Genomic DNA, 56929 nt, shown 5'->3' with positions numbered 1-56929 from the left:
GCTGGGCCACGAGGCCCGAGCCCGCGGCGAGCGCGTGATCGGCGCCGAGCAGCGCCGCGCCGGTGAGCGCAGCGCCGAGGAAGGTGCGTCGCGAGAAGGCCTCGGGGTACGGGGAAAAACGCGGGTCGGACATGGTCACCTGCTCCGCCGCATCGTAGCGCAGGTCGAGCAAGAGGTCCCGGTGGCGTCGCCACCCATCCACCATGGCGGCGCCACCCCCGCGTGGACCGTTTGCACCCAAAAGGGCCGCGTGTTTCCGCGTCCCGTTCGCTGGCACGAAGATCGCCGAAGAGGCCGCCGAGGAGGCTCTCGGTGGAACTTTCGGCAGAGGACAAGCAGGTCGGAGCGCGGGCGTTTTTCGGGTCGATCGCGGCACGGCTGCGCGGATCGGCATGGATGCCGCTCGCAGGGAAAGCCGCGCTCGGGGTGCTCGGGTTCCTGGCGCTCGCGTTCATGGGATCGGGGGCGGGCGCGGATTTGATGCCGCGTCGCGTCGGGGCTTACCTCGGTCCGCCGGCGACGAGCGCGAGCGCGGCGGCGCCTTTGCCTACGGCGGACGCGGGCGCGGGTGCGCACGCGGAGGCGGATGCGGGCGCGGGAGCGGATGCGGGAGCGGCGGCGGATGCGGCCGCGCCGATCGCGGCGGTGACCCCGGATGGAAGAGTGATCCTGAACCTCGCGACGGAGGAGGATCTGCGAAAGCTGCCGGGCATCGGGGCCACGAAGGCCAAGGCGATCCTCGCGCTGCGGGCGAAGCTCGGGCGGTTCAAGCGGCCGGAGGATCTCCTGCGCGTGAAGGGACTTGGGCGGAAGTCGCTCGGGCGGCTCCGGCCGAAGCTCCTGATCGACCCGCCGTAGCGGACGAGCGACAGCGTGCCAGACTGCGCGCCCATGCGAACGCGCCCCTTCGTCGTCCTCGTCTCGATCGCCGTCGCCGCGTGTTCCCAGGAGCCCGCCGGGGACTCCGCGGCGCCCGCGCGCACCGGGGCGCCCACACCTCCGTCCGCCGCGCCGCCCGCGACGACGGCGCCCGAGGCCGTCGCCGCGCCCGACGATCTCGACGTCGCCGCGTTCAAGAAGACGCTCGCGTGCGCGGCCGACGCGAAGAGTGGCCCGTGCGCGGTGCTCAACGCGTTCGCGTCGTGCAAGCCGTGGAACGCGATCGTGCCGTCCGGCGACGGTCGATGGATCGGCCGGGGTCACCGTGTCGAGGGCGCCAAGACGACCGAGGAGTTCACCATCGTTCGTTCGCGCCGCGTGCCCGCGAACGAGGTCGGTCCGGGGCAGCTGCCCGCGAAGGTCGGCATCGCCGACATCGCCAAGCAGGATGGCGCGGCGTTTTCCCAGGCGGACCGGCTCATCCGTATCCTCGAACGGTCCGACGTGCCTCCGCGGTCGAACCCCGCGCTCGAATACTTGAAGAAGCGCGAGACGTGGCCGGAGGGGTTCACCATGAGGACCGTCGGGCTCCAGGTGTACGTCGCGTCCGAGGGAGGCGCGTTCGTCTGTCAGGGACCGAAGCAGGAGCTTTATCTCGTCCAGCGCGCCTCGACGCGGGGCGGTTCGGCCGACGGGCTTTACGCCACGGTGTATCCCGTGAGCTGGTGACGGACGCGACGAGCGGGCGCGCAGGCCGGACGAGGATGCACAGGTCGAGAGTGAGGATGCACTGCGCGGCTCTTCGCCTGTGCTAAGGACGCGGCGTGTCCCGCCCCGATGGCCGTAGCCCCGCCGAACCTCGTCCCGTCGAGATCGTCCCGCACTTCCACCGCAACGCGGAGGGCTCCGTGCTCTACCGCGCGGGCGGCACGGTCGTGCTTTGCACCGCGTCGATCGACACGGTCGTGCCCCCATGGATGGCAGGCAAGGGCAAAGGCTGGCTGACGGCCGAGTACCAGATGCATCCCCGCGCGAGCCGCGCGCGAAGGGAAGCACGCGAGGGGCGCGGCAAGTCGCCGAGCGGGCGGACGCAGGAGATTCAGCGGCTCATCGGGCGCGCGCTCCGCAGCGCGATCGACCTCGACGCGATCGGCGAGCGCACGATCGTGATCGACTGCGATGTGCTGGAGGCCGATGGTGGGACGCGGACGGCGTCGATCACCGGAGGCTTCGTGGCCGCGGCGCTCGCGCTCGCGAAGCTGCGCGCGGCGGACCAGATCGCGCCGGTGCTGCGGGATCAGGTGGCCGCGATCAGCGTGGGGCACGTGGACGGCGAGGCGATCCTCGACCTCGTCTACGTGGAAGACAGCCAGGCGCGCGTGGACCTCAACGTCGTGGGTACGGCGCGTGGATCGATCGTCGAGGTGCAAGCGACGGCCGAGGGCGAGGCGATCGAGCGGCGCGACCTCGACGGCATGATCGACATCGGTCTCGTGGGCGTCGCGAAGCTCGTGGCGATGCAACGCAGCGTGCTCGCGTCCGCGGGCGTCGAGCTCGCTTCGCTCTTCCAGGCGGGGAGGTTCTCGTGAGCGAGTCGAACCTGCCGCTGTCGATCCTCGTCGCCTCGACGAACCGCGGCAAGCTCGCGGAGCTCGCGGCGCTCTTCTCCGACCTGCCCATCAAGCTCCTGCCGCTCTCGCAGGTGCTGCCCGACCTGCCGCCGATCATCGAGGACGGCGCGACGTTCGTGGACAACGCGCTCATCAAGGTACGCACGGCGTCCGAGGCCGCGATGATGGTGACGCTCGCGGAGGACTCGGGGCTCGAGGTCGACGCGCTCGCGGGCCGGCCCGGCGTGCGCTCGGCGCGCTTCGCGAAGGAAGGCGCGACCGACTCGGAGAACAACGCGGCGCTGCTCGCGGCGCTCGAAGAGATCGACGATGAGCACCGCACGGCGCGCTTCCGCTGCACGATGGTGCTGCTCGATCCGTGGAACGAACTGCAGCCCGAGGTCATCTGCGAGGGCCGCTGCGAGGGGACGATCGCGCGGCAAGCGCGCGGCGCGGGCGGCTTCGGCTACGACCCGCTCTTCATCGTCAAGGGCGACGGCCGCACGATGGCCGAGCTCGGCGACGACGAGAAGAACCGCATCAGCCACCGCGCCGAAGCGGCGCGCGCGATGCGGCCCGTGCTGGAGGCGTTGATCGAGAACAGGCGCGCGACGGTGACGCGCGTCGCGGGCGAGCGGTGAACGGGAACGAGCGCAAGCGCCCGCCCAAGGTCGAGGAGTGGCGTGGCGTCGGGAGCCTCGGGACGATCGGTCTCGAGATCGTCCTCTCGATCGCCTTCGGCTTCTTCGGCGGGCGCTGGCTCGACGGCAAGCTCGGCACCGAGCCGTACCTCTCGATTCTCGGTTTCTTCTTCGGCTGCGGCGCGGCGGTGAAGGCCTTCCTGCGCGCCTCGCGCGAGATGAAGGCGCAGGCCGAGCGCGAGGAGCGCGAGCAAGGCAATCCGCGGCCGCGTTACGACACGCCCGAGGAGCGCAAGGACGCGCCTCCGATCACGAAGGCGGACGATGAAGACGAGGGGAGGGGAGGCGGATGAGCGACGACGCGCAGAAGCCTTCCAAGCTCGACGCGCAGATGCGCGCGGCGCTCTTCGGGGTGATCGGAACGGGGGTTGTCCTTTCGCTCGGCGCGTTCGCGTTCGGCGGGCCGCGGTTCGGGATCGGCGTGGCGATCGGCGGGGCGCTCGCGCCGATGAACCTCTGGGTCTTCGCGCAGGTGGGCGAAGCGTTTTTGTCCCGGCGGGGAAACACCGCGCCCTGGGCGGTCATCGCGACGATCAAGCTCGCGCTTTTGCTGGGCGGGGTTTGGCTCATCCTGCGCAGCGGGATCGCGTCGGGTCTCTCCCTCATCGTGGGATATGGGGCGCTGCCCATTGGGATCACGGTGGGGACGCTGTTTGGCCCGAAGCCCCCGGAGGACCTTCCGGAGGGGGACGGGCGGCGAACCGCGGGGCCTGGTTCACAAACTTCGCGAAGATCTTTCGGGGACGCGCCGCGCGAAGATGTGCTAAAGGCGAGGCCCGCCGACGAGGGGGACCCCTCGAACGAGCCCTGAGATCGAGATCGAGCTCAAGATTGGAGCGCTCCTCGTGACGGAGCGACGACGGTCATGCCCGAGCATACTGGTTTTCTGACCTTCCTCCTGGCCCACCTCCCTGGTCTCCGCGAGAACGCGAAGAACCTCGGCCACACCTTCATCGCTCACGAGCCGATGAGCTACCACTCGGTCGAGCCGATCTTCTCGAGCCTGCTCATCATCGTCGTGTTCATCGCGATGGCGATGTCGGTGCGCTCGAAGTTCCGGCGGCTCAACGAGTCGGTCGTTCCGGACGATCGGCTCAGCCTGCGCACGTTCTTCGAGGCGTTCTTTGGCTACTTCTACGACATGGCCAAGGACGTGATGGGGGCCGAGAACGCCAAGCGGTACTTCCCGCTGATCGGCGGCGCCGCGGGCTTCATCTTCTTCTCGAACGTCTCGGGCCTGATCCCCGGCTTCTCGCCGCCCACGTCGAGCCTGAACGTCACGCTCGGCTGCGCGCTGCTCGTTTTCCTCTCCTTCAACATCTGGGGCATCAAGGAGAACGGCTGGAGCTACATCGCGCACCTCGCGGGGCCGAAGTGGTACCTCGCGCCGCTCATCTTCCCGATCGAGGTCATCTCGACCTGCGTCCGTCCGATCACGCTCAGCGTGCGTCTGATGGTCAACATCGCGGTCGACCACCTCATCGCCTCGGTCTTCTTCGGCCTCGTGGCGATCTTCCTGCCGCTGCCCGTGATGATGCTCGGGCTCATCGTGATCGTCGTGCAGACGCTGGTGTTCTGCCTGCTCAGCAGCATCTACATCGGCCTCGCCACGGAGCACCACCACGCAGAACACCACTGAGGCGCCCCCGCGAAAGATCGCGGTGGGATCCTCAAAAAGCTGCTAGCCAAACCGTCAGTTTCGGAATAAAGGGGGGCCGCCCGAAGCGAAGCCCCCGAGCCCTCGGCGGGCTGGGACCAACAGTCAGTCCCCCCAAACCCCGTGGGTCGTCTCGAATGATGCATGCAGCCCCCCATGGGGGCGCGTGGCCTGAAAGGAGCAGAACCCGATGTCTCTCAAGAGCAAGCTCACCCTGTCCACGCTGGTCGCCACCGCGCTGGCCCTCGTTCCCAGCATGGCGTTCGCGCAGGATGCTGCTGCTTCGAACAAGTTCGACACGAGCGGCATGATCGCGCTGGCCGCCGGCCTCGCGATCGGCATCGCCGCCCTCGGCGGTACGCTCGGTCAGGGCCGCGCCGCCGCGGCTGCCCTCGAGGGCATCTCGCGCAACCCGGGCGCCGCGGCTCGTATCCAGACGCCGATGATTCTCGGCCTGGCGCTCATCGAGTCGCTCGTGCTCTTCGCGCTGATCATCGCGTTCTTGCTCCAGGGCAAGATCCCGCAGCTCTGATCGGACAGGCCACGCGCGGATTCACCGGGCCGCGAAGCAGGGCGTCGAGGTAGCTCGGCGCCCTGCTCTGCGCATGTGGCAGTCAGTGAGCGGTCGTTAGCGAAGATGGCGGAGCACGTCGAGGACGACGTGCCCGAACATCACGAGCACGCCGAAGACGAGGAGCGTGATGCCGAGCGGATCCTTTCGATCCGTTTGAAGCAGCCACGTCCCCGCGAAAACGAAGGTCGCCACGACGAGGCCCGCGAAGAGGCGCCGTCCGAGGCGATCGACCGTGCGCGGGAGGGTCGGATCGGTGGTGCGTAAGGTCAGCCGCCCGAGGCGCAGGTCGTCGAGGACCTCGCGGAGCTGTTGCGGCAAGTCGTAGGCAGCGCCGGATAGGCGCTCGACGCCGCGCCAGAGCTCCATCCCGACGCGCTCGGGCGAGTAACGTTTGCGCAGGAGATCGAGGAAGAACGGACGCGCGACGCCAAAGACGTCGAGGTCCGGGTCGATCTCCTTGCCGACGCCCTCGATCGTCATGATCGCCTTGCCGACGAGCAAGAAGTCCGGCGGGATCTCGATGCCGTACTTGCTCGCGCCACGCATGAGGTCGCTGATCATCGCAGCGACGTCGATCTCCTTGAGCGGGCGGCCGAGGTACTTCTCCGCCAGGACGCTGACCTCGGCGCGGTAGGCGCGCATGTCGACCTTCTTCGTCGGCGTGCCGATCGCATAAAGCGCGTCCGCGACGCCGAGGTGGTCCTGACGGACCGCGGCAATCATCAGGTCGAGCGTCTTGTCGCGCATCTCCGGGGACAAACGGCCGACCATGCCGAGGTCGATGAGGCCGATCGTGGGGCTGTCCGGATCGCCGGAGATCAAGATGTTCCCGGGGTGCGGGTCCGCGTGGAAGAACCCGTCCTCGAAGATCATCTTCACGACGATGCCTACCGCGGCCTGCGCGATCGCAGGGCCCTTGTGCCCGTGGTCGCGGATCTCGTCGTAGACCTTGCCGCCAGGCAAGAGCTCGAGCGTGAGCACGGTTTTCGAGGAGGCTTCGCGGTAGACGTGCGGGAAACGCGCGTGCGGGTGGCCCGCGAAGTGGCGCCTGAACTTCTCGGCGTGCTCGGCTTCGAGTCCGAAGTCGAGCTCGCTCGTGATCGCGCGATCGAACTGATCGACGAGCGCCGATGGTTGGTACAAGGACGATTCGGGGATCGTGCGCTCGATGAGCTTCGCGAGCGCGTGCAAGAGCTCGAGGTCACGCGCGACGGTCGTGCGCACGCCGGGCCGCTGCACCTTCACCACGACCTCTTGCGGGCCGTCCGCGTGCTTGAGCACCGCGCGATGCACCTGGCCGATCGAGGCCGCGGCGAGAGGTTTTTCCTCGAACCGCTCGTAGATGTCCTCGATGGGCGCGCCGAGCGAGGCCTCGACCGCGGCCTTGATGTCGCTCCACGGCAGCGGGTTGACCTCGTCCTGGAGCTTCTTCAGCTCGATGATCCAGTCGTTCGGCAGGACGTCGGGGCGCGTGGAGGCGATCTGGCCGAGCTTCACGAACGAGGGGCCGAGATCCATGCACACGAGCCGCACGCGCTCGGGGAGCGAGATGCGACGTCGCTCTTCTTCACCACGCTTCGCGTCGGCCTCGGGCGCCTCGACCAGCGCGTCGCTCGCATCGACGCCCGCAGGCAGTTCGGGCATGGCCTGCGTGCGCGAGCGGCCGCCGAGGCCGAGCCGCTGCGCGAGCTCGCCGAAGCCGTGACGAACGAGCACGACGTAGATCTGGCGCAGTCGGCCGAGATCACGGACAGCGTTGACGATCGAGACCATGGGTGAGCGCCCTCTCGCGTGAGGGCTTCTAGCGTACTCGCACGACCGTGCCTACGTCGTGCGTGCTCGGCAAGGCGGCGGTCCATCCGGCGGGCACGCGCGGCGTGGTCCAGAAGAAGAGCCTCTGCGCGTCGAGCGGCGCGAGGTTCACGCAGCCGTGGCTACGCACGGTCCCGAACGATCGATGCCAGAACGCGCCGTGCAGGCCTACGCCCTTCGCGAAGAATTGCACCCAGGGCACGTCCTCCATCCGGTAGTACCGCGTCGCGCCCTCGTCCTCGAGGTTGTCCATGTTCGAGGTGAAGAGCTTGGCCCAGATCCGCGAGGTTCCGCGCGGCGTCGCCGTCGCCGTTCCTTCACGGCCCTTGCCCGTCGAGACGAGCGTCGCGAACACGGGCCGTTTGCCCTCGTAGGCCACGAGCGTCTGGCTCTCGAGCTCCACGTCGATCCACTTCTCGCCCGCGGCGACGTCGACCTCGGGTGGCGGCGGCGCGATCGTCGGGTGGCGGAGCTCCGACGAGCGGACCCACGCGTTCTCGCCGATACGCGTGAAGCGCGCGCCGCCCACGTGTTTCTCCTCGAAGAAGGGGACACGTTCGAAGCGCGCGCGGCTGCCTTCCGTTTTGCCGAGCGCGCTCGGCGTCGAGAAGACCTTTGCTTTGTCGACGAGGATCCATGCGAAGGGCAAGACGTCCGCGGGCGCGTCGGGCTTGATCTCCTCGCCGCGGAACGCGAGCGGTCGCGCGGGGCCGAGGTCCCGCATCGGGATCCAGAGCTCGTTGTGGCTGCGTCCGTAACGAGCGCCCTCGACCACGCGCTCCTCCACGATCGCCACGGCGAACCCCGGTTCGAGCTGCATGTCGGGCGCGCCGATGTCGACCGCGTGAAGCTTTTTGTACGCAAACGATCCGTCGGGGCCGACGAAGTAGTACCGGAAGGGCAAACCATCGGCGGTCTCGCGGATCGCGCGGTAGGCGGCGTTGACGAAGGGCGTCTCCGCGAGCTCGACGGCGTCCTCGCAGACCCACGCGAGCGGGCCGATCGAGAGGAACCGTCCTTTGCAGCCCGGGCCGCGGCGCACGGCGAAGATCGGCAGGTGCACGTCGAGCGCAGCCGAGCCGCGGCGCTGTGCACCTTCCCATGGAGATGCGAGGATCGGCTGATCGGCCTTGAGGATCCGCGCGCTCACGATGCCCTGCGGCAAGGGCTCTGTCTCGGGCGCGACCCAGGGCGGCTCGTTCGAGGCGCGGGCGTGTCCCGTGACGAGGAGCGCAGCGAGCGTGAAGGAGAGGAAGGGCGGGGCGTGGCGGGTGGCTCGCAGGGTTTGTCCACGCGAGCCACCCATGACCGCACCCATCAGCGCGTCAGCGGAAGGAGAACCGGACCTCGTGGTCGCAGATCCGGAACGAGTCGCCCTCGCCGATCGCCTTGCGCGTGATGCGCTGGCCGTTGAACTCGACGCCGTTCGTCGAGCCCATGTCGACCATGTAGTACTGGCCGTTCAGGTACTCGACCATCGCGTGCTGGCGCGAGACGTTCGGGTCCTTGATCGTCAGGTCGCTCGACTGCTTGCCGCGGCCAATGATGAAGCGGTCCTTGTTCACGACGCTCCGCTCGCCTGCGTAATACGCGAAGAGCGGGATCGCGCCCGGGATGCCGCCGGCCGCGGAAGGCGCAGGCGCAGGCGGGGCCGGAGGCGGTCCCGGAGGCGCCATGTTGCCATACTGCGGCGGAGGCGGCGGCGGAGCCCCGAAGCCAATCGCCGAGGGAGGTCCCGGCGGGGGCGGCGGAGGCGCACCCATCATCGGGGGGCCCGGCGGCGGAGGCGGCGGCGCACCCATCATCGGGCCCGGCGGGGGCGGCGGAGGCGCGCCCATCATCGAACCCGGCGGCGGAGGCGGCGGCGCACCCAGCGACGGCGGGGCCGGCGGCGGGGGCGGGCCTCCGGTGGCCATCGGAGGCACCGGCGTGGCCGGAGGCGGCACCGAGCGCGCGGGCGGCGGCGGCGGAGCGCCCGGGCCCATCGTCTGCCGGGTCGGCGGCGGGGGCGGGGGCGGACCACCGGGACGCGCGGCGCCCGTGGGCGGCGGCGGCGGCACGTTCGGGCGCGACGGCATGCCGGGGGCCGGCGGCGCGGGGACGCTCGGCGGGCGGGTCGCCGTCTTCGGGGGCGGCGGCGGCGCGCCGGCCAGGGAGCCGGTCGGCGGACGCGTCGGCCCCGGCGGAGGCGGCGGCGGGGTCGCGGTCGCGGGTCCGGGCGGAGGCGGCGGCGCGCCGAGGCCCGGCCCCGGGCCACCCATCATGGGCGGAGGCGCGGGCGGCATGCCCGGACTTTGGGTACCCGTGAGGCTCGGCGGCGCACCGTAGGGCGAAGGCGGCGGAGGCGGCGGCGCACCATACGGCGAAGGCGGCGGAGGCGGCGGCGCACCGAGACCCGGTCCCGGGCCGGGACCCCCCATCATGGGCGGGGGCGCGGGCGGCGCACCCGGGCCACCCATCATGGGCGGGAGCGCGGGCGGCGCACCCGGACCCCCCATCATGGGCGGGGGCGCGGGCGGCGCACCGGGGCCACCCATCATGGGCGGGGGCGGCGCGGGCGGCGCGCCGAGCATGGGCGGCGGCGCGGGCGGCTGCGCCGGGGCGCCGACCATGGGCGGCGGTGCGGGCGGCATGCCGGCGCCGATCGGGGCCGAGCTGTACGCCGCGGGCATCGAGACGCCGGTGGTGGGGCCCGGGGCCGGCGGATAACCCGGCGGCGGCGACGGCGGCGGCGCGGGGATTCCCGGCGTCGACATCGGGCTGCCGCTTCCGGGGGCCGACTCATTGCGGACCGCGCCGGGGAACGGTGTACGCGGGCTGTAGCTACGCTGCCGCGCGTACTGCTTCATCGACTCGTTGATGAGGTAGTCGATCGAGCACTCCAGCTCGCGTGCCATCTGTTCGAACGTCTCCCAGAGGACGTCGCGGCACTGGAATGTCCTTGCGCTCTTCTTGTTCGGGTCCGACATTGTTCCCTGATCGTCGTCGATGGTTCCGGGGCCGTACTGAGGATCCGGAAAGCCGATCCTCCGCGATGTCGACCTGCACGCTCTACGAAGGCTCTTCGTCGATGCGTGCGGTGCCGCTCATTTCTTTTGCTCCTTGGCAGCTTCGGGTTTGCGCTCCTTCATGGCCGGCACGACGCAGTGGCGGACGAACTCGCCGATCGTCTTGATCTCTTTCTGCTCGCGCTCCTGGCTGCCCTCTTTCGGGACATCGCAAACCCATTTGCAGTCCGGGTCGCTGTCGCACTTCGGGGCCCTGCCCTCGTCGGCTTCCAGCGAGGACAGGGCGGACACGTCCGCGGATGTCCCGTACGTGAAATAATACGCGATCGCGCTCGTCCGCGCTGCGGGTGATCCAGGGCCGAAGTATTTCTTCAGCGCGTCGAGGGGCGTGCCCTCCTTCAGCTCGCCCAGATATGCGCCATACGTGAGCGCCTCGCCGAGGGCGAAGTTTTTGTCGTCCGGGAGCTTCCCGAGGAACTCGCCCACGTCCTTGACCGTCGACATCTTGAGCACTGTCGTCGCGGCGGCGCGGCGCACCTTCCACTTGTCGGTCTTGAACAGGGCGTAGAGCTTCTCGACCACCGCCTCGCGGGGCAGCTCGCCGATGCGGCGGAAGGCTTGATCCAGCACCACGTCGGGCGCGTCGCTGCCCGCGATCTCGAGGATCCGCTTGACGTCGTCGGCGTTGTCCTTCTTGAGGTGCCCCTCGAGCGCGGCGAGCGCGGTTTGCCTTCGTTTCTCGCTCTGATCCTTGCGCGCCGCGAAGCCGAGCAGGTGGTCGACCACGGGCCTCTGGCCAACCCTGCGCATCGAGGCGAAAACCTTGATGAGCTCGTCGTCCTGGAGCGTCTCGATCTGCTTCTTGAATTGCTCCTCGGTCGGCGTGAGCTTTTGCGCCGCGTTCGAGTCCTTGAGCTCGGGCGTGCGCACCTTCGTCCAGTCGTCCGAGAGGATCCACTTCGCGACCTCGACGAGCGCCGCGGACGCGCCTTCCTTCGTCTTCGCGTCGCCGAGCTCCGCCACGAGCGAGGCCATGGAGTCGAGCTTGCGCGCGTCCTTCGTCATGAGCTTCGGCAGCCCCACGACCGCTTCCGCCCCGATCACGCGCAGGAGCTGCTCCATCCCGTAGGCCTGGCCGCGTGCTTCGAGGCGGCGTTCGAAGTCCGCCATGGCCCACTCGACGAGCGCGCCGCGCAGCGTCTGCTTCAGGCCTTCGTCCGTGATGAGCGGCGGCTTGTCCGCCACGAGCATCGCGTAGGCCGCGTCCTTGTACGGAAACGATCCGTCCGCGGGCGCCGGCTGTCCCGGCTGTGCGACGGGCGGCGGGCGCTTCAGCTCCACGATGATCGACGAGACGAGCTGCGACACGATCGGCGCCTGGACGTCGGCGCGCAGGCCCGAGAGCACCTCGACGAGGCTGCCTTTGCAGGCCTCGTTCTCCGGCGGATTCTCGCTGTCGATCTGGGTGAAGGCGAGGCGCCGCCCGGATCGTGGCTTCATGCGGATCAGCGCGAGCGCGCTCTCGACGCGGAGCGAGGTGTCGTACTTGTCGTACAACAGCACGGCGCAGAGCTTTTTCGGGCCGTGGGCCGTGTTTTCCCAGCGGTGGATGTCGTTGTCGTCGACACGGCAACCGCTCACCGCGAGCCCCATGCCCAAGGTCACGAGGCACGTCGCGAGAACCCTCGCGGTCTTGGGGCGCGGCCCTGCTCCATCAACGCTTCGCATGCTGTCCTTGGGAATGGCGGCGATGGTACCGCTCGGGGCGTCCCAGGCTCAAAGAATTTCGGGTCCTTAACAAAGGCGCGACCTCGCCGCGCCGCGCCGAAGAGGGGGATCCTCTGTAACCCCGATCACGAACTCGGTGCGTCCCGCCGCCTTCGCCACCAGGGACTTGCATAGAGGGAAGAGTGGGAATATGTAGGCAAGGTAGGTTCAGGTAGGCCATGACCGTTCCTCTCTTCGCTCCGCGTCGTGTGCAGACCGCCCCGGGTCCCGGTGAAACTGTTTCGTCGCCCACGAAAAAAACACGTGGGGGCGGAGGCCGGGGGGGCGAGGGCGAGGGTGCGTCCGCGGCGACGGCCGCGCCGGCGCGCCATACGTATGCGCGGGAGGCGGCAGCGCTCGTGCTGCTCGCGTCCGCGCTCTACACGTCGCTCGCGCTGGCTTCGTTCCGGGGGGATCCGCTGCGGCCCGAGGTCGTGGGTCCGGACTGGGTCGGGCCCGTGGGCGCGGCGTTCGCGGAATTCGCGGCGAGTACGGTGGGCGTCGTCGCGTGGGCGCTGCCGCTCGAGCTCGTGGCGCTGTCGGCGCCGCTGCTCGGGGGCAAGCCGTCGCGCGCGAGCGTGTCGCGGTTCGGCGGCGACATCGTGGTCATCGTGATCCTGGCGGCGCTCGCGCACGTGGCGTTTCCCGTGGCGACGTCGTTCGGCGCGATGCCGCTCGGCGGCGCGGTGGGCGAGCTCTTCGGCGAGGTGATGCGCTCGCTGTTCTCGGCGATCGGCTCGTACATCATCGGCCTGACGGTGGTCTCGTTGATCCTGGTCCAGCGCGCGACGTTCTCGTTCATCGAGCTCGTGCAGCGGATGCGGAAGTCGCTGGAGACGGCCGGCGAGAAGGGCGCGTTCGGGCTGAAGGCGCTCGCGTCGGCGTGGCAGAAGGCGCGCGAGATCGAGCGCGCGAGCACGAAGGACGAGAAGGCCGAGCGCGCAGTGGACGCGAAGATCGTGGCGACGCCCGCGGCGGACGCGATCATCGCGGCGCTGACGGCGGGCGATGATGGTGACGAGGTCAAGAAGGACGCGACGCCCGATGCGATGAACGTGGTGATCGCGAAGGGCGCATCGGAGCCGGCGCTGCCGGTCGCGTGGAACGACGGCGGCGTGATCGCGAGTGCGCTCGTGGAGGCGGATGCGCCGAAGCCGCAGCAGCGCAAGCGGCGCGCGCAGACGGCGAAGCCCGCGGCTGCGTCGGGGGACGCGGAGACGAAGGAGAATGCGGTCGCGGCGCCGGTGATCGTGACGAACGGGGCGGCGGCGGAGGCGGTGGCGGAGCGGTCGATCACGCCGGCTGCATCGGCTGCACCTGCGCCTGCTGCGATCACGCCGGCTGCGTCGGCTGCGCCTGCGCCTGCTGCGATCGCGCCTGCCCCGATCACGCCTGCGGAACGTGCCCCTGCGCCTGCTGCATCTGCGGAACGTGCACCCGCGGCGCCTGCGCCCGCGCCGATCACGTCGACCGTCAAGGAACCGACGGGCCCCGCGATCTTCGCGCCGCCCGCGGATCCCGTGGCGATCGTGGCCGTCTCGGACATGGCCGCGGGAGACGCGTTCTTCGACGCCGTCGCCACGCCGACGCCGCCCGCGGCGCCGCCGAAGGCACAAGCACCCAAGCCGACGACCTCGAAGCCCCGCGCGATCGAGCCGAAGGCGAAGCCGTTGCCGCCGCCTCCGCCGCCCACGCCCACGCCCGAGCCTGCGGTCGTGAACGAGGTCGACAACGAAGAGGACGAAGCGGACGACGAGGACGAGCGCGACTTCGAGCACGAAGCGCCGACGAGCGAGGACGAACCGGAGGAGGCGATCGACGAGAGCCCGATCGCGCCCGTGAAGGTCGAGCCCCCGAAGCCCATCGCCAAGCCCGTGACGCCCGCGGCCGCGGCCGCGCCCGCGCCCGCCGCGCCTGTCGCGACCGTCGCGACCGTTGCACCTCAAGCGATCACGCGCGCGCCCGAAAAGCCGAGCGCGCCCGAGGTCGTGAAGGTCGTGCCTGCCGTCGGCAAGGGCTTCCGCTTGCCCACGACGGACATGCTCGAACCGCCCTCGCCTGGCGACAAGTTCGCCATCGACGAAGAGCAGCTCCGCGACAACGCCGCGCTCCTCGAGAAGACGCTCGCGGACTACGGCGTGAGCGGCAAGGTCGAGGAGATCCACCCGGGCCCGACCGTCACCACATTCGAGGTCGCGCCGGCCGCGGGCACGAAGGTCTCGAAGGTCGCGAGCCTCGCCGACGACCTCGCGCTCGGCCTCTCGCGCAAGGTGCGCATCATCGCGCCGATCCCGGGCAAGAATCGCATCGGCTTCGAGCTGCCGAACGAGCGGCGCATGCCCGTGTCGCTGCGCGAGCTCGTCGAGGATCGCCGCTTCCAGGAGATGAAGGCGCCGCTGCCTTGTGTCCTCGGCCGCGACATCATCGGCGCGCCGTACTTCGCCGACCTCGCGTCCATGCCGCACGTGATCGTCGCGGGCGCGACGGGCGCCGGCAAGAGCGTCGGCCTCAACGTCATGCTCGTCAGCCTCCTCTTCCGCAAGACGCCGGAGGAGTTGCGCATGCTCATGATCGATCCGAAGGTCGTCGAGCTCGCGCCCTTCGATCGCATCCCGCACATGCTGCTTCCGGTCGTGACGGACATGAAGCAGGCGGCGAACGCGCTCAAGTGGGCCGTCGACGAGATGGAGCGTCGCTACCAGCTCTTCGCGAACGCGGGCACGAAGAACATCGGCACCTACAACGCGTGGGTCGAGCGGGTGCAGCGCGGCGAGGCGAAGCCGCCGCGTCCGCCGAAGAAGGTCGCCGCGATCTCGGCCGAGGGGCTCGAGGTCGAGGTCGATGCCGCGAAGGACGGAACCGACGTGGCCTTGCCGGAGAAGATTCCGTACATCGTGATCGTCGTCGACGAGTTCGCCGACCTCATGATGCAGCAGGGCAAGGACGTGGAGGCGAGCGTCGCGCGTCTCGCACAGAAGGCGCGCGCGGCGGGCATGCACGTCATCCTCGCGACGCAGCGCCCGAGCGTCGACGTGATCACGGGCATGATCAAGGCGAACTTCCCGACGCGCATCGCGTTCCGCGTGGCGCAGAAGGTCGACAGCCGCACGATCCTCGACGAGCAGGGCGCCGAGCACCTGCTCGGCCGCGGCGACATGCTCGTGAAGATGAACGGCGCGACCGACACGCGCCGCGTGCAGTGCCCCTTCGCGAGCGAGGAGGAAGTGCAGCGGGTCACGGACTTCCTGCGCCTCCAGGGCGAGCCGGTCTACGACGAGGCGATCCTCAAGCCGCGCGACGAGGAGGGCCAGGAGGCCGACACGAATGATGCCGAGAACGATCCCATGTACGACGCTGCCGTAAGGATCGTGGCCGAGACGCGGCGCTGCTCGACCTCGTGGATCCAGCGTAAGCTCGGGGTTGGCTACAACCGTGCGGCAAAAATCGTCGAGGCCATGGAAAAGCGTGGGATCGTCGGTCCTGCGAACGGAGCGAAGGACCGGGAGGTGCTGATCGCGCCCCTCTGATCGCTATTTGTTTTCCGTCCCCGCGTGCTAGAGAAACCGCTCGAGATGGCCTGCGAAGAAGAGCGCACACAGCTCATCGGCCAGATCGCGAGCCTCCTTCGGGAAAACTCGCTGCCGCCCGCCGCTCGGGAAGCGGGGCTCACGCTGATCGCGTGGCTCGCGCGGCGCATGCCCGGCGAGTCGGTTTCGCTCGCCGGAAAAGAAGAGATGATGCGTCGCTGCGTGGAGCACGGCTACACGATGAACGGCGCGCATGGCGTGAACGGCGTGGTCACGAACGGCGTGAACGGCGCGGCCAAGAACGGCGCGCATGGTGCGTCGGGTCTGAACGGCGCGAGCTCGGCGAAGAGCCGCGCCGCCGAGAAGCGCAGCGGTTCGTCGCGGAGTAACGGTCGCCGCGCGCGGTGAAGATCAAGCCGGGGCCGCTCTTCGCGTCCGCGGCCGCAGCGACGATCTGCGCAGCCCTCGCCGCAGGACGCGCGCCAGAGACGCTCGCAACCGCGCGCTCGACCGAACACGCGATCCTCGATCCGGCCCTTCGCCTCGCGGACGCGTTCCCGCCGCCTCCACCACCGCCGCCGCCCGAGGTCGTGGTGCGAGGTCCTCCGAGCCGCACCTTCCGCGGTGACGCGAAACGCCGGCATCGAAGCCCTTTCTACGGCCCACGCGCGCTCCCCACCGCCACCGTCCTCCACGAGGCCAGCGCCTCCATCGCCGCGATGCCTGCCATCCTCGAAGGCGGCGATCTCCTCGTCGCGTCGCTCGACGGCTCGCTCGTGCGCCTCTCGCCCACCGGCGATCTCCGCTGGAAGATCCGCCTCGGCGATCGCATCTACACGAGCCCGCTCATCACGGGTGATCACGCCGTCGTCGGCTCCGATGCCGATCGTGTCGTCGCCGTTCGCCTCTCGGATGGCCGCATCCTCTGGCAGCTTCTCGTCGATGGGGACGCCGACACCGCGCCGGCCGAAGCGCCCGATGGATCGATCGTGATCGCCGCCGGCAGCTCGCTCTACGTGATCCGCCCGAGCGGATCGCTCCGCACGCGTGTCCGCTTGCAGCGCAAGATCTACGGCTCGCCCGCGATCGACGACGACGGCACGATCTACGTCGGCGCGCAGGACGATCACCTCTACGCGTTCACGCTCTCGGGCGCGCGTGTCTTCCGCCGCGAGCTCGGCGCCGACGTCGACTGCGCGCCGCTCCTCGGCGACGAGGGCGCGATCTTTGTCGGCACCGACGGCGGCCACGTCTTCGCCTTCGAGAAGAGCGGCGCGCTCCGGTTTCGTGTCGACGTCGGCGGGTTCGTCCGCGGAGGGCTCTCGCTCGGCCTCGATGGGAGCGTGATCGCGGGAGTGTACGGCCCGAGGCCAGGGATTGTCGCGCTGGATCCGACGAGCGGCGCCGAGCGGTTTGCCTTTCGAATACGGGAGGGCGGCCCCCGCGAGCTCGGCGTTCACGGCGGGCCCCTCGTCGACGCCGAGGGACGCCTCTACTTCGGCGCCGCCGACGACCACGTCTACGCCCTGGATTCCCGCGGATCACGCCTCTTTGCGGTCCCCGTGACCGGCGACGTGGACGCGCCGCTCGTCCTTGGCCCGGGCGGGGTTCTGTACGCCGGCGCAGAGGACGGTCGCCTCTACGCGATCCAAGGCGCGGCACTTCCCGCACCGACCAGAAACGGCCTGTGATAGGGGTGGTCTGGTCATGGCCGAGCTTTCGGTGACGCTTCCCGAGGCGCGCCCCGACGACGCGGAGGATGTCGTCTGGGGGTTGTCGACTGCGAGAACGCTGTGGGCGCGTGGTGAGCGAAGAGATGCCGTCGTGTGGCTCCGGCGCGCAGCCGAGGCCGCCGAGTCCTCGGGCAACGCCTTCCGCGCCTCGGAGCTCGGGATGTATGCCCAGGAGCTCGACGACGCCCTCACCGCCGCCGCCGCGCCCGCCGCGCCGGACGTGCCGCCGCGCCCGCCGCTGCCGTCGTTCGACATCGACTTCGATGCCAACACCGGCACGCCGCCGCCCGCGCACGTGAGGCCCGCGATCGTGCCGCCCGCGCCGGCAGCGCCGCCGCTCCCGCCGATGGCGCCGCCGCCGCTTCCGCCGCAAGCGACGCCCCAACCGCCTTCCGCTGTCCCCCTCACCGCGCGGCCCCCCTCGATAGCGCCGCCGCCGCTTCCACCGCAGAGCGCACTGACCGCGCCGTCGCCCGGCTCCTTGCGGCCGCCGCCTCCGCCCTCGGTCATGCCGCCGGCCGCGCCGTTCGTGGCGTCTCCCGCGCCGAGCGTACCGCCGCCGGTCGCGGCGCCGCTCCCGCCGCCCGTCTCGCCCGTGCCGCCGCCGGTCCCGGAAGGCGACCCTCTCGGGCCGCCGTCGCACCCGCCCTCGGTGCGTCCTCCGCCGCGTTCGGTCACGCCGCCGCCGATGTCCGCGACGACCACGCGGCCGACGACCACGCCGCCGCCCGCGCCTGGCAAGGCCGCCGCCGCGCAGCAACGGAAAACCCCCCTCCGCTCGCCGATCCTCGATCCCTGGTCGGAAGGTGATCCGCAGAGCGCGAACCTGCCCCGCGGGGAAGAGCCCGCGCCGCGGCGCAAGACCGTGACGGGCGAATCGAGCGCCTCGCTCGCACGGCCGCGCGTTTCGGCCTTGCTCGAAGACGCGGACGTCATCACCTCGGCCGCGCCGCTCGAGCAGACCCTCGGGAAGAAGCGCGCCGTCCCGCCGCCGCTCCCGGGCGGCACCGCGCTCGCCGGGCCGCCGGCTTCGGCCGCCGCGCCGCCGCCTCCCAAGGCGCCCCCGCCTCCGCCGGTGCGCGCCTCGTCCCCCGCGAACCCCGCGGTCGCGCCGCCGCCTCCCGCCTCCGTGCGCCCGCCCGTGCCGCCGCAGCCGCCATCCGTGCGGCCGCCGCCTCTGCCGCCGGTGCCGCTTGTGCCGTCCGTCGCCGAAGCGCCGAACGAGGCCGCCGCCGCGCCGCCGCCTCCGCCGGTCCCGGCTGCCCCCGAAGCGCCTCCTCCCGCGGCGCCGGCTGCTGCGCCGCAGGCCCCCGCAGCCGAAGCGGACGGCTCGGTCGATCCCGCCGCCGCGCCGCAGCCCGGACAGCTTGCCGCCCAGGCCCAGGCCGTCCCGCAAAAGCAGGGCCCGCGCGCGCCGAGCGTGCCCCCGAAGGCCCCTGCGCCGGCCGCCATCCCCAAGACCGGCGGCCCCGCGACCACGCCCTCTCCCCCCGTCGCCGAGCCGCGCGCCGAGACGAAAACGCAGCCGCCTGCCCTCAAGGCCGACGCGCCCCCGCCCGAAGCCACCAAGGTGACGGTCCCGAAGCCCGCGCCGGGCGGCATCAACCCGGCGGCGCGTCGTGCCCTCGCCGACACGCTCCAGAGCCCCATCGCCGCGAGCGCGCTCCGCGTGCCGAAGCCCCCGACCGTCGCGACGCAACCCGCGCCGGAGAAGGAGCCCGCCTGGGCCGTGCCTCCGCCGGCAAAGACGGCGCCCGCCGTGCCCGACGCCATGAAGAGGTCCGGCACCACGATGCCGCCGCCTGCGCCGCCGCGTCCTTCCCCCGCCACGACCACGGGTCGTGCCGCGCTCGCCGCGCTCAAGCCGGACGCAGCGCAGCCCCCGGCCGAAGCGCCCAAGCCTGCGCCGCCTGCTGCTCCCGAACCTGCGCCGCTCTCCTCGGGACCGCCGCGCATCGGCGACGTGATGCTCGAAGCGATCGAGCCGCTCACGGACCTGCCCGAGGACGTGCAGCGCGCCCTCTCGCGCGCCGCAAAGATCGAGGAGCTCGGCCCCGGCCAGACGCGCGCGCTCAACGTGATGCTGGTGATCGCGGGCGAGGTCTCCGTCTACGCGACCGACGCGACCGTACCGGGTCACGTCGCGGGCCCGCGCTCGTTCTCGACGTCGCGCGGCTCGCTCGAAAGCAGCTTCCCCATGCGGTTCGTCACCGGCGCGAGCGGCGCGAAGATCGCCTCGTGGGACGAGGCCACCTTCGACCACGCGCTGCGCTCGTGCCCCTGGGTCCTCGACGACTGCAAGGCGACCGCCGATCGCTTGCAGGCGCGCGCGGGCCTCGCGCTCGGCGCCCTCGGCGGGCTCGACGCAAAGACCCGCGACAGCCTGGCCACGCGTCTCGACATGCGCGTGGTCGAGCCGGGCGAGGTCATCACGCAAGAGAACGAGCCGATGCCCGGTCTGATCTTCGTGGTCGGAGGCGGCGTCGAGATCGTCGAGGGGGATCCGTCGGCCGTCGTCGGCGAGGCACGCGCGGGAGAGCTCCTCTTCGCGGATGCTCTCTGGGCCGGCGTTCCCGCGCCGCTCACGTCACGCGCGAAGGCCTCGGGCGCGCTTCTGCTCGTCGCGGATCGCAAGCTCGCGCTCGAGCTCGCGGCGGATGTTCCGCTCGTCGCCGAGTTGCTTTCGCGCTGAAGCCGCTGCGCTGGGGCGTCGCCCCAGGCCCCACCAGGGGCTATCCGCCCCTGGACCCGGACCAGCGCAAGCGCTGGACCCGGGGTCGATGAACTGCGCGATGCGCAGTTCATCGAATAGCCGATTCAAGACCAGGAGCGACCCTGCCCGTCAAGACCGCCGTGTCGACTGGCAACGCCGTCCCTGGTCTTGCCACCGGCCTGTGGAAGAACCGCGCATCGCGCGGTTCTTCCAACCCGAGTCCAGGGCTTGCCCTGGTTCGGGTCGAGGGGCGAACAGCCCCCGCGGGGCCCGGGGCAGAGCCCCGGCGCGGCGTCTTCAGCGCACAGCCGTCGTCGTGCTGCGCGGATCCGCGGCTGGCGCGTTCGGGCTCGCTGGATCACTCGCGCTCGCGCCATCCGCGGGACCCGTCTCCTCGATCAACCAGACGAGCTCGCTGTTGCCTTGTGCGCCGGCGAAGCGGATTCCGAACCACTTCGCTTGTGGTGAGATCGTTGGCCTTCCATCCGCTGTCGATCGCGGAAAGCGGATCCGGAACGCTTGCCTGTGCACCGTGCTGTACGGGAAGTATGTCCGTTCGAGCGCGTTCGGCTTCGTGATTGCGATGATCTCTTCCGGCGCCGTCTCGTTGCCCGTGTCGTCGATCAGCCGCACGATCCACGCGCTGTCGGCCTTCGTCAGATCGTTGAACCGACGCTCGCCGCCGTAGAGCGCCACGAAGAACTGATGCCGCTGCCGCGTCTCCTCGAGCGTCCGCTCGAGCAGCTTCTTCCGTTGATCGATCGTGAGCCGGTAGTCCTGCACGTACCGCACGACGTAGGCCCAGCGGAAATCCCACGACTCGAACGTCGCTGTCGCGGTCAGGTAGTTTTCGAGCTCGCTCACGGCGAACAGATCTTCGGTGCGCGTCCACTTCCGCAGCACGCTCTCGTAGTCCGTTGCGACGTACTCGCGTGGACCTTCGGCGAGGCTCACGTGGGGCGTGACGCAGCCCGAGGCGCCGAGCAGGAGAGTCACCGCGAGCGTGGCGCCGAGCAGCGTGCGTTCCATCGTGATCACTTCGACAGCATGTGCGGCACGTCTTTGAAGACCGTGATGTACAGCGCGAACCCGAGCAGCGTCAGGATGCCGAAGCCGTTCGTGTAGACCTCGACCATCGCGTTTGGCTTGCGCCGCGTCACCGCCTCGTATGCGAGGAACACGAGCCTCCCGCCGTCGAGCGCCGGGAATGGCAGCAGGTTGAAGATCCCGATGTAGGCCGACAGCACGCCGAGCAGCCACAGGTACGCGGCGAGCCCTTGCTTTGCGGCGTCCTCGGTCTCCTTGATCATTCGCAGCGGGCCGCCGAGGTCGTCGGTGTTGCCGCGGAAGAGCTGCGACAGACCTGCGCCGATGCTCTTCACCACCTTCGGCGGCTCGGTCAGCGCGAAGATCGCCGCCTCCTTGATCGGCACGGGCAGCTTGTGCGGCGCGACGCCGATCTTGCCCTTGCCGTCCTCGTTCGTGGGCGTGATGTCGAGCGTCTTGCGCTCCTCGTGGTTGTCGTCGATCTTGCGCTCGATCACGACCTTGATCGGCTCGCCCGGACGCTTCGAGATCTGCTCCGCCATCTCGTTCCACGTCGTCACGGGTGCGCCTGCGACCTCGACGATCTTGTCGCCCGGCTGCACCCCTGCCGCTTGCGCCGGCCTTCCGGGCACCGCGTCGACGTACGTGAGCAGCTGACGCTCGTTGTTGATGACGGCTTCGGCTGCCTTTCCGCCGTAGAGCGTCGCGCCGAAGAAGAACACTGAGGCGAAGACGTAGTTCGCCAGCGGGCCGCTGAAGATCGTGACGATGCGGCCCCACAGGCTCCCGTTCGAGAAGTTACCCTTGTCTTTCGGGTCCACCTCTTCGAGCGGGTTCATCCCGGCGATCTGCACGTACGCGAGGAACGGGATGATCGCGACCTGGTAGACCGTCGGCCCTTGCTTCTCGGCGTCGTGCTTCCAGAGCCGCAGCTTCACCTTTTCGGCGGCCGACGTGAACCAGTAGTAGCCGTCCTTCGGGGAGACCTTGAAGAACGTCGGTCCGAACCCGATCGAGAACTTCAGCACGCGCATCCCGAACATACGCGCGGCGAGGAAGTGCCCGCCTTCGTGGACGACCATCAGCAAGGCGAGGGCCAGGATCCCGAACATCGACGTCAGTTTACCTGCCCGGCGGACGATCCGCACGCGCGAGATAAGCTCGGATGACCAGCTTTACCGTGCTTTCTGGCTCGAACGAGGGGGCGAGGCGAGCGAAGCCCACGCCTGGGCGGGCGCGTCCCCGGGGGGCGGGGAGCGGTGGGGGGGCAGGGAGGCGGACCGGCCGCGGAGGCCTTTCAGCTCCCGACGAAGAAGGACACGCCTACGCTGAACATCGGGTAGCCGAGGCGGAACGTGAGGGCGATGTCGTTGTTGAAGTGGATCCGCGTGCCGAACCAGATGGCCGGGTCGATGTCGACGTAGCGGAAGGCGCCCTCGCTGCGGACGATGCCGCCGAACTCGGCGAACGCGCTCCAGCTCCTCGTGAGGAAGAAGTTCCACTGGAGCGCCACGGGCGACCAGATCGCGTAGTTGTCGCTGCGGTAGCGGCAGTAGCGACACTCGGTGAAGTCGACACCGAACGAGATGCCGATCGTGTTGTTGATCTTCTTGATGAACATCGGATCGGCGAGCTCGATCGTGGCGCGGAAGCCACCGCCGAGCTCGGCGCCTCGCCCGTACACGCCGCTGTAGCGGCGCCGGAAGAGGATGAAGTTGGCGTGCGGCTCGAGCTCAGCCCGGTACTCCGGGTGCTGCGAGGGGTTCTTGATCACCCAGTCGACCGCGTGGGCGTCTGGCGAGTACGCCACGAAGGCCCCAGCAGCAGCGAGACCTGCAGCGAGCAAGTGGTGTGTCGTGCGCGTCTTCATGGAACCTTCGTAGCAAGAGAATTTCCGGGAAGGAAGGAACCAGCATCAACTCGTTCGCTCGGTGGTAACTCGGGTTTCCAGCGCGAAGCCAATCTCCGCGGCTTTTTGCGTCGAGGGCGGCACCGACGCACCAAACGCTCGCCTCGCGGTGTGGATCGATCTACGAGCGGCGCGGTTCGTCCCCGTGCGTCACGGGTGACCCTCGTCCCGGATCGGCATGTCCTCTCGCACGAGCGCACGTTTCCTCGTCGCGGCTGCGTTTGTCGCGGCGCTCGTGGCTCCTCTGCGCGTCCGGGCGGACGAGGAACCGACGAAGCCCGCGCCCATCGACGTCACCATCCGTGGCTCCACCGCGCCTGCGTTCGTCACGCGCGCGTCGAGCGACGAACGCGCCCGCGAGCCCATCGACGCGGCCTCGATCCTCGCCGAGCTGCCGAGCGTACACGTCCGTCGCCTCGGCGCCGACGGCGCGCAGTCCACGCTCTCCATCCGCGGCTCGGCGTCCACGCAGGTTGGCGTCTTGCTTGCCGGCATTCCGCTCACGAGCGGCGCGGATCCTTCGCTCGATGTCGGCTCGCTCCCGCTCTGGCCCGGCGCGAGCTTCCGCGTCTACCGCGGCTTCGCGCCTGCTTCGCTCGGCGCGACGGGCTACCTCGGCGGCGTCCTCGTCATCGATCCACCGACGCCGCTCGCGGGCGCGCGCACCGAATGGCAAGCGCTCGCGGGCTCTTTCGGCGCGCTCAAGGTCCGCGCGGGCGACGCGCGCAAGATCGGCGACGTCACGATCGGCCTCGGCGTCTTCGGCGCGCGCTCCGATGGCGACTTCCCGTACGAGATCACGAACCCGCGCACGGAAAAGCTCGACACGCGCACGCGCACGAACGCGAGTGCCGTCTCCGCGGGGGCGATCGGCCGCGTCGCGCTCGAACGATCGTGGGGCACGATCGGCGCGACCTTCCTCGCCGACGCGCGACGCATCGGTCTGCCCGGTTCGGCCACGTACCCCACGTTGCTCCCGCGCCTCGAAACGGATCGCCTCGTCCTCGGCGTCGACGCCACCGTGCGTGACGCCTTGCGTGGCTCGCTCCGTTTGCAAGCGTGGGGACGACGCGAGGGCGCGACCTTCTCGGATCCGAACGGCGAGATCGATCCCACGCGCGTGGGCATCGACGCGCGGCAATCGATCCTCGCGGCGGGCGGCTCCCTCGGCTACCGCGCCGTGTTCCCTCGCGTCGCGCGATCGAGCCTCGGCGTCTTCCTCGACCTCCGCGGCGAGTCCCTCACGCCTCCCGAGACGAGCACCGCGCTCGTGGGCGTCACGGCATCACGCATCGCGGGTGGCCTCGGCGTCGAGCTCGAAGCGCGCCCGTTCGAACCGCTCCGCCTCTTCGCCACCGCGCGCCTCGACGCGCGACGCGACCGCGCGACCGACGTCCCCTCCTCGCTCTCTCCGACGGGCGACACGAACCCCACGGCGAGCGACCTCGTCCCGAGTGGCCACGTCGGCGCCTCCTACCGCTTCGCCGATGCGGCGATCCTCTCGGCGCACGCGGGCGCGCTTCGCCGCTTCCCGAGCTTCGTCGAGCTCTACGGGGATCGTGGCAGCTTGCTCGGCGACCCGCGCTTGCGTGTCGAGGGCGCGCTCGCGGCCGACGTCGGCGTGCACGGCGACGTCACGACGGGTCGCGTGTCCTTCCACTACGAGCTCGTCGGGTTCGTCACGTCGGCGCGTGACCTCATCGTCTTCTTGCCGCTCGGCCGCAGCACGTTCCGCGCGGGCAACGTGGACGCGGCGCGTATCGCGGGCGCCGAGGTCTCGGCCTCGCTCACCGGGACGCGTTTTGCGACCACGCTGAGCTACACGCTCATGCACACGGAAAACCTCGGCGAGGATCCGCTCGCGCATGGCAGGCCCTTACCGGGCCGCCCGCTGCACGACCTCTCGTACGATGCGGCTTATCGATTCGGCCCGGTGCGGCTGCGTTATGGGATCGACGCGGTGGCGGGCACGACGGTGGATACGGCGGGCACGATCCTGGTCCCGCCGCGCCTGTTCCACGGCGCGGGCGCGTCGCTCGACGTCCCGGGTATCCCGTCGCTGCGCGTGGGCGTCGAGGTGCAGAACCTGTTCGACGTGCGGACCTTGCGCGTGCCGTCGCCGCTCTCGCGGACGAGCGTCGCGGTGCCTGTCAGTGACTTTTTGGGGTTTCCGCTGCCGGGGCGGACGGTGTGGGTGACGGCGCGTTATCGGGCGCCTTAGGGGAAACACTCCCTCCCTCTCCACGCGTGGAGAGGGAGGGTTGGGGAGGGTGAGGTCAGGCGGTGGGCTCGGCGGTGGGCTCGGCAGCGGCCGGCGCAGCCGGCTTCTTCTTGCGTCGCGTCGCGCGCGCGGCGGCGACGGCTTTGGCGTGTGCGATGGCGTCATTCAGCGGAGCGAGCAGCGCCCCATTTTCCAGGGCGATCTCGACATTCCCCGCCGGAGCGCGAGATTCGAGGTATTTCCGCAGGCGCCCGACCACGTCGACCCAGGCGGCTTCCGCACCCTTGCCCAGGCTGATATGGTCGCCGATGGCGCCACGCGCCGTGGCTTTCTCGGCGAGCGCGAAGTCACTCTCTTCGACCGCGGATTCGAGGCGGTCGAGCCATACCATGGGAAACGAGATTCCGGCGAGCGTCGGTGCATGCTCGGGCGCGCGCAGGACGGAGAGGATTCGTCGAATCTCCTGGTTCTGGTCGGGGATGTAATCATCGAGGAATGCGCGCCCACGCGGGAATGCGGCGGTGTGGAGCGCGCGGGCCGAGGCGACATGAGGACCGGCCCGGCGGCTGGCCTCGACGTCGATGTACCCCTCGATATGCCGGGCGAGGGTATCGACCTCGATATCGGCCTTCTCGCTGCGGTCGGCATGCGCGGCGCGCGCGGCGCTCGTCTCGTCCTTGCCGGCCACGTGGGTTTCGAGGCGGATGGTGATTGCGTCGAGCTGGGGGATGAAGGCGTCGAGCATGGGCTCGGGCGGGCCTTTTTGGGCGCGGAGGATGAGGTTGTCGTGGAGCTTGCGGCCGATGGTGGCTTTCTGGGCGCGGGACAGCTTGGCGGGGGAATTGTTGTTCGACATGGGAAACACCTCGCTGAAACGAGCGCGGCGGGATGCCGCGCGGCGGGTTCGGGGGGGGATGCAGCAAGGGCGGTGCCAGGGGTGGAAGAGGCGGAAAATGGGGGGTTGGGTGGGACGGGCCAAGGCGGAGTGATCCGAAACGAAGCGGTTGGGTGCTCCAAAATGGAGCGGCGGTGCTCCAGAACGGAGCGGCGACGCGCCGAAGGGAGGTCGGGGCGGTGGGGGAGGGGTTTTCCGGTGCGCCAAGCGGAGGCCGGGGCGGCCCGGGTCGCGCTTGGCGACGCGCCGAAGGGAGGCCGGGGCGGTGGGGGAGGGGTTCTCCGGTGCGCCAAGCGGAGGTCGGGGCGGTCCGGGGCGCGCTTGGCGGTGCGCCGAAGGGGGGGCCGGGCGGTCGGGATGGTGCTCGGCGATGCGCCAGGCGAAGGTCGGGGCGATCCGGGCGAGGCTTGGCGAAGCGCCAAAGCGAGGTCCGGACGGTCGCAGGGGTGCGCGGCGATGCGCCGGGCGACGATCCGGGCGGTCCGGGGGGCGGTTGGCGCGGCGCCGGAGCGCACCTGCTGGCGAGGTATGGGGGATGGCGTCTGTTGCGGGCGTGAACGTGCACGGAGAGGCGGGCCGCGACCCGCCCCCAGCCTCTCCGTCAGCACCTCGTTGGACCGGGACGGTTGGTGGCGTGGGGGTCCCGGTGCGTGTTCATTGGATTTCCCCGCTGCCGGCCACGGAAACGGCAACTGCGACGGCGTCGTCGATCCTGTTCCGCGCCCGCGCCAGCGCTCGGGAAAGCCCCGGACCGCCGCGCGTGATCGCACTGGAATTGGCGACCACCTGGGCGTGGCCGATGTCGACATAGGCGGCGTCCTCCATCGACTTCGCGATGGCCGCTGCGTCGCCCCGGCTGAAGGAGTCCGATCGTGAGACGGCCAGGGCGCTCCCGAGCACGCTCTGCGCCTGTGCCAGCGATTGGCTGATCGCCGACACACCCGGCCCGGTGACGGCGGCCGAATTGGCGAACGCTTGCGCATCCCGGAGCGCGCGGATGGCGACCGCGATGGATGTGGAAATGGCGACCCTGACCTCCGGCCGCACGGGTTCCGTACGCAGCTCCATGGAGTCCTCGCGCACGGGTTCATCCGCGGTGACGTCCGATGCCCCGGTGAGGGCGAGCAATGCGCAGCCGACGACGATGCCCAAACGTGCCCGGTTCGTCTTCATCATCATGATACCCCCGCTCGTTCCACGGCAATCTATGCTTCCCGAACGAGCGGCGTCAACGTGCAGGGCGTGTGTATCCTCATTCGGACGTCGAGCTCGGCTCCCCACGGACGTTCGGCCGTCTGCGCTCGACCTCGAACCCTGGTACACCGTGTCGCCCGGCACAGGCGCGACACCGGCGGCCCCGCCGAGCGCGCCGAAAGAAGAAAAGGCAGACGGGGAGGAGCTCGATCTCGTGTTTTCCCAGAAGGGCTTGCAGCGGCGTCCCGCTCCCCATGGCCGACGACGGCACGGCGTCTCTCCTGTCCGTGGATTGCGCGCCACCTTAAGGGTCGCGCGTGGAGGCGAAGTGGGGCATCCTCGTTCCACCCATGCCCATCTCGCTCTCGATTCACCTACGAGACTTGAACCAAGCGCTGGTGCATGCCTGGCGAGAGGAGTTCGCCGGCGTGCCGGGGGTCATTGTGTCTCATGGAGATATTTTCTCCGAGCGACCCGGCCCGGTCACGGCAAGTGATCCCATCGACGTACGCGCGGACGCCGTGGTCAGCCCCGCCAATAGCTTTGGCTTCATGGATGGCGGCATCGACGCGGTGTACACGTACCACCTGGGCCCAAAGCTCGAAGAGCAATTGCGGGCGACGCTCGCGACGCGATTCGGCGGCGAGCTTCCCGTGGGCCAGGCCATCGTCGTTCCGACGGGCCACCCGGCCATTCCCTGGTGCATCAGCGCGCCCACCATGCGCGTCCCCGCGGACGTGAGCGACACCGTCCATGCGTACCTCGCGATGCGCGCTGCGCTGCGCGCGGTGCTTTCGCACAACGAGAGCTCCGCCGAGCCCATTCGGACGGTGCTCTGTCCGGGGCTCGGGACGGCCACCGGGCGTATGCCACCCGCCCGCTGCGCGCGGCAGATGCGAGAGGCTTGGAACCAGGTCCTCGGCGGCCGGCCAGCCATTCCCTCCTCGGTTTACGAGGCCATGGAGCACGATCGCCGGTTGCGAGCCTGAACGAGCCTCGATCCACGCGGCTGTCCTTGACGGCCGGCCGGTGCGCCTCGATGAAATACTCGCGGGGTCTTCGAGCTCCGGCCAGCGCGCCGCGGGGCCGAAGGACGAGAGGGGGGGCGTCATGCAATATGGATGGATCGCTGGTTTCGTCGTCGCAGCCGGCGCTGCCATGCTGTCCTTGTGCAGCGTGGCGATGGCAGCGACCCCGGAGAGCGTGGCGGAAGCCGAGCAGCCGCAGACGGTCGCGAACGTGATGCTGCGCAATGATTCTACGGGGTACTGCGCGTACGTCGCCGACCTGCGCGAAAAGGTCGTTCGCAGCGGCCGCTGCCAGTCGCAAAATCCATCCTTTCGATGGGACGTCGTGCTGGGCGCCGGGGGGTTTTACAGGATCCGCTGGGCCGCACCCGGCGCCGGCGTCGACAGATGCATGCTGCCCGTCGGCGGAGTCGTCCATCGGACCAACTGTGGGAATCCTGCCACCGCGCGGTGGCAGATCGGTGGCGGTACGGGGGCGGGGGTGTCGCATTTCATACGGTATGTGCCCCCTGCGGGCGCTGCCGCGTCGTTCTTGCGGGGGAACGCCGCGGGCGCGCCGCTCACCGTGAACGCGCTGCCGCTGGCGCCGCCCCCCGTTCAGAAGTGGAAATGGTGGGTCGTGCCATAGGGGAGGAAATGATGAAGACACCCATCGTGTGGTTCTTCGGGGCGGCCTTCGTCGCCATGGGCTTGTCACCGACACGAGCGTGGGCGCTGCCCACGGTCGACCTCGTCCCGATAAGCCTCAGCTTCACCGAAGTCGTGAACGACGACGTCTCGGGAACCTACTCCCAAAGCGTCAACGTCACAATCAAGAATACAGGCAATGTGGCATGGGAAAGCTCGGACACCACGATGTCGGTCGCGATCGGTGACAATGTGGTAACGGGGGTGATCTACGGGCCCACGGCCGGAGGAGGGTTCGCCTTGGGCCATCGGATCGCTCCAGGAAAACGGGGGTTCGTCCACCTCTCGTTGCCCTCGGGCACGCTCCACCACTGCCAGCGCGTCAGGGTGCGGATCGACCTCGGGCACGAGCACCAGACCATGATTCGCGCGGTGTTTTACAACGATACCGCGGTGCTCAGCGCCAGGGATGCAAACAGGTCGACGGCGTGCGCCATCTTGCCACCGCCGCACCTCTGAGGACCGATCTTGCCTCGGCTGGGCATTGGCCCAACGTATCGCGTGATCCCCGCATGGGGCGCCCATGCGGGGAAGGGAGGCGCGCGATGATGGAAGGAACATCGTTCGGGTACGTGGCCGTCGCGGCGAGCCTGCTCGCGCTTTCGGGATGCGGGGAGGCGGGCGAGGAAGCGGGAAGCGTGGCGGAGGAAGCGGAGGCATTGACCGCCACCTCCGTGAAATTGAAGAGTGTCAATACGGGGAATTGCATGCGCGCGACGGAGACATTCGTCAGGAACGGGAATTGTGGTGATTCCCTGCTCCAGCGATGGGACATCTTCCGGCTCTCTGGGGGTTTCCATGCCGTTCGCTCCGTCGGCCTGAGCAATGCCATGGGGGAATCGATGTGCATGACCGTGGTCGAGCCATCGCCCGGAGACCTGGTCACGATGCAACGTTGTGATCGCTCCGTGAACAGCCAGCAGTGGCGGATCAGCACCGCCGCGCCGCACGCATTCTCCATCGCGTACGGCGGCAGCGCGCAGTCGGGGGTGTTGGGCACCCCGATCTTCGTGACGACCGGAATGGGCGCGTCGGACAGGTGGGACGTCGTTCCCTGAGAGGCGCGGCCCACGTCACTCGGTGCTCTCGCAGATCGGCTCCGAGGGCGCGGGAGGGTTCCCTGACCCGCACCAGATCTCGATCTCGCAAGAATGGTTCGTGCGTATCCCGCGCAGCGTGTTGCCCCTGGGCCGGCCGAAGCAGGTCATGACCGTCTCGCGCCCCACGATGGTCGCATAACTGCCGGAGGAATAATAAAATCGCACGATCCTGTAGGCGGGCAGCGCGTTCCCAAGGGTCGCGACGAGCAGCAAGCTCGCGCCGGCCATGATGGCCGTGGTCATTCGTCGTTTGGTCCTCATGCGTTCCGAAGGGCAGCTCGTGTGCCAGAGCGAACGGCCTCGTGATGTACGGAAAGCATACGTCCCCGCATCGGATCGGGCGGCCTCTCAACCCCACCCGAACCGCCGATAAAACCACCGCTTCACCACCTCGACCGTCACCAGATACGCCGCCACGAGCGGCACGAGCACAGCAAAAAACACCGGCGGCAGCGGCGCGAACCCCACCTTGGGCCCGATCGGCGTGAATGGCAGGAACATCGCGAGCGCCACCACGAGCAGGCTCGTCATCAGAAGCGCCTGGCTCGGCTTTCCGCGCAGCGGATTCCCCTGCGTCCGGATCACGAAAATCACGAGCACCTGCGTCGCCAGCGATTCCACGAACCAGCCCGTCTGGAACAGCCGCTCGTCGCCATGGAACAGGTGCAAGAGCAGCGCGAACGTCGCGAAGTCGAAAAGCGAGCTCACCGGCCCGATCGTCAGCATGAACCGACGAATGAACGGCATGTCCCACCGGTGCGGGCGGGCCACGAAGTCCGGGTCCACACGGTCCGTCGGGATCGGCAGCTCGGAGAGGTCGTACAGAAAATTGTTCAAGAGAATCTGCGCCGGCAGCATCGGCAGAAACGGAAGAAACAGCGCCGCGCCGGCCATGCTGAACATGTTGCCGAAATTCGAGCTCGTCCCCATCAGGATGTATTTGAGGATGTTGCCGAGCGTCCGCCGCCCCTCGACGATTCCATCCGCCACCACCGATAGGTCCTGCTCGAGCAGGATGATGTCCGCCGCCTCCTTCGCCACGTCCACCGCGCTGTCCACCGAGATCCCCACGTCCGCCGAATGCAACGACGGCGCGTCGTTGATCCCGTCGCCGAGATAACCCACCACCCGCCCTCGTTTCTTCAAGGCGAGGATCACCCGGTTCTTTTGCGTCGGGGAAAGCCGGCAAAACAAATTCGTCGTCTCCACGCGCGCCCCGAGCGCGTGCACGTCGAGCGCGTCGAGCTCCGTCCCCGTCAGGCACCCGCGCACCGGGACGCCGAGTGTCTTGCAGACGTGCGCGGCCACGTGCTCGTTGTCCCCCGTCACGATCACCACGGACACGCCCGCGTCGCGGAGCGCTCGCAGCGCCGCCCCCGCGCTCTCTTTCGGCGGGTCCTCAAAGGCGGCGAAGCCCGCGAAGACGAGCTCAATCTCGTCGCCTGTCACCACGTGCCGACATTCCGGCGACTCGGCTTTCCAGGCGATCCCGAGCACGCGGTAGCCCTCCCGCCCGAGGTCCTCGAATCGCGCGAAAAAGGCGCGTCGCGCCGCCGCGTCGAGGGGACGCATGTCCTCGGGCCCACTCCCCTCGTAATGCGTCGAGAGCCGCAGGATCTCCTCGAACGCGCCCTTCACGACGAGCCGCACGTCCCCGTCGCGCCGCAAAAGCACCGAGATGCGCCGCCGCTCGAAATCGAACGGCACCTCGTCGAGCTTCTCCCAGCCCCGGACGTCGACCGCCTCGTGCCGCAGGATCGCCTCGTCGAGCGGGCTCCGCAGGCCCGACTCGAAATGACTATTGAGGTAGGCGAGTTCCAGCACCCGCGGGCTGTCCTGGCCTTGCGGGTCGATGTGCTTTTCCAGGCGAATGCGTGCTTCGGTCAACGTCCCCGTCTTGTCCGTGCAGAGCACGTCCATGCTCCCGAGGTCGTGAATGGCCGAGAGCCGCTTGACGAGCACCTTCTTCCGCGACATCCGCAGCGCGCCCCGCGCCAGGGTCACCGAGACGACCATGGGCAAGAGCTCCGGCGCGAGCCCCACCGCGAGCGCAAGGGCAAACATGAACGAGGTCAGCCACGTGCGCTCGCGGACGAGGTTCACGAGCAGCACGAACAGCACCATCCACATCGCGAGGCGCAGGATGAGCAGGCCAAAATTGCGCGTGCCGAGCTCGAACGCCGTGGGCGGCGGCTGCCGCGTCAATGCGACGCCGATCTTGCCGACCTCCGTGTTCGTCCCCGTCTGCGTGATCAATGCTTTGCCGCTGCCGCTGATCACGGACGTGCCCATGAAGACCGCGGCGGTGGCGTCGCTCGACCCGGGGTGTTTTTCCACGGGATACGGCTCGCCCGTGAGGAGCGCCTGATTGACGAAGAGGTCGCGCGCTTCGAGCAGCGTTCCATCGGCGGGGACGAGGTCGCCGGCCGCGAGGAGCACGACGTCGCCGGGGACGACCTCCTCGGTGGGCACGTCGCGCGCCGCCCCGTCCCGCACGACGGTCGCGTGGACCCGCGTCGCTTTGCGCAGCTCCTCGGCCGCGCGGCCGGCGCGGTGCTCCTGCACGAAATCGAGCACCACGCTCAAGAGGACCACGACCATGATGATCGTGGAGCTCTCGAGGTCCCCCGTCGCCGCCGAGACGACGCACGCCGCGAGCAAAAGCAGAATGAGCGGGTTCTTGAAACGAGCCAAAAGCTCCAGGGCGGCGGAGCGGCGTGTCGCGCCGAGGAGCACATTGCGTCCGTGGAGGGCGAGGCGCCTCTTCGCTTCGGCCTGCGAGAGACCTCGGTCCGTGTTCAATGCGTCCCTCCGAGGCCCATTTCTTCGGCGAGCGCGAGGGTTCTTCGATGCGCCGGCACGTCTTCGAGGAAGCTCCGTCGAAATGCAGGGTCTTCGATGCGCGCCGCCGTCGCGATGAGCACGTCCCTCGCCTCGACGCATGCTTCGCGCGCTGCCGTGGTGTCTCCCGTCGCCCATCGCGCCTCGACCACGGCGAGACGAAATCGACTTTCGCCGACGCCCATGCTCCCGGGCCCTTCGATCCGCCCGAGGTCCTGCTCGGCCATTTCACGCGCCTCGGCCGCGCGCCCCTGCCGGAGGAGCGCCGTGATGAGGTACGACGACGCGAGCAACCGATAGCTCGGCGTCGTCGCCATGCCGTCCCGCGCCATGCGGGCCTCCGCCTCGGCGCTCGCGAGGTCGCCTTCGTGGAGCGCGGTGCTCGAAAGGCAGACATGGGCGAACGCCGAGAACAGGCTGGGCCTGGGGTAGACGTGGACGCTCTCGCGCGAAAGACGGTTTTGCTCCTCGACGTGCCGGGCGTCCTCGAGCAGGGCCCATTGCAGAGCGCTTTGGGCGAACCCGAGGACGAGCGGATCCCGCACGCGCTGGGCGAGCGCCAGCGCCTTTCGGGCGTGCTCGATGCTCGCCTCGCGCTGCCCCATCCAGAACAGCATGGCCGTGGCCCCGTTCTCCACGAACACCTTTTGCCGGAGGTCCCCTACCTCCGTGAAGCCCGCGGCGGCCTTCCGGAAGAGGACGAAGCTCGTCCAGGGATCATGGTCCCGCGCCATGAGGTACCACGCTCGGGTTTGCCAGGCATGGCAGCGCTCGAGGAGGTCCGTCTCCTCCAAACGATCCTCCACGCGCCGCAAGTAATCGAGCATTTCGCGCGCAATCGAGCCCTCGCCCGCCACGACCAGCCCCCCGACGACGACCACGAGGAGCTCCATCACGGCGGCGCGCGCCGAGGTGTCGGCCGTGGTCGCGGCGACCTCCCTCGCGAGCGTGATGGCGTACTCCCGCCGGCCGGTGAACATGCAATGGGAGCACAAGACGTGGGTGACCCTGTACCACGCGGCGCTGCCGGGCCTCGCCGTCGCGCGTGCCTCCTCGGCCAGGCGAAGCACCTCCTCCGTGAAGCTCCCCCGGAAATCGTGCGCCATGAGCTGCCAGCTCCGGAGCGTGAGCAGCACCTCGCCGGCCGCCCCGCACGAGACCCCGCGCTCCACATGAACGAGGACGGAATCCAGATCAAAATGCGCGAACGACCGCTCGGCCGCGCGGGCGTGATAATGGCAGGCGCGTTCGAGGTCGCCGCCGCGCTCGAAATGCTCGGCCAGGACCGACGGGTCCTCTTCGCCGTGCCGTTCGAGCCATTGCCCGGCGAGGAGGTGGCCGAGCGCGCGATCCTCGCCGAGCAGCATCGAATACGCGCCCTCCCGGAGCAGCGCGTGCCGGAAGCGGAATTCCTCCTCGCCGGGGAACCGGCTCTCGCGCACCCGCACGACGAGCTCGCCGTCCATGAGCCGCGCGAACGCGGACTGCACCTCGGAGGCGTGATGGCTCTCGCCCATCAAGGACACGACCCCGCCGGCCCAGAACGTCTCCCCGAAAATGCTGGCCGCCCGGAGCATGCGCCGCGCCGTGCCATCGAGCTGCGCGAGCCGCGATTGCACCATGGAGACCACGGTCTCCGGCAGCGTCGTCCGGTCCTCCCCCGCCGCGCGAATGAGCTCCTCCAGATAAAACGCATTGCCATCGGAGAGCGCGCAGATCCGCGAGGCGGTCTCCTCCGAGGCCGCCTCGCCGAGCACGTGCCGGACGAGCTCCTCGCTTGCTTTCAGGCCGAGCTTCCGGAGCCGGAGCTCATAAAAGCGCCGCTTCGACCAGAGGTTCGGGAAGACGTCGTGGACCTCCGGCCGCCCGAGCGCGAGCACGAGGAGCGGCGAGCCGCGGCATTCCCGCAGCGCGGCGTCCACGAGCTGCGCCGTCGGCCGATCGCTCCATTGCAGATCGTCGAGCAGGAGCAGCACCGGCGCCACGCTGCATTCGGCTTGCAGGAAGGAAAGCCAGGCGTCCTGGATTCGATCCGCGAGGAGCTGGGCATTCTTGCGCGCCTCGCGGAGCCTCGGGGTCTCCGTGTCCGGAAACGGCACGCCCACGATTTCGCCGAGCATCTCGGCCACGGGCTGCCCCGCCAGCCCCATGCGCGTCGTGATGCGCGTGAGCAGCGCGTCCCTCGCCGCTTCGAGCGGCTGACCTTCGCGAAGACCACACGCGACGCGGAGGGCCTGGCCGAGCAGGCCGAGCGCCGAGCTTTGCCGGAGCGGATCGGCCCGCGCATTCCAGATCGAAAGAGGCTCGCCCCGGGCGCGCAGCACCCGCAAAAGCTCGTGCGCAAGGCGCGATTTGCCCATCCCCGGCGGCGCCACGACGAGCACGGCGTGCGCGACCCCGTCCTCCACGCATTCGTCGAAGATCCGCGTGACCATGTCGAGATCGCGCTCCCGGCCCACGCACGGCGTGGGCTTTCCGAGCAGGAGCCGCGGACCCTCCGCGATCTGCCGCCGCACGATCATGCGCCGCTCGCTCCTGGTAATGGCGCTCCGCGGCCGCTCCGGGGCCGGGACGTCGTCCGTGATCCACGCATTCGAGAGGGCCGCGGCGACGGCCCGTCCATCGGCCGGCCGGTCCTCCGCGTGTTTCGAAAGCATTCGCGCGACGAGCTCGTCGAGCCCCTCGGGCGCGCGCGGGACGAGGTCCCGCAGCCGCGGCGGCTCCTCGAAGAGCGTCTTGCTCATGACGGCCAGGAACGTCCCGCCTCGAAACGCAGGCCTTCCGGTCAGGCATTCGAACAGGACCGCGCCCAGCGAAAACACGTCGGCCCGCGCATCGACCGTCTCCCGGTCCCGCGCTTGCTCGGGGGCCATGTACCCGGGTGTCCCGAGGATCAACCCCGTATCCGTCAGCCGCGAGGCCCCGGGGAGCTGGGCGATGCCGAAATCGAGCACCTTCAATCCCTCGATGCACCCGCCCACGAGGAACAGGTTGCTCGGCTTGACGTCCCGATGCACGACGCCGCGCGCGTGCATGGCGCCGAGCGCCCCGGCCGCGGCGCGCAGCAATCGAACGCCCTCCGCGACGCCGAGCGGACCACGCCGGAGCCGGCTCGCGAGGTCCTCCCCTTCGAGCCATTCCATCACGAGCCAGGGCTCTCCGGTCGGCAGGGCCCCGCGCGCCACGTACCGCACGATATGCGGGTGCGACGACGTCGAGAGGATCTGCGTCTCCCGCTCGAAGCGCTCGGCCGCCTCTTCCCGGCCGGTCCGGAGCACCTTCACGGCGAGCCGCTCGCCGGTCGCGCGCTCCCGCGCCTCGTAAATCTCGCCCATCCCGCCGGTCTCGGCGAGCCGCACGAGCTCGAACCGCCCCCCCAGGGTGTCTCCGATCCCGAGCATGTCCTCTCCCCCCTCGCCTCGGGCGGGCAACGCTACCATTGCCTCCCGCTCGCCGCGAGGTTATGCGCGAACGTACGGCCATGACCACTCCCGTCGAGCCTGCCGAGACCGAGACCGAGATCCCGCCGGAGCTCGTCCCCAAAAAGCGCCGCTTCTGGCCCATCGCCGGCGCGCTCGCCGTGCTCGCGGGCGCGGCCGGGTTCTTCGGCCTGCGTTCCCTCGGCGAGCCCGAGCCCTTGCGTGTCGTCGTCGCCGTCGACCTCGACGGTCACTTCTGGGATGGCTCGCGCGCCTCGGCCAGGCTCGTGAACGAGCTTTGCCAGCGCCTCGACGCGATCGGCTTCGAGCCCGTGCGCGCCGGCGACCCCGAGGTGCTCGACGTCCTGCGCGAGAGCGAGAGCCCCGAGGCGGCCGCGAAGAAGCTCCGCGCCGCGTTCGTCGTCAAGGCCAAATTGACCCCCGAGATGATCGAGCATCCGGTCGAGGGCGGCTACTTCGAGCTCCGCGCCGACGCTTCGTTCGAGCTGCGCCACGTCCGCGACGAGGTCGCGCAGAGCGGCCGCCTCGTCAGCTGGTCGGGCGGCCACACGAAGAGCGAGGCCTTCCGCCACCTCGCCGACACGCTCGCGCTGCAGGCCTTCGATCAGGTCGTGCCGCACCTGATCAAGCACCCGGCGATCCAGAGCATTTTCCAGGGCAACGACATCAAGCTCGCCGACCACGTCGCCAAGGCGAAAAAATACGTCGAGGTCCGCGGCGGCCGCCTCGAAGACGCGCAGCGCGCCTACGAGGACCTGGAGAAGCGCCGCAAGGACTTCGACAAGGGCCCCGCGAAGGTCACCTACCACAGCATCATCGGCGCGGACGACGCCCTCGGCGGATCGGCCGCGCCCGGGTTTCTCGTGAAGACGGCCGACATCACGCCGTTCGTCGCGCCGCGCACCATGAATCTCTCGTGGATCACGGGGCTCGAAACCCTCGAATGGCGAAAGCCCGGCGGCGAACGAAAGCTGCTCTGGAGCGGCTACCACCTCTTCAGTTATCCGGCGGCCGCGCCGGACGGCGGGCGCGTGGTCTTCGCCGAGGACCTGTTCGGCTGGGCGAAGACGCTCACCGTGGTCGAGCCCGACGGCAAGGCGCGGCGATTGCGCCTCGACGAGGACCATCGATTCTCCTCGCCCAAGGTCGCGCCCGGCGGCAAGGCGACCGCGCTCTACGATCGCCCGTGCCGCGATTGCCCGGGCAACCTGATCGTCGTCTCGCTCGACGACGGCAAGACGCTCTACGAGCGCGGGCCCGAGGGCGGCTTCTTCTCGGGTTTCGCCTGGCTCGACCCGAACCGCCTCGCGTTCCTGCACAAGGCCATTTCGCAGGACGATCCGCCCGCCCCGGACGCGGAGGAATCGGGCAAGCCCGCGCCCAAGCCCCCGCACCAGATCTTGTACGTCGCCGACCTCGGGGCCTCGCCGCCCGCGGTGAAGCCGCTTTACGAGGTGCCCGAGTACACCCGCTTTTCGGCCCTCGAAGCGAGCCGCAATGGGAAAAAGCTCGTCATGGAGGGGACCAACCTTTCGATCTTCGACGTGGAGGCGGGCAAGCTCCAGCGCTTCGCGATCGGGTCGGTGTCGGAAAACCCGAGCTTCTCGCCCGACGGCAAGCTCGTCACGTTCACCCAGGCCGGGGACGTATACCTGTTCGACATCGAGCAGCAGGCCGTCCGTCGATTCACCCAGAACCCCTGGAGAGAGCGATATCCGGTTTTCTCCGAGGACGGGACGCGGATCTATTTCGAGTCCTTGGGCGACGACCCGAACTACGAGCGCCGCTCGATGTCGCTCATCGGCTCCGTGGCGGTCAAGGACGCCGGACCGCCCGAGCCCGCCCCCGCACCTTGACGTCCTGATTCCTTCCCCTTATCCCTTTTGCCTCCCGCGCGAGGGGAGAAAAGGCAGCCGGCATCATGTCCCAGCAGCGGATCGTCCTCGTCACCGGCGCGACCGACGGAATCGGACGCCAGACCGCGCTCGAGCTCCTTCGCCGCGGCGCCCGCGTCCTCGTGCACGGGCGAACCTTGGCAAAAGCAAAGGCCGTCCGCGACGTGCTCGCCCGGGAGAGCGGATCGAGCGATCTCCTGCCCGTCGCCGCGGATCTCTCGTCGATGGCCGCGGTCCGCGCGCTCGCCGCGGAGGTCATGGCCCGCGTGGATCGGCTCGACGTGCTGCTGAGCAATGCCGGCGTCTTCATGCACGAGCGAAAGCTCACGGAGGACGGATTCGAGACGACGTTCGCGGTCAATCACCTCGCGCCGTTCCTGCTCACGCACCTGCTTCTCCCGCACGTCCAGAAGAGCGACGGCGGCCGCATCGTCGCCGTGAGCTCGATCGCCCATGCCCGCGGGCAGATCGATTTCACCGACCTCACCTCGGAGCGGTATTTCCACGGCTATACGGCGTACGCCACGTCGAAGCTCGCGAACGTGCTTTTCACCTACGAAATCGGTCGGCGCCTCGGGGGCACGAACGTCACGGCGAATGCGCTGCATCCGGGCGTCATCAGCACGAAGCTCTTGCGCAGCGGCTTCGGGATGGGCGGGGGCACGGTCGTGCAGGGCGCCGCCACGTCCGTTCGGCTCGCGATCGACCCCGCGCTCGCCGGGGTCACCTGCAAATACTTCTCCGACGAGCACGAGGAGGCCTCGTCGCAGACCTCACACGATCGCGCGCTCCAGCGCCGTCTCTACGAGGTGAGCGCGAAGCTCGTGGGCATCGCGGGTCTCCCGGACGTCACGTAGGGTGAGATTCGCCCCTTGTGGCGCTCGCCCTTGTGTGTACACTCGCGCCAAACCGAACAGGAGACCACCACATGGCGAAGATCACGCTGAAGGGCAATCCGATTCACACGTCCGGCGAGCTGCCGGCGAAGGGCAGCGCGGCGCCCGATTTCAAGCTCGTCCGGGCGGACCTCTCCGAGGCCTCGCTCGCGTCGTTCTCGGGCAAGAAGATCCTCAATATCTTCCCGAGCGTCGACACGCCCGTCTGCGCCATCTCGGTGCGCACGTTCAACAAGCTCGCGTCCGAGAAGGGCGTGACCGTGCTGAACATCTCCAAGGACCTGCCCTTCGCACAGAAGCGCTTCTGCGGCGCCGAGGGCATCGACAAGGCCGAGACGCTCTCCGCGTTCCGCTCCTCGTTCGGCAAGGATTACGGCGTCGAGATCACCGACGGCCCCCTTGCCGGCCTCGCGGGGCGCGCCGTGCTGGTCCTCGACGGTGACAACAAGGTCATCCACGCCGAGCTCGTCCCCGAGATCGCGCAGGAGCCGAATTACGACGCCGCGCTCGCCGCCCTCGGCTGAGCTCCCCCGCCTCGCCCCCTTCGCGCCTCCCCCGCGAAAAAGATTACACATTTCCAGACATTGACGCCGCTTCCAGGCGCCGCGACAATCTGGCGCATTGCGTCGAGTTCGCGCCGCTCGGAAGGCGACGGCCCGCGCTCGACGGGAGATGGCGTATGAGGAAGCTTGCGCTTGCGGTCGTTCTCGGTTCGGGTCTGGGGGGTTGCACGGTCACGCAATACGAGCCGCCGCCTCCACCGGGATTGGGCGAGGGCTGCACCGCGGAGGTGACCTGCAACGGGACACCTGTTGCCCTCGCGCACGGGGTCGCCACGCCGAAGGACGACGCCTTCCACGCCGTCGCGGCCTCTGACGACGGCGTGGTGTTCCTGGGCGGCTTCGGGTCGGGGACGGCGGAGACCGATGGCATTCCGAAAGAGGGCCACGCCCTGCTCACCCGGATCGGCCCCGAAGGGCATGTCGAGGATTGGTCCGGCAAGTTCGTGCCGGGGCCGGATGGCACGCTCGTCCAGATCGCGAGCCTCGCGGTCGCGCCGAACGGCGACGTCGCGGTGGCTGGGTATTTCATTGGCACGCTCCAGATCGGGATCGCGTCGTTCGCCTCGCAGTTGAACTCACGGGACGCGTTTCTGGCCGTGTTCGACGCGAAGGGCGCGCTCCGGTACGTCAAAGCCCTCGGCAACGAGTTCTACCAGGTGGCGCACGCCGTCGCGTTCGATCCGGACGGCAACGTGTACCTCGGCGGTTCGTTCGCGGGGTCGGTGAATTTCGGCGGCGAGGCAGCGCTCGAGGCGTCGGGTACGGGCGACGGGTTCGTGGTGTCGTACAAGCCCGACGGCACGTTCCGCTGGCAGCTGCCGGTGCTTGGCGGCGGGTTTCAGGCGGTTTACGCGCTCGCGGTCACGGATGACGGCGGCGTCATCGCGGCCGGGCTCATGGATGGGGAAAGCTCCCTTGGGTCGCTCGAGGGTGAGCTCACCCAGGGAAAAGACATGTTCCTCGCGCGTCTCGACGTGGCGTCGGGCGAGGCGAAATGGGCGCAGAGGATGGGCGGGTCGGGCGACCAGCTCGTCGACGCGATCGACATCTCCAAGAAGACCGGCGAAATCGCGCTCGTCGGCAATTTTCGCGGCGGGTCGATGGACCTCCTCGGCAAGCAATACACGAACAATGACATGAACGTGTGGGACATGTTCGCCGCGTTTTATGCGCCGACGGACGGCGCGCTGCTCCGGAGCGCGGCTTTCCAGGGACCCGGCATCCAGGCCGGCACGGGCGTCGCATTCGATCCGGCCGGGGATGTGGTCATTGGCTGCACGTTCTCGCAGCAGCTCCAGCTCGGCATCACGGTCCTCCAGACGGAGGGCGCGCTCGACGCCGACGCCTGCGCCTTCAAATTGCGGGGCGGGACCCTCGAGGTGGTCTGGGGCCACGATTATGGCGACGCCTGGACGCAGGGGATCACCGCTGTCGGCGCCTCCCCCAAGACGGGCCGTCCGCTCCTCGTAGGCGGCTTCCAGAGCAAGCTCGTGGGCGCCTTCAACGGGCCCCAGAGCGCCGGCGGGTTCGACGCGTTTTTCCTCGAGCTCTCGCCCTGACCGCGCCCGCGCTTCAATCGACCGGCGCCTCCTCCCCGCGCCTCAGTACCTCGCGGGCCACGATCTCCGTGAGCGCGTAAATCACGAACGCATCCTGATCGTCGATCGGCGTCTCGTTGTCGCGGGTGTGGGTCTTCTTTCGCCGCTCGTTGATCGCGCCGAACACGCTGTCCTCGAACTTCCTCCTTCAGGGCGGCGAGGTCGGCGAGCGGGCGCCGGACGTTCGTCCCGGACTTTTCCTCCGTGACCTTCGGGGCGGACGGGGCCGTCATGGCGGCGAGGATATCCTCGTCCCGAAAAAAAAGTTGGTCACAGAAAGGCCCGACCTCGCCACGTGACGAGCGCGCGACGCTCGCGCTCGGAGGGAGGACGTGATGGTGAACGTGTGGAAGGTCTCGACGCTGGTGCTCGCAGGGGCGCTCGTCGTCGTCGTGGGTCGGGGCGCCGTGCAGGAGTCGGCCGCGTGTGATGCGGATCTCCCGACGGCCGAGCAGATCACGCGGCTCAAGCTTGCGCGGGGCTTCGCGTTCCTCGAACGCGCCGAGCAGGAGGTCGAGCAAGCCACCGCCGCCCGCCCCCGGGAGCGCGCGAATGCGCTCGCCCAGATTGCCAAGGCCAAGGCCTCGATCGAGCTCGCGCTCGGCCCGGTCGCCGAGCCCGAGCCCCGGCCCCTCCCGAAGCCCCAGCCCGTGCCGCGCCCGCTCCCGCGCAAGAGCACCGAGACGCCGGCCACGCAGGCGGCGGGGACGACGGTGCCGGCGAACGTGGTCAATCCGTTCCTGGTCTCCACGCGCAAGATCCGCTGAGCGCCCGCAACGGAGCGCGCCGCCGCGAATTTTCACACCCCCCCGCAAACCGCGGCGCCAGATCGTGCGTCCAAGGGCCATGGCCTATCGCGACGACGAGCACGCCCTGCAAACCAAAAAGGCCGACATCGAGGCCCGCCTCGCGCAGATCGAGGAGCAGCGGCGCGAGCTCGAAGGCCTGTCGCGTGAGGAGGCGGAGCTCGGCAAGGCGCTCGCGGACGTCGAGCGCCGGCTCGAAGAGAGGCGGCGCTTGCCTTTGCTTTCGCAGGTCCAGGTCGCGGCCCCGTGCCCTGCCGATTGGAACAAGATGGTGGGCGACGAGCACGCGCGGTTCTGTCCGTCCTGCGAAAAGAACGTGTACAACCTCTCGGCGATGACCGGCCAGGAGGCCGAGCAGCTCATTCGCGAGAAGGAGGGCAACCTCTGCGTCCGGTACTTCCAGCGGAAGGACGGGACGGTGATGACCTCCGATTGTCCCGTCGGCGTGCGCAAGCGGCGGGTGCGGCGGTCGGTGGCCGCGGGGGTGGTGGTGGCTGTGGCGGGCGCGGGGGCCGTGTCGGCCGTGCAATTCGCTCGAAACTACGAGACGATGCTGATCGACGAGAGGTTCATGCGCGTGCAGCACGAGCCCAAGGCCGATCCGCCCGCGGTCGCCGGTCAGGTCACGCCGGAGCAATTTTTGATGTGGGAGGCGGAGGAGGCCGGGAAGAAGCCGGTGCGGGTGAAGAACAAGATCACGGAAAAGCCTTAGGCATTGAAACCGAGATGGCGACCGGCCTATGATGATCGCCAGATGAACCCATTCGAAGGCAAGAATTCGTTCGACGGCGAGACATTCGACAAGGTCACTCTCGAACGAGCGGACCTGCGTGATCGAGAGTTCTCCTCCTGCGTATTTCGACGCTCCAAGCTCAGCGAGGCCCGATGGTCGCGGACTCGGCTCGAGGGCTGCACATTCGAGGAATGTGATCTGCGGCAAGCCGACGTCACCATGCTCTCGCTGCGGGGCGTGACGTTCAAGTCTTGCAAGCTGATGGGGATCAACTGGACGAAGATCGCAAAGTTCCCCGACGTATCCTTCGAGGACTGCGACCTCCGATACACCGTGATGGACTCGCTCGCGCTGCGCAAGACGCACTTCACGCGGTGCGGGATCACCGAGTCGGTCTTCGCGGCGACGGACCTCTCCGGCGCTGTGTTCGAGGAGTGCCGTTTCGCGGGGACGCGCTTCGATGATTGCGACCTTCGCAATGCGCAGTTCCCCCGCTCCTCGGATCTGTACGTCGATCCGGCGAAGAACAAGGTGAAAGGCGCCCAGGTTCCGCTCGATACGGCGATCCTCCTCGCGGCCTCGTTCGGCATGCGCGTGCTCGGCTTCGCCGAGCACCGAGACGAATGAACGCGCTACCCGACCCGCGCCGTCACCGCCCGTAAGATCTGCTTTTGCACCGCCGCGAAGAGCGCGAGGACGGGCAAACTCAGAATCACGTTCCCCGCCATCACGATGTGCCAGCGCACGCCGGTGCCTTGCTCGCGGAGCAACGCGACGGCGAGGGGCAAGGTGCGCACGTCGTCGTCGGTCGTCATGACGAGCGGCCAGAAATAATCGTTGTAATGGAAGACGAAGCTGAAGAGGAAGAGCGACGCGAGGGTCGGTCGTAACATCGGGGCGAGCAGGCCGTAGACGATACGAAGCTCGCTCGCGCCGTCGAGCCGCGCTGCTTCGATCATCTCGTCGGGCACGGAGAGCAGCGCTTGCCGCACGAGGAACGTCCCGAGCGCGCTCACGCCGAACGGCAGGGTGAGCGCCGCGAACGTGTTCACGAGGCCGATCGGGCCGAGCATCGAGAAGACAGGGACGAACGTCACCTGCGCCGGGATGAGGAGGCAGGCGAGGACCAGCGCGAAGGCGACCTTCTTGCCGACGAAATGCAATTTGGCGAGCGCGTATCCCGCGGGCAATGCGAGCAGGATCTGGAGGAGCGCGATGGCGACGGCCATGGCCGTCGTGTTGAGGAAATAACGACCGACGGGGATCGTCCGGAGGACCTCGCGGTAGGCCTCGAACTGGATCGATTTCGGGATGGGCCACGCGGGCGCCGCGACGATCTCCGGCAAGGTCCGGAGCGAGGTCAGCACCATCCACGCATAGGGCCCGACCCAGAGCAGGGCCACGAGGACGAGCAGGATCCACGAAAAACGCCGCTTCATGCGCGCCTCGCGCCCGGCTTCCCGAGTCGCCAGGACCCGAGCTGCAAGGCCGTGAGCCCGAGCAGGAGCACGAAAAATGCGACGGTCATCGCGCTCGCCCGCCCGACGCGCAGGTTCACGAAGACGTGCTCGTAAATCGCGTAGACGAAGACCGTCGTCGATTTCACGGGCCCGCCCTGGGTCATCACGCGGACCACGTCGAAGGCCTGGAACGAGAGGATCAGGCTGGTCGTCCCGACGAACGAGGCGCTCGGGCGCAGCATCGGCCAGGTGACGTGGAGAAACCGCGAAAAGGGCCCGGCGCCGTCGAGCGCCGCGGCCTCGTGCAAGGAGCGGGGGATGTCTTGCAATCCCGCCAGGAAAATCACCATCGAATACCCCGTGATTTTCCAGACGCTCACGGCCGCGAGCGTGTAGAGCGCGACCGCGGGATCCCCGAGCCAGTTCTTGGGGGTGATGCCGACCGAGCGGCAAAACGTCGAGAGCAGCCCGCCGTCCGCGTCGAGGATCCACATCCAGAGCAGCGCCACGGCGACCCACGAGACGACGTATGCGCTGAAGACCGCGCCTCGCACGAAGGCATAAAGCTTTCCGGGCCGATCGAGCGCGAGCGCGAGGCCGAGGCCAAGGGCGAGCGAAACGACGACGACCACGATGCTGTAGGAGAGCGTCCGTCCGATCGTGCCCCAGAGCTCGCCGCTCGCGAGGATCTGCGCGTAGTTGGCGGTGCCCACCCATTCGGGGGGCGTGAGCATGTCCCAGCGATAAAAGCTGTTCTTGAAGACGAGCGCGAGCGGCCAGAAAAAGAAGAGGCCGAGCACGAGCGCCGTCGGGGCGAGGAAGAGGTACGGATCGAGCGGGCGCTTCGGCTTCATGGCTCCCCCGCGGCGCGGCGCGCCTCGTCGAGCGTCGCCCGTGCGTCCCTTTGGGCGAGGACGGCCTCTTCGAGCCGCGGCTGCACCGCCTCGCGCTGGATGCGGAACAAGGACGGCGCCCAGGGCCACGCGAAGGCGTCTTTTAATTGATCGAGCGCGACCCGGTCATTCGGATGCTTGCCGTAATACCCGCTCGCTTCGAGCTCGGCGAGCCCCTTCTGCGAGACGGGGAGATAACCCGTCCGCGTGGCCCACTCGTTTGCCTGCCGCGGCAGCATCATCCATTGCAGGAACGCGCGGGCCGCGGGGCGCTCGCGTTCCGACGAGGCAGCCGGGATGACGAACATCGTGCCGCCCGTGGGCACGCTTTTCCGCACGTCCCCCGGCAGCGGCGCGGCGCCCACGGGAAATTTCGCGTTCGTTTCGAGGTATTTGAGGAACGCGGTCGACGTCCAGATCATCGCCACCCGGCCCGCGAGGAAATCGGTGTTCGTGGCTTGCCAGGCATTGTAATCGCGGCCCGGCGGCGGCTTCATCGTGCGCTCCTCGTGCACGAGCCGCTGCCAGAATTCGAGCGCGCGCACCCCGGCCTCGCCGCCGAGCGAGGGCGTCCCGTCGTCCTCGATCACGGTCCCGCCCGCTTGCCCCACGAGCGCCACCCAGAACCACCAATCGATGGGGCAGGCGAATCCGTGGCGGGTCACGGTTCCGTCGTTCGCCCGGACCGTCGCCGCACGGGCCACGGAAACGAGCTCGTTCCAGGTGGTCGGCGGGCGCAGGCCGAGCTCGTCGAAGATCGTGCGGTTGTAATACGCAATCGGCGTCGACCGATTGAACGGCGCGCAGATGATGGGCCGCTCGCCGCCCCGCACGAAACACCCGGTTTGCCCGAGGGCGGGGACGATGTCGCCGGTCACGTGGTTCGTTTCGTCGATTGGCAGCAGCGTGCCGGCTTGCGCGAGGTACGGCACGACTTCGCCGACCACGTGCGTGAGCGCGGGCGCCGCGCGGGCCGCGATGGCCGTGCGGAGTTTTGCCAAGGCCTCGAAGTAATCGCCCTGGTAAATGGCCTTGATGCGATACGTGCTTTGCTCGGCGTTGAACCGACCGACGAGCGAAAGCAAAACCTCGCGGTTCGTGCCGCCGTAAGCGAACCAGAGCGACGCCTCGCCGTCCCTGCCGCCGCGCGCGCAGCCCGCCCCCGCGAGGGCGGCGAACGACGAGGCGAGCGTGATCAGCGCGTCCCTACGCCCGAGGCGCGCGCTCATCCTCGCGCCTCCGCGACCCTTCGGCCCGTCTGGGCATCGAAGAACAAGCAATGGCGCAGCTCGACCGCGGCGAGGAGCGCGTCGCCCGGCGAAAAGGCCCCCCAGCCCGGCATACGCGCCGCGATGCGCGTCCCCGAGGCGTCGAGGTAAAGGTACGTCTCGGCGCCGAGCGGCTCGGCGTGCACGACCTTCACGGCGATCGAAATGTCGTCGGCGCGTGGTTTGTCACGCACGATCGATACGTGCTCCGGCCGGATCCCCACGACGACGCGGTTCGGGAGCCCGAGCGTCATCGGCACCGAAAAAAGGAGGCTCGGCGCCTCGATCGTCCCCGCGTGGTATGTCGCCTCGATGCGATTGATGGCCGGCGTCCCGAGGAACGAGGCCACGAAGACGTTCGCAGGCGCCTCGTAAATGTCCTTCGGCGTCCCCACCTGCTGGAGCACGCCGCTTTTCATCACGGCGATCCGATCGCCGATCGTCATCGCCTCGACCTGATCGTGCGTGACGTAAATGCTCGTGACGCCGAGCCGGCGCACGAGCGAAGCGAGCTCGACCCTGAGCTCGGCCCGGAGCGCGGCGTCGAGGTTCGAGAGCGGCTCATCGAAGAGAAAAACCCGCGGCGAACGCACGATGGCCCGCCCCATCGCGACCCTTTGCCGCTCCCCGCCCGAGAGCTCCCCGGGGCGCCGATCGAGCAGCTTCGACAACCCCAGCATCTCCGCCGCCTCGAGGACCTTTTTTTCCTGCTCGGGACGCCCCGCGCCGCGCATCTTGAGGGGGAACGCCAGAATCTCGCGCACCTTCATGTGCGGATAAAGGGCATATCCCTGAAAAACCATCGCGACGTCCCGATCCTGCGGGGGCACGTGCGTGACGTCGCGCCCGTCGATCCGGATCGTCCCGGCGTCGGGCGTATCGAGCCCCGAGACGAGGCGCAATGTCGTCGATTTGCCGCAGCCCGACGGACCGACGAGCACGAGCATCTCGCCGTCGCGCACGTCGAGGTCGAGTTTGTCGAGGGCAGGGATTTCGGTGCCGAGGTGCCTTCGGACGAGGCCACGAAGCTCGATCGTCGCCATGGTTCAGGTACCGACGACGACGAGGCTCGGCACCTCGGCCGCGCGCGCGAGCAATCCCGCCTTCGGCCGCACGCCGACAGGTACACGTGAAGCCGCGAGCATGGGCACGTCATAACTCGAATCCCCGAACGCGCCGAGCAACGTGGCGCCAGGGCAGGCCTCGCGCAGCGCGATGGGCTTGTCATTGCCATACACGGGCCGCCCGGCGAGCTCGGCGGCGATACGCCCGTCCTGCATCCGAGGCGTCATCGCGACCACGCGATGCGCCGGGATTCCGAGGAGCGCGACGCCAATCTCGACGATCCAGCGCGGCGAAGCCGAGACCACCCACACGGGTACCTTTTCGGTTTCGGCCCAGGCGAGGACGGGCGAAAGAAATCGATGCAGCCGCGCATCCAGCCCCCGCGCGGCGATGACGCGCCGGGCAAACGCCTCCGCTTCGGGGAGGGCAAACCCCGCGAAGACCCAGGCCATCATCGCGAAGGCGCGGACCTCTTCATACGTGCCGTCCGTGAGCGCGCGGTAGAGGCCCTGCGCGATGTCGGTCGTGCTGCCGCCTTCGTTCGTGCCGGCCGCGCGCGCCTCGACGATCAACGCCGCGCGCGCCTCTTCGCGCACCGCTTCTTCGGCGATCAACGCCTCGAAGAGATCGTTGCCGACGTCGCCGCTCCACAGCGTACCGTCGGCGTCGAACGCGAGGACCGGGTCCTCCTCGCGCGGGAGCGCCGCGCGCGCGGCCACGAGGCGCCGAACGACGCCCTCGGGGGTCTCGTGAATCGGGGTTCGACCTTCCTGCACGGTCTCCCCCCTACCACATCCGCGGCGCGGCGGGACAACCGGCCAGCGAACGAACACGTCCGTCGTCGCAGTCCTTGCGCCGCCACGCACGCCTTGCGTTTCCTCGCGCCGCGATCCACCGCGTCTTCGCGCGTTCCTGGCGTTTTACGCGGATCGTCTCCGCGGCACGGCCGTTGCGAAGGCAGGTTTCCCATGAACACCCGACATGCCGTCGTTTGGCTCGATCACAATGAGGCCCACATTTTCCACCTCACGCCCGAGAGTTATGCCGGGGAGGTGATCAAGTCGCCGCACGCGCACACGAAGCTGCACCGCAAGGCGGGGCCGACGGCTTCGTCGGGACACGCGGGCGAGGATCAGCATTATTATCACGACGTCGCGGAGCACCTCGCCGGCACGGAGGAGATCCTCGTGGTCGGCCCGGCAAACGCGAAGATCGAGTTCGTGCGGCACCTCGAGAACCACCACCACGACCTGAAATCGAGGGTCGTCGCGGTGGAGACCCTGGATCACCCGACCGACAAGGAGATCGCCGCCCACGCGCGCACGTTCTTCAAGCGCGAGGGCACGCTGTAGCGAGCGAGCATCATCCTTCGAGCATACGCGCGAGGCTGCGGAGCGGGATGCCGATCCAGTCGGGGCGATTGTCGAGCTCGTAGCCGATTTCGTAGATGCACTTCTCCAGGACGTAGAAATCGAGGAGGAGGTCGATGTCGGGATCGTTTTTCGGGAGGAACTCGCTGCCCGCGGCGGCGCCGAGGTAGCCGCCGAGGTAGACGGTCTCGGCCCAGGCGACCCAGGCATGGGTCCAGGGTTCGAGCACGGGCCGGTCCTCGGGCCGCGCGCGGCCGGCGGCGAGGGCGGAGGCCGCCGCGTAATCGAAGGAGCGGATCATGCCGGCGACGTCCCTGAGCGGTGTACGTCGGAAGCGGCGCGTCGCGAGCGGGCGCGTGGGTTCACCCTCGAAATCGATGAAAACGAAATCCTCGCCGGTGAAGAGGACCTGGCCGAGGTGGAAGTCGCCGTGACAACGGATACGCGTGGCGTCGACCTTGCGTGTGCCGATCGCCTTGAACCGCCGGTCGACCTCGTCTTCGCGACGCGTGATTTCCCGCGCGAGCTCCTGCACGCCCTCCGGCAAGGTGTGCGCGCGCCGGCGAAGCGCGTCGAAGGTGCGCGCGAGCATCGTGTGCGCGCCTTGATAAAGGGATTGCTGGTGCAGCGTGGAGTAGGGCTCACGGCCGAACGTGGTATCGGTCGTGTCCGTCGCGAGCGCCGCGTGGAGCTCGGCCGTTCTCTGGCCCAGTTTGTTCAGCCAAACCCCCTGCGCGCCGAGCTGATCGTGCGCGAGCGGCGGTAGCTGCGTGCGCGCGCGCTCGGTGTACGTGCCCCGCGGCAGGGGCGGCGTGGCGCCGGCGCGTGTGGCCTCGTCGGCGAGGACGCGCTCGAAGAAGAGGTCGAGGGATTCGAGCGCGGCCTGGAACGCGTTCCCACGGCTCGGCACCCATTGCTGGACCATCGCGAGCACCGTCCGGTCACGCCCGGTAGCCTGGTATTCGATGGCGCCTCCGAGCCGCGGGACATTCTTGTAGCCTTGCGCGTCGAGGAACGCCTGGACCTCGAACTCGGGATTGATGCCCTCCTCGACCTGGCGGAAGAGCTTGAGCATCATGGCTTCGCCATACACGAGGATGCTGTTCGATTGCTCGGCCGAGAGGAGCCGGCCGCGCTCGGTGGCCTCCTCGGGGACGCTTTGCAGGAAGGGGTGCGGGACGAACCGGAGCTCGCCGCGCGTGCCGGTGAATTTCGCGCCCTGGCGCACGAAGCGTAGGAGCGCATTCGCGAGGTCGGGGTCGACGAGCGCGTCGACGAGCGTGCCTTCCACGACCTCGGTATGGCCATTGCTCACGTGCAGCCGCACGGCCGCGATGACGGCGTGGGCCGCGTTCTCTTCGATTTCGCGCGCGCGCTCGCCCGAGGCGAAGGCGATGGGCAGGACGTACGTCTCCGGGGGCCCGGAGGCGAAATCGACGCGGACGAAGAGCAGCCACGCGAGCGGGGCATTGGGGTCGCCGAGGGGAATGGCGTCCAGGACCGAGGCGCTCGAGCGTACGCGGCCCTTGCTGCGGAAGTACCGACGCCCCGCGAGGTAATTGCAAAGGACGCGTTCGAGCGCGCGCCGTCCGTCGGGCCGCTTCACGAGGCTCTCGATGGACTGGTAGGCGAGCAGGACCGGGAGCCTTTCGTGCGCGGCGATCGCGAGCGGCGCCGTGCGTTCGAGGCCGAACCAGAAGAAATCGTGCGGCCCGAGCGAGAGCGGGTATTTGCCTTCGACCTCGGGGAATCGCGTCCGGCCGAAGAGCTCCGTGGGCACCATGCCGCGGTATCGCGAGAGGTCGAGCTCGACGTACTGGCCATACCGCGAGAGGTTCGCGACGACGAGCACGTGCTCGTCCCGATGGGAACGAACGAACGCGAGGACGCGGTGGTTGTCGGGGTGGAGGAACTCGATCGAGCCGCGGCCGAAGACCTCGTGTTGCTTGCGCAGGCCGATGAGGCGCTTCATCCACCAGAGGAGCGAAGCGGAGTTCGCCTGCTGGGCCTCGACGTTGACGGCCTCGTAATGGTATTCGGGGTCGACGATGACCGGCAGATAGAGCCTTTGCGGGTTGCACCGCGAAAACCCGGCATTGCGGTCGGAGCTCCATTGCATGGGCGTGCGGACGCCGTCGCGGTCGCCGAGGAAGATGTTGTCGCCCATGCCGATCTCGTCGCCGTAATAGAGGACGGGCGTGCCCGGCAGCGAGAAGAGGAGCGCGTTCATGAGCTCGATGCGGCGGCGCGTGCGCATGAGCGGCGCGAGGCGGCGGCGGATGCCGAGGTTGATGCGCGCGTTGCGCTCCTCGGCGTAGACCTTGACCATGTAATCGCGGTCCTCGTCGGTGACCATTTCGAGCGTGAGCTCGTCATGGTTGCGGAGGAACGTCGCCCACTGGCAGGTCTCGGGGATCGCCGGGGTCTGGCGGAGGATATTGACGATCGGAAAGCTGTCTTCGAGCTCGACCGCCATGAACATGCGCGGCATGAGCGGGAAATGGAAGTTCATGTGGCACTCGTCGCCGGCGCCGAAATAGGCAGCGGCGTCGCTGGGCCACTGGTTCGCCTCGGCGAGGAGCATTCGCCCGCCCTCGTAGCGAGCCTCGATGTGGGAGCGGAGTTTTCGCAGGAACGCGTGCGTCTCGGCGAGGTTCTCGCAGTTCGTCCCTTCGCGCTCGTAGAGATAGGGCACGGCGTCGAGGCGCATGCCGTCGACGCCCATGTCGAACCAGAGGTCGACGACCTGGAGCAGCGCGTCGTGGACGGCAGGGTTGTCGAAGTTGAGGTCGGGCTGGTGGGCATAAAAGCGGTGCCAGTAATAGGCCCGCGCGACCGGATCCCAGGCCCAGTTCGAGCTCTCGAAATCCTGGAAGATGATGCGCGCCTCCTCGAAGCGGTTCGGCGCGTCGCTCCACACGTAAAAATCGCGATGCGGGTGATCGGGCGGGGCACGGCGCGCGCGCTGGAACCAGGCGTGCTCGCTCGACGTATGATTGAGGACGAGCTCGGTGATGACGCGGATGTCTCGGTCGTGAGCTTCGCGGAGCAGCCGGGCGAAGTCGTCGCGCGTGCCGTAGCTCTCGCTGACGCCCGTGTAATCCGCGATGTCGTAGCCGCCGTCGCGGAGCGGGGAGGGGTAGAACGGCAGGAGCCAGATCGCCGTGACGCCGAGGTCATGGAGGTAATCGAGCTTGTGCACGAGCCCCGGGAGATCCCCTATCCCGTCGCTGTTCTGATCGTTGAACGCGCGGACATGCAGCTCGTAGACGACGGCGTCCTTGTACCAGAGGGGATCACGTTTCATAGGAAATACTCGTAATCGTTCTCCCTGCGGGCGAGCCTCCGTGCATGGAATACACAGGCGGGCGACGTCCGCGGATCGATCTCGACCCAGTTTCGCTTTCCTCGGAACGTATAACGCGCACCGCTCAGGAGGTCATGGACCTCGAAGCCACGCCCCGCATCCGTGAGGCCCGGCAGATCGAGCTCGACCCACGCGCCGTGGCGATGATACGGATCGAGGTTGACGACGACGATCAGCGAGTCGTCCCCGTGCGTCTTGCCATACGCGAGGACGAGGTCGCTGTCGGTGTGGAAAAATTGAAGATTGTCGTTGCGCGCGAGCGCGGGGTGCTCCATGCGGATGCGGTTGATGCGCGTGATCATGGGGCGCAGGCTGTCCGGCCGGCGGAGGTCCCAGCGGCGAAGCTCGTATTTCTCGCTGTCCGCATACTCCTCGGCGCCCTCGCGCGGGGGCTTGTGCTCCATGAGCTCGAACGCCGGGCCATAAATGCCGTACGAGCTCGACAGTGTCGCGGCGAGGACGAGGCGCACGAGGAACGCCGCGGGCTGGCCGTTCTGGAGGTGCTCGGGCAGGATGTCGGGCGTGTTCGGCCAGAAGTTCGGCCGGTAAAACTCGGCGATCTCGGTCTTCGTGAGGTCGTGCATGTAGGACGTGATCTCGTCCTTGGAGACGCGCCAGGTGAAATAGGTGTACGACTGGCTGAACCCGCGCTTGGCGAGGCCGTACATGAGCGCAGGGCGCGTAAACGCCTCGGAGAGGAAGACGACTTCGGGGTGGTCGCGCTTGATCGAGCGAATGACCCACTCCCAGAAGGGCAGGGGCTTCGTGTGCGGGTTGTCGACCCGGAAGAAGCGGACGCCGCGGGCGATCCAGAACCGGAAAATGCCTTCGAGCGAGCGCCAGAGCTCGGGCCACTCCTCGGTTTCGAAATCGAACGGGTGGATGTCCTGGTATTTCTTGGGCGGATTCTCGGCATAACGAGCCGTGCCGTCGGCGCGGCGCGGGAACCACCCGGGATGCTCCTGGACCCAGGGGTGATCGGGCGAGGCCTGCAAGGCGATGTCGAGCGCGATGTCGATGCCGAGCCGCGCTGCGGCTTGGAAAAACCTGTCGAAATCGTCGAGGGTGCCGAGCGAGGGGTGCACCGCGGTATGACCTCCCTGGGGCGCGCCGATGGCCCAGGGGCTGCCGACGTCGCCGTGCTCCGCGACGAGGGTGTTGTTTTTCCCTTTGCGGTTCGTCTGGCCAATCGGATGAATCGGCGGGAGGTAAAGGATGTCGAAGCCCAGGTCGGCGACGTATGGCAGGCGCGCCTCGGCGTCGGCGAAGGTGCCGTGGCGGCCGCCTTCGCCGAAGGAGCGCGGAAAGAGCTCGTACCAGGAGGAGAAGCGGGCCTTTTCGGGGTCGACGACGACCTCGAGGATGCCCGGATATCGCGAGGCGAGGCGGCGATCGGGATGGCGCGCGGCGGCCATGCAAAGGCCGCTGTCGAGCGCGAGCGTGATTCGCTCCGTGAGCGGAATGGTGTCGTCGCGCAGGCGCGCGGCCACGTCCGCGAGGGAGCGAGCGTCGTCGCCGGTCGCGTCCTTGGCGGCCTGTTCGAGCAGGGTCGCGCCGTCGAGGATGTCGACGGAGACGTCCTGCGCCGCCTCGACGCGCTTTTTGAGGTCGCGGCGGAACGTGCCGTACCGATCGATGAAGGCCTCGACGGTGTATTGCCAGAGGCCGAGCGTGTCGGGCGTGAACGACGCGACGAATCGATCGGGCTCCGCCGTGGGCTCGAGGGGGACGAAGAGCCAGGGCGGATCGGGATCGCCCAGGGACGGCGCGGGGCGATAGAGGAGCGAGCAGGCGAGCAGATCGTGCCCGTCGGCATAAACGATGGCCGAGACGTCGATCCGATCGCCGAGGATACGCTTGATCGGGAAGCGCCCGCCGTCGATCTCGGGACGAACGCGCTCGATCTGCACACGCCTGCGGCCTTCTTCAGGGAGCTTGTCGAGGTCCACCAAGGCGCTTCGATGCGCCGCGGGGGAGGGCGGTTGTCCGAGCGGGCGGGCGCGGGAAGCGAAAGGTTGTCGTCCGACCGCGGTCCAGGGTAGTGGCGGACGGGTGATCAAAGCCTCCCAGGATCCCCATCTGCGCGCCCGCATCCTCTCGTCACGGCCCCTGCCCGGAGTGCGGGCGGGCTCGGCTGTGGTTTGGCACGACCGACGTTTGCTCGTGATCCAGGACGACGCGTTCTCCGTGGTGTGGATCGATCCGGATTCGGGGGCGATGTCGCGCGTCACGCTCGAAGGGCGTGGGGAGGAGTTGCCCAAAGCACGAAAGCCCGATTTCGAGGCGGCGTTCGTGGGGCCGGGGCGGGCCGTGACGGTCCTCGGGTCGGGGTCTTCGGACAGGCGCAGGCACAAGGCGTCGGTCGATCTCGATTCCGGTCGCGTAGAGGTCACGGATTTCGGGTCGCTCTTCGACGTGGTCGAGGCGCGGATCGGCGCGCGGCCGAACGTCGAGGGCGCGGTGCTCGTCGGCGAGGTTTTGCGGGTGTTTCATCGCGGCGCGGGGCCTTTGGCGAGCGCGATCGTGGACGTCGCCGGGAGCGTGCTCGAAGGTCGCGGCGTGGAGCTCCTCGGGCACGCGTTTTACGACCTCGGAATCGCGGGCGGCGTGCCGCTGCATTTCACGGACGCGGCAGCGTTCGGCGGGCGGACGTTTTATCTCGCCGTCGCGGAGGGCACGCCGAACGCAATCGACGATGGGCCTGTGGTGGGCGCCGCGGTCGGGATTCTCGCGGGGGATCAGGCGAGGTATGCGTTCCTCGAAGAACCCTCGGGGGAACGATCATGCCGGAAGGTCGAGGGGATCACGTTCGATCCCGGGCGGAAAACGATCTGGGCCGTCACGGATCCCGATGATCCCGAGCGGCCGGCGGAGCTTTGCGTGATCGCGCTGGAGGGGTTTTTCTGAGGCGAGGTCCGGGCGCTGCATATGCCGCGAGCTAGCCGATCCGCCCCTCTTGGAAGCGGGTCGAGAGCCTCTTGGCAAGCGCTGCTACGCGCGACTTCGGAGGGACCATCGTAGCCCGCGAAGCTAGAACCCAGGCGACCACCGTGGTAAGCAGCGGCCCTCATGATGTCCAACCGCAATGCGCGCGAGGGAAACCGCCGAGGGGGAAGGGGGGAGCTCGGAACACTTCAACTGTGCGAGAATGGGCACCTTGTCTCCATTCGTCGGGACAGAGTTTCCCGGACGCTCAGGACGCACTGTCCGGAATGTGGGGCCTCGACCATGACTCGCTGCCCGAAGTGCGGCGAGGACATACGTGAAAGGTTGCCGGTCGTCGATGCGCCCTGCTTCTGCGAGCATTGTGGCGTAGCGTTCCCTTGGGCTCAGCGAAGGTGCGACAAGGAACACGGGATGCCTGATCCGACATCGCGTCTGGTATTTGCGCTCTCTCGATTCGATCGAGTCGCCATTCAGCTAAGGAACCGGGGTCGCAAGCCGCCGCTCGATATCGCCGACGAGTACGATGTGCAGTATGTCTTGCGCGCGCTCCTCTCGACGGATTTCGATGACGTGAGGACGGAGGAGCCTACGCCTTCTGTGGCAGCTGGCTCGGCACGCGTTGATTTTTTGCTGAAAAACGAGCAGATTCTCATCGAGGTTAAAAAGACCAGGAACGACCTCGGCCCCAAGGAGCTCAAGAAGCAGCTCCTCGCGGACATTCCCCATTATCGCCAGCACCCCGACTGTCGCACGCTGATCTGCTTCATCTATGATCCTGACGGCCGCATCGACAACCAAGCCGCGCTGAAGCGTGATCTCGAAGCTGAAACGAGGGAGACCACACGCGTGATCGTGGTGATTTCGCCAGGTCGATAGTCTGCCATGCAAAAGGATACTCCGGGAGTCAACCCGTTCGGGTACGGCGTGCCAGTGCCCCCGCAGTACTTCGCAGGGCGAGTCGAGCAGCGTGCTGATTTGAAGGCACGGGTCGGCGGCATTTCGGCGCAATCGGTGTCCGTGGTTGGTCTTCATCGCAGCGGCAAGAGCTCCCTGCTCCAGTACATCGCCGGACGCATCCACGAGTTCTGCCTTCCTGAGCAAAATCCGCTCGTGATCACACTGGACCTACAATCCAAGTCACTACACACTCCCGAGGGGATCGTGGAGGGTCTCAGACGCCGTATCGAGCGTCAGACCGGGCATACGCCTTGGCGCACCGATCAAAATTCTGACGGCTTCGCTGTCGACGATGGGCTCGAAGCGTTGCGGGACAGCAACGTACGACTGCTTGTACAGCTTGACGAGTTCGAGCGAATTGCGGCGAGACTGGATCTGTTCCAGGAATGGGGCGAAGATTTTCGTGCCAAGGCATCGGCGGGGTACTTCGCTATGATTTTGTCGACGCGGCGTCCCCTCGCCGAGATCTACGATGAATGCGGGCTTACGTCCCCCTTTGGGAACATCTTCAGCACGATCACCCTGGGCGCCTTGAAGCGAACGGAGTGGATGGATTTCGTACGAAATAGCTTCGCCCGGACTGGCATGACGGTGAGTGATGTCGATTTGGCCCTAATCGAGGAGCTGTCCGGAGGACTTCCATTTTATATGCAGATGGCAGCGTCGCTCCTCTGGCAGCATAGGGATCAAGACAAGACGCGGCAGGCGTTCCGTGTACAGTCGTCGGAGCGGTTCCGCGAACTCTGGAGCGCGCTGTCACCGGCGGAGC

Annotated in this window: 49 protein-coding genes and 1 pseudogene (2 of these 50 running past the window's edge); 29 read left to right on the top strand and 21 right to left on the bottom strand. The window is 68.6% G+C overall.

The features are described 5' to 3' along the window. A protein-coding gene (locus tag KEG57_RS04030) for a DUF362 domain-containing protein (protein ID WP_272417912.1) crosses the window boundary here: on the bottom strand, positions 1-205 show its 5' end (the start). 947 nt of this gene lie to the left of the window's left edge; the window shows 205 of its 1152 coding nt (coding positions 1-205); it begins with the start codon at positions 203-205; its stop codon lies beyond the left edge, outside the window. 107 nt (positions 206-312) lie between these two features. Here KEG57_RS04030 and KEG57_RS04025 point away from each other — a divergent pair, with 107 nt between their 5' ends. The 8 genes from KEG57_RS04025 (at position 313) to KEG57_RS03990 (ending at position 5379) form a co-directional block, all read left to right on the top strand. Continuing rightward, the gene (locus KEG57_RS04025; protein ID WP_272417913.1) at positions 313-858 is read left to right on the top strand and encodes a ComEA family DNA-binding protein; all 546 of its coding nucleotides are present in this window, start codon (positions 313-315) and stop codon (positions 856-858) included. Between the two features lie 33 nt (positions 859-891). After that, on the top strand, positions 892-1608 hold the full coding sequence (locus tag KEG57_RS04020) for a hypothetical protein (protein ID WP_272417914.1): 717 nt from the start codon (positions 892-894) through the stop codon (positions 1606-1608). Positions 1609-1703: 95 nt separating this feature from the next. Further along, positions 1704-2468: a ribonuclease PH gene (gene rph / locus KEG57_RS04015; RefSeq protein WP_272417915.1), complete on the top strand. Its 765-nt coding sequence runs from the start codon at positions 1704-1706 to the stop codon at positions 2466-2468. Next, positions 2465-3130, top strand: a complete 666-nt coding sequence (gene rdgB / locus KEG57_RS04010) for an RdgB/HAM1 family non-canonical purine NTP pyrophosphatase (protein WP_272417916.1) — start codon at positions 2465-2467, stop codon at positions 3128-3130. Before rph ends, rdgB begins: the two co-directional genes overlap by 4 nt. Continuing rightward, the gene (locus KEG57_RS04005; protein ID WP_272417917.1) at positions 3127-3483 is read left to right on the top strand and encodes an AtpZ/AtpI family protein; all 357 of its coding nucleotides are present in this window, start codon (positions 3127-3129) and stop codon (positions 3481-3483) included. Before rdgB ends, KEG57_RS04005 begins: the two co-directional genes overlap by 4 nt. After that, a complete protein-coding gene (locus KEG57_RS04000; RefSeq protein ID WP_272417918.1) occupies positions 3480-4001 on the top strand; it encodes an ATP synthase subunit I in 522 nt (173 codons plus the stop codon). Before KEG57_RS04005 ends, KEG57_RS04000 begins: the two co-directional genes overlap by 4 nt. Before the next feature lie 54 nt (positions 4002-4055). Next, entirely contained in the window at positions 4056-4829 is a 774-nt protein-coding gene (gene atpB, locus KEG57_RS03995) for a F0F1 ATP synthase subunit A (RefSeq protein ID WP_272417919.1), read from the top strand. Between the two features lie 208 nt (positions 4830-5037). After that, complete coding sequence (locus KEG57_RS03990) at positions 5038-5379, top strand: ATP synthase F0 subunit C (RefSeq protein WP_136928778.1); 342 nt, start codon at positions 5038-5040, stop codon at positions 5377-5379. 96 nt (positions 5380-5475) lie between these two features. Here KEG57_RS03990 and KEG57_RS03985 read toward each other — a convergent pair whose 3' ends face one another. From KEG57_RS03985 to KEG57_RS03970, 4 genes are all read right to left on the bottom strand, one after another. Beyond that, on the bottom strand, positions 5476-7194 hold the full coding sequence (locus KEG57_RS03985) for an ABC1 kinase family protein (RefSeq protein ID WP_272417920.1): 1719 nt from the start codon (positions 7192-7194) through the stop codon (positions 5476-5478). A gap of 28 nt (positions 7195-7222) precedes the next feature. Beyond that, positions 7223-8539: a L,D-transpeptidase gene (locus tag KEG57_RS03980; protein ID WP_272417921.1), complete on the bottom strand. Its 1317-nt coding sequence runs from the start codon at positions 8537-8539 to the stop codon at positions 7223-7225. A 19-nt stretch (positions 8540-8558) separates the two neighbouring features. Then, positions 8559-10202 carry an FHA domain-containing protein gene (locus KEG57_RS03975; RefSeq protein ID WP_272417922.1) on the bottom strand — a complete coding sequence of 548 codons (1644 nt, stop codon included), beginning with the start codon at positions 10200-10202 and terminating at the stop codon, positions 8559-8561. Positions 10203-10319: 117 nt separating this feature from the next. Further along, the gene (locus tag KEG57_RS03970) at positions 10320-11969 is read right to left on the bottom strand and encodes a HEAT repeat domain-containing protein (protein WP_272417923.1); all 1650 of its coding nucleotides are present in this window, start codon (positions 11967-11969) and stop codon (positions 10320-10322) included. Between the two features lie 218 nt (positions 11970-12187). On the opposite strand from KEG57_RS03970, the gene KEG57_RS03965 reads away from it, so the two are divergent. From KEG57_RS03965 to KEG57_RS03950, 4 genes are read left to right on the top strand one after another with little or no spacing between them, the layout of a single operon-like run. Then, the gene (locus tag KEG57_RS03965; RefSeq protein ID WP_272417924.1) at positions 12188-15535 is read left to right on the top strand and encodes an FtsK/SpoIIIE family DNA translocase; all 3348 of its coding nucleotides are present in this window, start codon (positions 12188-12190) and stop codon (positions 15533-15535) included. 45 nt (positions 15536-15580) lie between these two features. Beyond that, positions 15581-15943: a hypothetical protein gene (locus KEG57_RS03960; protein ID WP_272458147.1), complete on the top strand. Its 363-nt coding sequence runs from the start codon at positions 15581-15583 to the stop codon at positions 15941-15943. Beyond that, entirely contained in the window at positions 15940-17226 is a 1287-nt protein-coding gene (locus KEG57_RS03955; protein ID WP_272417926.1) for an outer membrane protein assembly factor BamB family protein, read from the top strand. The genes KEG57_RS03960 and KEG57_RS03955 overlap by 4 nt, the downstream gene beginning before the upstream one ends. Before the next feature lie 16 nt (positions 17227-17242). Further along, positions 17243-19960: a cyclic nucleotide-binding domain-containing protein gene (locus tag KEG57_RS03950; protein ID WP_272417927.1), complete on the top strand. Its 2718-nt coding sequence runs from the start codon at positions 17243-17245 to the stop codon at positions 19958-19960. A 318-nt stretch (positions 19961-20278) separates the two neighbouring features. On the opposite strand, the gene KEG57_RS03945 is transcribed toward KEG57_RS03950, so the two are convergent. The 3 genes from KEG57_RS03945 to KEG57_RS03935 form a co-directional block, all read right to left on the bottom strand. Further along, the gene (locus tag KEG57_RS03945; RefSeq protein WP_272417928.1) at positions 20279-21010 is read right to left on the bottom strand and encodes a hypothetical protein; all 732 of its coding nucleotides are present in this window, start codon (positions 21008-21010) and stop codon (positions 20279-20281) included. A 5-nt stretch (positions 21011-21015) separates the two neighbouring features. Continuing rightward, the gene (locus KEG57_RS03940) at positions 21016-22140 is read right to left on the bottom strand and encodes a M50 family metallopeptidase (RefSeq protein ID WP_272458146.1); all 1125 of its coding nucleotides are present in this window, start codon (positions 22138-22140) and stop codon (positions 21016-21018) included. A gap of 185 nt (positions 22141-22325) precedes the next feature. After that, a complete protein-coding gene (locus KEG57_RS03935; protein ID WP_272458145.1) occupies positions 22326-22898 on the bottom strand; it encodes a hypothetical protein in 573 nt (190 codons plus the stop codon). A 217-nt stretch (positions 22899-23115) separates the two neighbouring features. On the opposite strand from KEG57_RS03935, the gene KEG57_RS03930 reads away from it, so the two are divergent. Next, positions 23116-25158, top strand: coding sequence for a TonB-dependent receptor domain-containing protein (locus tag KEG57_RS03930; RefSeq protein ID WP_272458143.1), 2043 nt, complete (start codon positions 23116-23118; stop codon positions 25156-25158). A gap of 55 nt (positions 25159-25213) precedes the next feature. On the opposite strand, the gene KEG57_RS03925 is transcribed toward KEG57_RS03930, so the two are convergent. Together KEG57_RS03925 and KEG57_RS03920 are read right to left on the bottom strand one after the other, a co-directional pair. Continuing rightward, positions 25214-26014, bottom strand: coding sequence for a hypothetical protein (locus KEG57_RS03925; RefSeq protein ID WP_272458141.1), 801 nt, complete (start codon positions 26012-26014; stop codon positions 25214-25216). Positions 26015-26707: 693 nt separating this feature from the next. Next, the gene (locus KEG57_RS03920; protein WP_272458139.1) at positions 26708-27232 is read right to left on the bottom strand and encodes a hypothetical protein; all 525 of its coding nucleotides are present in this window, start codon (positions 27230-27232) and stop codon (positions 26708-26710) included. Positions 27233-27630: 398 nt separating this feature from the next. Between KEG57_RS03920 and KEG57_RS03915 the strand changes: the two genes are divergently transcribed. The 4 genes from KEG57_RS03915 to KEG57_RS03900 all read left to right on the top strand — a co-directional run bounded on the left by KEG57_RS03915 (position 27631) and on the right by KEG57_RS03900 (position 30020). Next, complete coding sequence (locus KEG57_RS03915; RefSeq protein WP_272458137.1) at positions 27631-28236, top strand: macro domain-containing protein; 606 nt, start codon at positions 27631-27633, stop codon at positions 28234-28236. Positions 28237-28357: 121 nt separating this feature from the next. After that, positions 28358-28903 carry a ricin-type beta-trefoil lectin domain protein gene (locus KEG57_RS03910; protein ID WP_272458135.1) on the top strand — a complete coding sequence of 182 codons (546 nt, stop codon included), beginning with the start codon at positions 28358-28360 and terminating at the stop codon, positions 28901-28903. Between the two features lie 8 nt (positions 28904-28911). Further along, complete coding sequence (locus KEG57_RS03905; protein ID WP_272458133.1) at positions 28912-29421, top strand: hypothetical protein; 510 nt, start codon at positions 28912-28914, stop codon at positions 29419-29421. A gap of 86 nt (positions 29422-29507) precedes the next feature. Beyond that, positions 29508-30020 (top strand): RICIN domain-containing protein, encoded by a 513-nt coding sequence (locus KEG57_RS03900; RefSeq protein ID WP_272458132.1) that lies wholly within the window; start codon positions 29508-29510, stop codon positions 30018-30020. A 15-nt stretch (positions 30021-30035) separates the two neighbouring features. Here the strand turns inward: KEG57_RS03900 and KEG57_RS03895 are convergent, their stop codons facing one another. The 3 genes from KEG57_RS03895 to KEG57_RS03885 form a co-directional block, all read right to left on the bottom strand. Further along, on the bottom strand, positions 30036-30323 hold the full coding sequence (locus tag KEG57_RS03895; protein WP_272458131.1) for a hypothetical protein: 288 nt from the start codon (positions 30321-30323) through the stop codon (positions 30036-30038). Positions 30324-30410: 87 nt separating this feature from the next. Beyond that, the gene (gene mgtA / locus KEG57_RS03890; RefSeq protein WP_272458130.1) at positions 30411-32864 is read right to left on the bottom strand and encodes a magnesium-translocating P-type ATPase; all 2454 of its coding nucleotides are present in this window, start codon (positions 32862-32864) and stop codon (positions 30411-30413) included. Then, a complete protein-coding gene (locus KEG57_RS03885; protein WP_272417940.1) occupies positions 32861-36304 on the bottom strand; it encodes a serine/threonine-protein kinase in 3444 nt (1147 codons plus the stop codon). The genes mgtA and KEG57_RS03885 overlap by 4 nt, the downstream gene beginning before the upstream one ends. Before the next feature lie 80 nt (positions 36305-36384). Here KEG57_RS03885 and KEG57_RS03880 point away from each other — a divergent pair, with 80 nt between their 5' ends. The 4 genes from KEG57_RS03880 to KEG57_RS03865 all read left to right on the top strand — a co-directional run bounded on the left by KEG57_RS03880 (position 36385) and on the right by KEG57_RS03865 (position 41256). Next, complete coding sequence (locus tag KEG57_RS03880) at positions 36385-38199, top strand: TolB-like translocation protein (protein WP_272417941.1); 1815 nt, start codon at positions 36385-36387, stop codon at positions 38197-38199. Positions 38200-38264: 65 nt separating this feature from the next. Then, the gene (locus KEG57_RS03875; protein ID WP_272417942.1) at positions 38265-39095 is read left to right on the top strand and encodes an SDR family oxidoreductase; all 831 of its coding nucleotides are present in this window, start codon (positions 38265-38267) and stop codon (positions 39093-39095) included. Between the two features lie 71 nt (positions 39096-39166). Further along, positions 39167-39658, top strand: coding sequence for a thiol peroxidase (gene tpx / locus KEG57_RS03870; RefSeq protein ID WP_272417943.1), 492 nt, complete (start codon positions 39167-39169; stop codon positions 39656-39658). Positions 39659-39813: 155 nt separating this feature from the next. Further along, positions 39814-41256, top strand: a complete 1443-nt coding sequence (locus KEG57_RS03865; RefSeq protein WP_272417944.1) for an NHL repeat-containing protein — start codon at positions 39814-39816, stop codon at positions 41254-41256. A gap of 13 nt (positions 41257-41269) precedes the next feature. On the opposite strand, the gene KEG57_RS03860 is transcribed toward KEG57_RS03865, so the two are convergent. After that, positions 41270-41422 carry a hypothetical protein gene (locus KEG57_RS03860; protein ID WP_272417945.1) on the bottom strand — a complete coding sequence of 51 codons (153 nt, stop codon included), beginning with the start codon at positions 41420-41422 and terminating at the stop codon, positions 41270-41272. A gap of 208 nt (positions 41423-41630) precedes the next feature. Here KEG57_RS03860 and KEG57_RS03855 point away from each other — a divergent pair, with 208 nt between their 5' ends. From KEG57_RS03855 to KEG57_RS03845, 3 genes are all read left to right on the top strand, one after another. Continuing rightward, on the top strand, positions 41631-42062 hold the full coding sequence (locus tag KEG57_RS03855) for a hypothetical protein (RefSeq protein ID WP_272417946.1): 432 nt from the start codon (positions 41631-41633) through the stop codon (positions 42060-42062). Between the two features lie 79 nt (positions 42063-42141). Continuing rightward, the gene (locus KEG57_RS03850; RefSeq protein WP_272417947.1) at positions 42142-42813 is read left to right on the top strand and encodes a hypothetical protein; all 672 of its coding nucleotides are present in this window, start codon (positions 42142-42144) and stop codon (positions 42811-42813) included. A gap of 42 nt (positions 42814-42855) precedes the next feature. Beyond that, a complete protein-coding gene (locus KEG57_RS03845) occupies positions 42856-43461 on the top strand; it encodes a pentapeptide repeat-containing protein (RefSeq protein ID WP_272417948.1) in 606 nt (201 codons plus the stop codon). A 5-nt stretch (positions 43462-43466) separates the two neighbouring features. On the opposite strand, the gene KEG57_RS03840 is transcribed toward KEG57_RS03845, so the two are convergent. From KEG57_RS03840 to KEG57_RS03820, 5 genes are read right to left on the bottom strand one after another with little or no spacing between them, the layout of a single operon-like run. Further along, positions 43467-44273 carry a carbohydrate ABC transporter permease gene (locus KEG57_RS03840; protein WP_272417949.1) on the bottom strand — a complete coding sequence of 269 codons (807 nt, stop codon included), beginning with the start codon at positions 44271-44273 and terminating at the stop codon, positions 43467-43469. Then, positions 44270-45148 carry a carbohydrate ABC transporter permease gene (locus tag KEG57_RS03835; RefSeq protein ID WP_272417950.1) on the bottom strand — a complete coding sequence of 293 codons (879 nt, stop codon included), beginning with the start codon at positions 45146-45148 and terminating at the stop codon, positions 44270-44272. The genes KEG57_RS03840 and KEG57_RS03835 overlap by 4 nt, the downstream gene beginning before the upstream one ends. Further along, the gene (locus KEG57_RS03830; protein ID WP_272417951.1) at positions 45145-46416 is read right to left on the bottom strand and encodes an ABC transporter substrate-binding protein; all 1272 of its coding nucleotides are present in this window, start codon (positions 46414-46416) and stop codon (positions 45145-45147) included. The genes KEG57_RS03835 and KEG57_RS03830 overlap by 4 nt, the downstream gene beginning before the upstream one ends. Beyond that, a complete protein-coding gene (locus tag KEG57_RS03825; protein WP_272417952.1) occupies positions 46413-47498 on the bottom strand; it encodes an ABC transporter ATP-binding protein in 1086 nt (361 codons plus the stop codon). The genes KEG57_RS03830 and KEG57_RS03825 overlap by 4 nt, the downstream gene beginning before the upstream one ends. A gap of 3 nt (positions 47499-47501) precedes the next feature. Further along, on the bottom strand, positions 47502-48296 hold the full coding sequence (locus KEG57_RS03820; protein WP_272417953.1) for an HAD family hydrolase: 795 nt from the start codon (positions 48294-48296) through the stop codon (positions 47502-47504). A 192-nt stretch (positions 48297-48488) separates the two neighbouring features. Here KEG57_RS03820 and KEG57_RS03815 point away from each other — a divergent pair, with 192 nt between their 5' ends. After that, complete coding sequence (locus KEG57_RS03815) at positions 48489-48872, top strand: hypothetical protein (RefSeq protein WP_272417954.1); 384 nt, start codon at positions 48489-48491, stop codon at positions 48870-48872. A gap of 10 nt (positions 48873-48882) precedes the next feature. Here KEG57_RS03815 and treS read toward each other — a convergent pair whose 3' ends face one another. Both treS and KEG57_RS03805 read right to left on the bottom strand, forming a co-directional pair. Further along, entirely contained in the window at positions 48883-52197 is a 3315-nt protein-coding gene (gene treS, locus KEG57_RS03810) for a maltose alpha-D-glucosyltransferase (protein WP_272458128.1), read from the bottom strand. Continuing rightward, positions 52194-54206 carry an alpha-1,4-glucan--maltose-1-phosphate maltosyltransferase gene (locus KEG57_RS03805; protein ID WP_272418619.1) on the bottom strand — a complete coding sequence of 671 codons (2013 nt, stop codon included), beginning with the start codon at positions 54204-54206 and terminating at the stop codon, positions 52194-52196. The genes treS and KEG57_RS03805 overlap by 4 nt, the downstream gene beginning before the upstream one ends. Before the next feature lie 103 nt (positions 54207-54309). Between KEG57_RS03805 and KEG57_RS03800 the strand changes: the two genes are divergently transcribed. From KEG57_RS03800 to KEG57_RS03790, 4 genes and pseudogenes are all read left to right on the top strand, one after another. Beyond that, positions 54310-55164 (top strand): DUF6929 family protein, encoded by an 855-nt coding sequence (locus KEG57_RS03800; protein WP_272417956.1) that lies wholly within the window; start codon positions 54310-54312, stop codon positions 55162-55164. A gap of 162 nt (positions 55165-55326) precedes the next feature. Beyond that, positions 55327-55599 (top strand): annotated as a pseudogene (locus tag KEG57_RS56040) (DUF2321 domain-containing protein); the annotation flags it as partial. Between the two features lie 15 nt (positions 55600-55614). Further along, positions 55615-56079: a PD-(D/E)XK nuclease domain-containing protein gene (locus tag KEG57_RS03795; protein ID WP_272417958.1), complete on the top strand. Its 465-nt coding sequence runs from the start codon at positions 55615-55617 to the stop codon at positions 56077-56079. Between the two features lie 6 nt (positions 56080-56085). Beyond that, on the top strand, positions 56086-56929 hold the 5' portion of the coding sequence (locus KEG57_RS03790; protein WP_272417959.1) for an nSTAND1 domain-containing NTPase. The gene runs 146 nt beyond the window's last position; the window shows 844 of its 990 coding nt (coding positions 1-844); it begins with the start codon at positions 56086-56088; the stop codon falls past the right edge of the window.

It is taken from the genome of Polyangium jinanense (genome assembly GCF_028435365.1).
The sequence above is the reverse complement of the archived record's forward strand: the minus strand, read 5'-3'. Positions and strand labels throughout refer to the sequence as shown.

What these genes read in the sequence shown, in the direction of transcription:
- atpB (WP_272417919.1), top strand. Translation starts at nt 4,056, where the DNA reads ATGCCCGAGCATACTGGTTTTCTGACCTTCCTCCTGGCCCACCTCCCT.
- KEG57_RS03795 (WP_272417958.1), top strand. Translation starts at nt 55,615, where the DNA reads ATGCCTGATCCGACATCGCGTCTGGTATTTGCGCTCTCTCGATTCGAT.
- KEG57_RS03920 (WP_272458139.1), bottom strand. Translation starts at nt 27,232, where the DNA reads ATGATGATGAAGACGAACCGGGCACGTTTGGGCATCGTCGTCGGCTGC.
- KEG57_RS04000 (WP_272417918.1), top strand. Translation starts at nt 3,480, where the DNA reads ATGAGCGACGACGCGCAGAAGCCTTCCAAGCTCGACGCGCAGATGCGC.
- KEG57_RS03975 (WP_272417922.1), bottom strand. Translation starts at nt 10,202, where the DNA reads ATGTCGGACCCGAACAAGAAGAGCGCAAGGACATTCCAGTGCCGCGAC.
- KEG57_RS03990 (WP_136928778.1), top strand. Translation starts at nt 5,038, where the DNA reads ATGTCTCTCAAGAGCAAGCTCACCCTGTCCACGCTGGTCGCCACCGCG.
- KEG57_RS03850 (WP_272417947.1), top strand. Translation starts at nt 42,142, where the DNA reads ATGGCCTATCGCGACGACGAGCACGCCCTGCAAACCAAAAAGGCCGAC.
- KEG57_RS03815 (WP_272417954.1), top strand. Translation starts at nt 48,489, where the DNA reads ATGAACACCCGACATGCCGTCGTTTGGCTCGATCACAATGAGGCCCAC.
- KEG57_RS03925 (WP_272458141.1), bottom strand. Translation starts at nt 26,014, where the DNA reads ATGTCGAACAACAATTCCCCCGCCAAGCTGTCCCGCGCCCAGAAAGCC.
- KEG57_RS03875 (WP_272417942.1), top strand. Translation starts at nt 38,265, where the DNA reads ATGTCCCAGCAGCGGATCGTCCTCGTCACCGGCGCGACCGACGGAATC.
- KEG57_RS03885 (WP_272417940.1), bottom strand. Translation starts at nt 36,304, where the DNA reads ATGCTCGGGATCGGAGACACCCTGGGGGGGCGGTTCGAGCTCGTGCGG.
- treS (WP_272458128.1), bottom strand. Translation starts at nt 52,197, where the DNA reads ATGAAACGTGATCCCCTCTGGTACAAGGACGCCGTCGTCTACGAGCTG.
- KEG57_RS03965 (WP_272417924.1), top strand. Translation starts at nt 12,188, where the DNA reads ATGACCGTTCCTCTCTTCGCTCCGCGTCGTGTGCAGACCGCCCCGGGT.
- KEG57_RS03960 (WP_272458147.1), top strand. Translation starts at nt 15,581, where the DNA reads ATGGCCTGCGAAGAAGAGCGCACACAGCTCATCGGCCAGATCGCGAGC.
- KEG57_RS03935 (WP_272458145.1), bottom strand. Translation starts at nt 22,898, where the DNA reads ATGAAGACGCGCACGACACACCACTTGCTCGCTGCAGGTCTCGCTGCT.
- KEG57_RS03825 (WP_272417952.1), bottom strand. Translation starts at nt 47,498, where the DNA reads ATGGCGACGATCGAGCTTCGTGGCCTCGTCCGAAGGCACCTCGGCACC.
- KEG57_RS03910 (WP_272458135.1), top strand. Translation starts at nt 28,358, where the DNA reads ATGCAATATGGATGGATCGCTGGTTTCGTCGTCGCAGCCGGCGCTGCC.
- KEG57_RS03930 (WP_272458143.1), top strand. Translation starts at nt 23,116, where the DNA reads ATGTCCTCTCGCACGAGCGCACGTTTCCTCGTCGCGGCTGCGTTTGTC.
- KEG57_RS04020 (WP_272417914.1), top strand. Translation starts at nt 892, where the DNA reads ATGCGAACGCGCCCCTTCGTCGTCCTCGTCTCGATCGCCGTCGCCGCG.
- KEG57_RS03905 (WP_272458133.1), top strand. Translation starts at nt 28,912, where the DNA reads ATGATGAAGACACCCATCGTGTGGTTCTTCGGGGCGGCCTTCGTCGCC.
- KEG57_RS03900 (WP_272458132.1), top strand. Translation starts at nt 29,508, where the DNA reads ATGATGGAAGGAACATCGTTCGGGTACGTGGCCGTCGCGGCGAGCCTG.
- KEG57_RS03980 (WP_272417921.1), bottom strand. Translation starts at nt 8,539, where the DNA reads ATGGGTGGCTCGCGTGGACAAACCCTGCGAGCCACCCGCCACGCCCCG.
- tpx (WP_272417943.1), top strand. Translation starts at nt 39,167, where the DNA reads ATGGCGAAGATCACGCTGAAGGGCAATCCGATTCACACGTCCGGCGAG.
- KEG57_RS03945 (WP_272417928.1), bottom strand. Translation starts at nt 21,010, where the DNA reads ATGGAACGCACGCTGCTCGGCGCCACGCTCGCGGTGACTCTCCTGCTC.
- KEG57_RS03845 (WP_272417948.1), top strand. Translation starts at nt 42,856, where the DNA reads ATGAACCCATTCGAAGGCAAGAATTCGTTCGACGGCGAGACATTCGAC.
- KEG57_RS03835 (WP_272417950.1), bottom strand. Translation starts at nt 45,148, where the DNA reads ATGAAGCCGAAGCGCCCGCTCGATCCGTACCTCTTCCTCGCCCCGACG.
- KEG57_RS03855 (WP_272417946.1), top strand. Translation starts at nt 41,631, where the DNA reads ATGGTGAACGTGTGGAAGGTCTCGACGCTGGTGCTCGCAGGGGCGCTC.
- KEG57_RS03830 (WP_272417951.1), bottom strand. Translation starts at nt 46,416, where the DNA reads ATGAGCGCGCGCCTCGGGCGTAGGGACGCGCTGATCACGCTCGCCTCG.
- KEG57_RS03880 (WP_272417941.1), top strand. Translation starts at nt 36,385, where the DNA reads ATGACCACTCCCGTCGAGCCTGCCGAGACCGAGACCGAGATCCCGCCG.
- KEG57_RS03865 (WP_272417944.1), top strand. Translation starts at nt 39,814, where the DNA reads ATGAGGAAGCTTGCGCTTGCGGTCGTTCTCGGTTCGGGTCTGGGGGGT.
- KEG57_RS03985 (WP_272417920.1), bottom strand. Translation starts at nt 7,194, where the DNA reads ATGGTCTCGATCGTCAACGCTGTCCGTGATCTCGGCCGACTGCGCCAG.
- KEG57_RS03970 (WP_272417923.1), bottom strand. Translation starts at nt 11,969, where the DNA reads ATGCGAAGCGTTGATGGAGCAGGGCCGCGCCCCAAGACCGCGAGGGTT.
- KEG57_RS03895 (WP_272458131.1), bottom strand. Translation starts at nt 30,323, where the DNA reads ATGAGGACCAAACGACGAATGACCACGGCCATCATGGCCGGCGCGAGC.
- KEG57_RS03950 (WP_272417927.1), top strand. Translation starts at nt 17,243, where the DNA reads ATGGCCGAGCTTTCGGTGACGCTTCCCGAGGCGCGCCCCGACGACGCG.
- KEG57_RS03940 (WP_272458146.1), bottom strand. Translation starts at nt 22,140, where the DNA reads ATGTTCGGGATCCTGGCCCTCGCCTTGCTGATGGTCGTCCACGAAGGC.
- KEG57_RS03840 (WP_272417949.1), bottom strand. Translation starts at nt 44,273, where the DNA reads ATGAAGCGGCGTTTTTCGTGGATCCTGCTCGTCCTCGTGGCCCTGCTC.